41 protein-coding genes and 1 pseudogene (1 of these 42 running past the window's edge) are annotated in these 57,671 nt (G+C 41.7%); 8 read left to right on the top strand and 34 right to left on the bottom strand.

Annotation, left to right across the window (positions count from 1 at the left end):
* Positions 1-56 precede the first annotated feature (56 nt).
* The 3 genes from PY364_RS21195 to PY364_RS21205 all read right to left on the bottom strand — a co-directional run bounded on the left by PY364_RS21195 (position 57) and on the right by PY364_RS21205 (position 4,552).
* Entirely contained in the window at positions 57-479 is a 423-nt protein-coding gene (locus PY364_RS21195; protein WP_275526000.1) for a hypothetical protein, read from the bottom strand.
* Complete coding sequence (locus PY364_RS21200; protein WP_275526002.1) at positions 472-1,911, bottom strand: ParM/StbA family protein; 1,440 nt, start codon at positions 1,909-1,911, stop codon at positions 472-474. The genes PY364_RS21195 and PY364_RS21200 overlap by 8 nt, the downstream gene beginning before the upstream one ends.
* Before the next feature lie 301 nt (positions 1,912-2,212).
* Positions 2,213-4,552 (bottom strand): NB-ARC domain-containing protein, encoded by a 2,340-nt coding sequence (locus PY364_RS21205; protein WP_275526004.1) that lies wholly within the window; start codon positions 4,550-4,552, stop codon positions 2,213-2,215.
* Between the two features lie 115 nt (positions 4,553-4,667).
* Between PY364_RS21205 and PY364_RS21210 the strand changes: the two genes are divergently transcribed.
* The 3 genes from PY364_RS21210 to PY364_RS21220 are packed head-to-tail and all read left to right on the top strand — an operon-like array spanning position 4,668 to position 5,661.
* Positions 4,668-4,892, top strand: a complete 225-nt coding sequence (locus tag PY364_RS21210; protein WP_275526006.1) for an NfeD family protein — start codon at positions 4,668-4,670, stop codon at positions 4,890-4,892.
* Positions 4,893-4,921: 29 nt separating this feature from the next.
* The gene (locus tag PY364_RS21215) at positions 4,922-5,350 is read left to right on the top strand and encodes a VOC family protein (protein WP_275526008.1); all 429 of its coding nucleotides are present in this window, start codon (positions 4,922-4,924) and stop codon (positions 5,348-5,350) included.
* Positions 5,351-5,391: 41 nt separating this feature from the next.
* Positions 5,392-5,661 carry a hypothetical protein gene (locus tag PY364_RS21220; RefSeq protein WP_275526010.1) on the top strand — a complete coding sequence of 90 codons (270 nt, stop codon included), beginning with the start codon at positions 5,392-5,394 and terminating at the stop codon, positions 5,659-5,661.
* Between the two features lie 124 nt (positions 5,662-5,785).
* Here PY364_RS21220 and PY364_RS21225 read toward each other — a convergent pair whose 3' ends face one another.
* A complete protein-coding gene (locus tag PY364_RS21225; protein ID WP_275526012.1) occupies positions 5,786-6,937 on the bottom strand; it encodes a DUF1822 family protein in 1,152 nt (383 codons plus the stop codon).
* A 201-nt stretch (positions 6,938-7,138) separates the two neighbouring features.
* Here PY364_RS21225 and PY364_RS21230 point away from each other — a divergent pair, with 201 nt between their 5' ends.
* From PY364_RS21230 to PY364_RS21240, 3 genes are all read left to right on the top strand, one after another.
* Positions 7,139-8,110, top strand: coding sequence for a hydroxyacid dehydrogenase (locus PY364_RS21230; protein WP_275526014.1), 972 nt, complete (start codon positions 7,139-7,141; stop codon positions 8,108-8,110).
* A gap of 80 nt (positions 8,111-8,190) precedes the next feature.
* Positions 8,191-8,520 (top strand): DUF433 domain-containing protein, encoded by a 330-nt coding sequence (locus PY364_RS21235; RefSeq protein ID WP_275526016.1) that lies wholly within the window; start codon positions 8,191-8,193, stop codon positions 8,518-8,520.
* Complete coding sequence (locus tag PY364_RS21240; RefSeq protein ID WP_275526018.1) at positions 8,520-8,900, top strand: DUF5615 family PIN-like protein; 381 nt, start codon at positions 8,520-8,522, stop codon at positions 8,898-8,900. Before PY364_RS21235 ends, PY364_RS21240 begins: the two co-directional genes overlap by 1 nt.
* A 54-nt stretch (positions 8,901-8,954) precedes the next feature.
* Here PY364_RS21240 and PY364_RS21245 read toward each other — a convergent pair whose 3' ends face one another.
* The 23 genes from PY364_RS21245 to PY364_RS21355 all read right to left on the bottom strand — a co-directional run bounded on the left by PY364_RS21245 (position 8,955) and on the right by PY364_RS21355 (position 43,870).
* The gene (locus PY364_RS21245; protein WP_275526021.1) at positions 8,955-10,874 is read right to left on the bottom strand and encodes a CHAT domain-containing protein; all 1,920 of its coding nucleotides are present in this window, start codon (positions 10,872-10,874) and stop codon (positions 8,955-8,957) included.
* Complete coding sequence (locus PY364_RS21250; RefSeq protein ID WP_275526023.1) at positions 10,871-12,004, bottom strand: hypothetical protein; 1,134 nt, start codon at positions 12,002-12,004, stop codon at positions 10,871-10,873. Before PY364_RS21250 ends, PY364_RS21245 begins: the two co-directional genes overlap by 4 nt.
* Positions 12,001-12,948 carry a MoxR family ATPase gene (locus PY364_RS21255; protein WP_275526025.1) on the bottom strand — a complete coding sequence of 316 codons (948 nt, stop codon included), beginning with the start codon at positions 12,946-12,948 and terminating at the stop codon, positions 12,001-12,003. The genes PY364_RS21250 and PY364_RS21255 overlap by 4 nt, the downstream gene beginning before the upstream one ends.
* Positions 12,930-14,795, bottom strand: a complete 1,866-nt coding sequence (locus PY364_RS21260) for a CHAT domain-containing protein (RefSeq protein WP_275526027.1) — start codon at positions 14,793-14,795, stop codon at positions 12,930-12,932. The genes PY364_RS21255 and PY364_RS21260 overlap by 19 nt, the downstream gene beginning before the upstream one ends.
* Before the next feature lie 22 nt (positions 14,796-14,817).
* On the bottom strand, positions 14,818-15,009 hold the full coding sequence (locus PY364_RS21265) for a hypothetical protein (protein ID WP_275526029.1): 192 nt from the start codon (positions 15,007-15,009) through the stop codon (positions 14,818-14,820).
* A 30-nt stretch (positions 15,010-15,039) separates the two neighbouring features.
* Entirely contained in the window at positions 15,040-18,291 is a 3,252-nt protein-coding gene (locus PY364_RS21270) for a CHAT domain-containing protein (RefSeq protein WP_275526031.1), read from the bottom strand.
* Positions 18,292-18,575: 284 nt separating this feature from the next.
* Positions 18,576-20,465, bottom strand: coding sequence for a ThiF family adenylyltransferase (locus tag PY364_RS21275; RefSeq protein ID WP_275526033.1), 1,890 nt, complete (start codon positions 20,463-20,465; stop codon positions 18,576-18,578).
* 124 nt (positions 20,466-20,589) lie between these two features.
* Entirely contained in the window at positions 20,590-21,132 is a 543-nt protein-coding gene (locus PY364_RS21280) for a hypothetical protein (protein WP_275526035.1), read from the bottom strand.
* A 442-nt stretch (positions 21,133-21,574) separates the two neighbouring features.
* Positions 21,575-27,550, bottom strand: coding sequence for a tetratricopeptide repeat protein (locus tag PY364_RS21285; RefSeq protein ID WP_275526037.1), 5,976 nt, complete (start codon positions 27,548-27,550; stop codon positions 21,575-21,577).
* A gap of 18 nt (positions 27,551-27,568) precedes the next feature.
* The gene (locus PY364_RS21290) at positions 27,569-28,891 is read right to left on the bottom strand and encodes a DUF1822 family protein (RefSeq protein WP_275526039.1); all 1,323 of its coding nucleotides are present in this window, start codon (positions 28,889-28,891) and stop codon (positions 27,569-27,571) included.
* 19 nt (positions 28,892-28,910) lie between these two features.
* Positions 28,911-29,639, bottom strand: a complete 729-nt coding sequence (locus PY364_RS21295; RefSeq protein ID WP_275526040.1) for a hypothetical protein — start codon at positions 29,637-29,639, stop codon at positions 28,911-28,913.
* A 208-nt stretch (positions 29,640-29,847) separates the two neighbouring features.
* Positions 29,848-30,972: a DegT/DnrJ/EryC1/StrS family aminotransferase gene (locus PY364_RS21300; protein ID WP_275526042.1), complete on the bottom strand. Its 1,125-nt coding sequence runs from the start codon at positions 30,970-30,972 to the stop codon at positions 29,848-29,850.
* Entirely contained in the window at positions 30,959-32,740 is a 1,782-nt protein-coding gene (locus PY364_RS21305) for an ATP-binding protein (protein WP_275526044.1), read from the bottom strand. Before PY364_RS21305 ends, PY364_RS21300 begins: the two co-directional genes overlap by 14 nt.
* 99 nt (positions 32,741-32,839) lie before the next feature.
* Positions 32,840-33,721, bottom strand: a complete 882-nt coding sequence (locus PY364_RS21310; protein ID WP_275526046.1) for a hypothetical protein — start codon at positions 33,719-33,721, stop codon at positions 32,840-32,842.
* Between the two features lie 111 nt (positions 33,722-33,832).
* A complete protein-coding gene (locus PY364_RS21315; RefSeq protein ID WP_275526048.1) occupies positions 33,833-35,053 on the bottom strand; it encodes a hypothetical protein in 1,221 nt (406 codons plus the stop codon).
* A 101-nt stretch (positions 35,054-35,154) separates the two neighbouring features.
* The gene (locus PY364_RS21320) at positions 35,155-36,036 is read right to left on the bottom strand and encodes a hypothetical protein (protein WP_275526050.1); all 882 of its coding nucleotides are present in this window, start codon (positions 36,034-36,036) and stop codon (positions 35,155-35,157) included.
* A 165-nt stretch (positions 36,037-36,201) separates the two neighbouring features.
* Complete coding sequence (locus tag PY364_RS21325; protein ID WP_275526052.1) at positions 36,202-39,672, bottom strand: CHAT domain-containing tetratricopeptide repeat protein; 3,471 nt, start codon at positions 39,670-39,672, stop codon at positions 36,202-36,204.
* 40 nt (positions 39,673-39,712) lie between these two features.
* Positions 39,713-40,519 (bottom strand): hypothetical protein, encoded by an 807-nt coding sequence (locus tag PY364_RS21330; RefSeq protein ID WP_275526054.1) that lies wholly within the window; start codon positions 40,517-40,519, stop codon positions 39,713-39,715.
* A gap of 82 nt (positions 40,520-40,601) precedes the next feature.
* Complete coding sequence (locus tag PY364_RS21335; RefSeq protein WP_275526056.1) at positions 40,602-40,805, bottom strand: hypothetical protein; 204 nt, start codon at positions 40,803-40,805, stop codon at positions 40,602-40,604.
* A gap of 92 nt (positions 40,806-40,897) precedes the next feature.
* Positions 40,898-41,536, bottom strand: coding sequence for a hypothetical protein (locus PY364_RS21340; RefSeq protein WP_275526058.1), 639 nt, complete (start codon positions 41,534-41,536; stop codon positions 40,898-40,900).
* Positions 41,537-41,614: 78 nt separating this feature from the next.
* Entirely contained in the window at positions 41,615-43,081 is a 1,467-nt protein-coding gene (locus tag PY364_RS21345) for a type IV secretion system DNA-binding domain-containing protein (RefSeq protein ID WP_275526060.1), read from the bottom strand.
* An 18-nt stretch (positions 43,082-43,099) separates the two neighbouring features.
* The gene (locus PY364_RS21350; RefSeq protein WP_275526062.1) at positions 43,100-43,477 is read right to left on the bottom strand and encodes a hypothetical protein; all 378 of its coding nucleotides are present in this window, start codon (positions 43,475-43,477) and stop codon (positions 43,100-43,102) included.
* Positions 43,478-43,666: 189 nt separating this feature from the next.
* Positions 43,667-43,870, bottom strand: coding sequence for a hypothetical protein (locus PY364_RS21355; protein ID WP_275526064.1), 204 nt, complete (start codon positions 43,868-43,870; stop codon positions 43,667-43,669).
* Between the two features lie 36 nt (positions 43,871-43,906).
* Here PY364_RS21355 and PY364_RS21360 point away from each other — a divergent pair, with 36 nt between their 5' ends.
* On the top strand, positions 43,907-44,110 hold the full coding sequence (locus PY364_RS21360; RefSeq protein WP_275526066.1) for a hypothetical protein: 204 nt from the start codon (positions 43,907-43,909) through the stop codon (positions 44,108-44,110).
* 409 nt (positions 44,111-44,519) lie between these two features.
* On the opposite strand, the gene PY364_RS21365 is transcribed toward PY364_RS21360, so the two are convergent.
* From PY364_RS21365 to PY364_RS21390, 6 genes are all read right to left on the bottom strand, one after another.
* Entirely contained in the window at positions 44,520-47,090 is a 2,571-nt protein-coding gene (locus PY364_RS21365) for a type IV secretory system conjugative DNA transfer family protein (RefSeq protein WP_275526068.1), read from the bottom strand.
* Positions 47,091-47,383: 293 nt separating this feature from the next.
* Positions 47,384-49,300: a DUF4114 domain-containing protein gene (locus PY364_RS21370; RefSeq protein ID WP_275526070.1), complete on the bottom strand. Its 1,917-nt coding sequence runs from the start codon at positions 49,298-49,300 to the stop codon at positions 47,384-47,386.
* 2 nt (positions 49,301-49,302) lie between these two features.
* Positions 49,303-50,205, bottom strand: a complete 903-nt coding sequence (locus tag PY364_RS21375; protein WP_275526072.1) for a MoxR family ATPase — start codon at positions 50,203-50,205, stop codon at positions 49,303-49,305.
* Complete coding sequence (locus PY364_RS21380) at positions 50,190-51,623, bottom strand: hypothetical protein (RefSeq protein ID WP_275526074.1); 1,434 nt, start codon at positions 51,621-51,623, stop codon at positions 50,190-50,192. The genes PY364_RS21375 and PY364_RS21380 overlap by 16 nt, the downstream gene beginning before the upstream one ends.
* Before the next feature lie 209 nt (positions 51,624-51,832).
* Entirely contained in the window at positions 51,833-52,408 is a 576-nt protein-coding gene (locus PY364_RS21385; protein WP_275526076.1) for a hypothetical protein, read from the bottom strand.
* Positions 52,409-52,481: 73 nt separating this feature from the next.
* The gene (locus PY364_RS21390; protein WP_275526078.1) at positions 52,482-52,664 is read right to left on the bottom strand and encodes a hypothetical protein; all 183 of its coding nucleotides are present in this window, start codon (positions 52,662-52,664) and stop codon (positions 52,482-52,484) included.
* An 884-nt stretch (positions 52,665-53,548) separates the two neighbouring features.
* Here PY364_RS21390 and PY364_RS21395 point away from each other — a divergent pair.
* Complete coding sequence (locus tag PY364_RS21395) at positions 53,549-55,837, top strand: FdhF/YdeP family oxidoreductase (protein ID WP_275526080.1); 2,289 nt, start codon at positions 53,549-53,551, stop codon at positions 55,835-55,837.
* Between the two features lie 360 nt (positions 55,838-56,197).
* Here PY364_RS21395 and PY364_RS21400 read toward each other — a convergent pair.
* Positions 56,198-57,671 (bottom strand): annotated as a pseudogene (locus PY364_RS21400) (IS5 family transposase); it runs 21 nt beyond the window's last position.

A 57,671-nucleotide genomic window follows, 5' to 3' on the forward strand; every position in this document is an offset into this window, starting at 1 on the left:
TTGCGAAATCTCCTGAATACAAGCTGATAGGCGCAATTGTTCTTCGGGAGTTATGCTCATTTTTTTACCTTCGGTAGTCTCTTTATTGTATCTGCTGCCAGTCTTTTTGCAAAATCGGGATGCTCCCTGAAACCTGCACTTGGTACAAAACTGGGGAGGTAGCCGGGGAGGTGAGCGCACCCGCGAGAAACCAGCAAGGCTCCAAGTTGCGAACCGTCGAGTTCGAGGCGAGCGCGAATGTAATCAACTTGATTGAGCAAAGAATTGATGCAATCCCAGCCTAGTATCCGCACTTCTTGTTCTGAAGCCGCACCTTGCGCCTGATACGCCAAAGCTTTCCAAAATGCCTCAAATGCCTCAAATGCTACTCGCTTTGAGTCGTACACGGGATGGTGTAATAGATAGTTCACTAAAATGCCCTCGGGAGAGTCAATGTAGGGCTGACACCGCAGGTAATAGGTTACTCGCTCTTTAGCCATGTCTCTCCTCCTCTACTGATGTGCTAGACTGTCCCACGATAGGCGATCGCACTGATTTTACTTCTCCCCAATTACGCTCCTTGAACTTTGGCGATCGATAGGGGCCTGCTACTGCCGAAACTTCGCCTTCTCTTACGCTGTGAACACTTAAAAGCGGTAGGCTAGAGTGCTCATTTTCTGTTACAGGAGTAGGTAAGGTTTGTCCGAATGCGCGATCGCTAGAACAGTCGGTATCAGCAACCTCTAAGTAGTCATTGTCTTGCTTGTTTTCCGATTGAACGCTGTTAGTGGCATCCAATGCTAAATCCACTTTCTGGTTCCCAGAGTCCGAAGTTGCAGCGAATTGAGAACTGAAATAGCTCCATAGCCCCCATAAGTCTGCTAACCGATATCCCAAGCCTTGCGGGTCTAGATTAGGTGGTACTGTAATCCCAGCGTGCCAAGAGTAGGCAACGCGGGCATATGCTCTCAATTCCGGCTCCAGATAACCGCAAGTACCGCCACAGAACACTATTTCATCTAGATCGGGTGGTAGCACTTCATCTAGCCAACTGGTGAGGATTCGAGCGTAGTCTCTCCTTGCTAGCTTTACTGCTTCAACCAAACGGTCAACTTCAGTGTCCCGCGCTCCTGCGTCATGATTGCGAGCAATGCGGTAGAAGGGAGGGCGGTTAAAGCGATCGCCTGATGTAGCTATCGCTGTTGCCAAACGAGATAAATCGTAGCCAGAGGTACGCTCTTGCACTAACTCGCAGCACCTCACCATGCCTAAATCGGAGGTTTTACCTTTGCCTACTGCTCCCCGTGCTGAAACAATGACGGAGGCATTGCGGAAACCTACCATGACGAAAGCTGTTACTTGGTGCTTGAAAGCTGCTCCCAGTTTGCTGTTGTAAGCAATACAAATACCGCCCCCTTCTTGAAGCGCCTGGGTTTTGTCTAGCGTTACCTGCATCGTACCGGAAGGCGTTTCAAAGGCGTTAGCTGCTTGCCTGAGCAGTGTAAAAAACTGCTGGGAGTCGTTGAACTCGCCTGGAGGTAAGAAGACGGAGAGCGCAGCGCTGAATTGATTGCCCAAATCTAGTTTGCAAGAGGCTACCCACAAAGCTGCTAGTGCTTTGTACAAGGCTGTACTGTATTTGAGTCCGGCTAAGCCGATGTGAGCGTTGAACTGGGAAGCCGCTAGGTAGCCTACAGCGCGGCATTCATCACCGATGGCAACCCAGGCAATATTTTCGGGGGCTGCCGATGTTAAATTAGGTTTCGTGAAGGCATTGGCTGTGTCTTGGCTCACCGTGCCGACTTGGGATTCCATTACTAATGAATGAGCCAGCATCTCGGAACCCTTACGGTAAAAGGCGCGAGTTGATAAACCGCCAAAATCTATGCTCAGGATGACATTCGGATTTGATATTTTCTTGACTCTTGGCATTATATTCTGTGCTCCGAAGTGTGCTTTACACGCCATCTTAGGGACTCTCCTTTTTATTTGACATCACCACAATCAGTGGTTTTTATTACCCGTTTGGAGCGATCCTTTGGGAGGGTTGGCTAATTTTTGATGGGATGAAAATATTTATTTCGTTCAAATACCCCTCTTCTGTCACTATTCATAGCTTACAAAGCTAGTCCGAGGCTCTGTTTGGGCTTGAAATTTGTTTAAGTCCCGCTAGTAAAAATTGTTCGGAATTAAAGGAACTGCGATCGCAGCAAAAAAAGGTGTGATATTCCAATCAATTATCACCTGTGTTAGAATAGATGTGAGCATCCAAGAGCATCCCCAAACGCTCAAACCCTTCAGAAGCTTCTGCGGCCCACTTCTGAAATTGAGTAAAATTTCCCTTTAACCTTTCTAGTCTAGCAAAAGACCGCTGATGCAAAGCAATAGAACGCCGATCGTTTTTCCTTTCAGCAATAGGCAAGCTAATCTTTAATAACCGCTCCGCTTCATCAGGATCATTTTGCGCGATCGCAACTTCTGCTAACCAATTCAAAATATAAACTTCCATCTGTTGCCATTGAATAAAACTAGCCTGTTTCAATGCTTCCTGATAAACCAATTTAGCCTCTGAAAAATTACCAGTCTTCAATAGCACCTGAGCTTCATAATATAAAATTCTTACCAACTGGCAACAATACTTTCCCTCTTCAATCTGCCCTTGTTTTAACAAATTTTTCTCTATATTTAGCCAATAACGCGCTCTTTCAAATTGTTGCTGATGGATGGAAAGCACCGCTCTATTAATAGCTAATTCCAATTGAAAAATTAGATTATTTTCATCTTTTAATTGCCAAGATTTCTCCAACAAAACCTCAGCATCTACTAAATGTTCTGGTTGTTCCATTAATGTTAGCGTCCAACCTTGATCGCACAAAGCTTCTGCTTGTATAGGCAAATCATTTTGCTCTGTTGCTGCTATTAATAACCAATCACTCCAAATTAAACGCTCGTGCCAATATCCGCAAACATAAGTGTAACCCTTTACTCGCTGCCAAAATTTCTTAAAAGGTTCATATAAGTGGTTAGCCATACAATATTCGATAACAGTTATTAAGTTATCCCACTCTTGCTCTAAATTTCCATATTCGTTCCACTGTTTCCAATCTAATTGAGCATCAACTTCAGTAAATTTTAGATACCAATTTACCCAACGCTTTCGCGCCTTTTGCTCAAATTCTGGTACTGCTTTCAGTTCATTTACTACATATTCACGAGTTAAAGGTAGCATATTATAACGTCCCTCTCGCTGCGTTACTAAACACAATTTATAGAGTTCTTCTAAGCCATTATTCGGGTTTGTTTTTATTTCCGAAAAAGCTACAGCGTATATTGCCTCTGGCACGACTGAATGAGAAAATAGAGCTAGTGCCATCAGCAATTGATAAGCTAAAGTTCCGCGTAGTAGCCGCACTGAATCTTCAAAACAATAGCGAGAAAAATTGCCGACTGTATCAGCTAATCGTGCTGAGATAACCTCCGGTAAAAAACCGTAAACGGATATTTGACCAATTGCGTAAACAGCAGCAAGGGGTAGTCCTCCTGTTTTTAAGTAGAGAGTTTGTAACTGTTCTAAGCTCAAATTAACTCCTTTTTCTTCAGCGTGTAATTGAATCAGATTCTTTCCTTCTTCTTCCGGTAAGCAGTCTAAATGAATGGGAACTCCAACCCCAATGCGGACGCGACTTGTGAGTACCACTTTTATTGACGGTGGGAGTTCTCCGATAAAAGAAAGAACATCCTCGTAATCTTCAATTGTTTCTAAATTGTCGATAATTAATAAAGTTTGCTGCTGGTTTAAACAGTTTCTAATCCACTCTAACTGCGCCTCAAAATCTGGGGGAATACTGTCAAGGCAATCTAAAGCACGAAAAATTGTTTTGAAGATATCGCGCAAAGTTCGCTCTCTTTGAAGTCGCCGTGAGATGTTGATACCGATAAAATGTTGAGTTTTGGCACAGGTAAAAATTATGGCATTAAAAGCGGGTGAAGCCGTTGTAGTTATAGAAATTTGACTGGAATTTAAACAATAGTAAGCTGCTTCTAAAACTAAAGCTGTTTTGCCAACACCGCCTACGCCTTCAATGCTAATAATAGGGGTCGGATGTTTAAAGGAAAGTAATTGTAATAGTCGCGATAGATATTGTTGTTGACCGAAAAAAGTGGTGTGATAACGAGATGGTAGGTTGTGGTAAAGATGATTTTTTGCTACAGCTTTGTCTAATGGTGTTGTTAGTTGAGAAGTAGAGGCGATTGTCATCTGTGCGAACTCTGCATTGATAGTATTGGCGACGCGATCGCCTACTAATTCCGGTTTATATTCAGCGATCAGGTGAATTAATTTCTCTCGCTGCGAGAAACGTTCCCCCTGTAAGTTTTTCAAGCCAAAGGCGCTGCATATTTCCTCAATGTGCTTCCGTACTGTTGAGGGGGTGATGCAGAGTTCGGAGGCGATCGCGGCATCTGTCTTGCCAGCTAACAGGTGTGCGAGTACCTCTCTCCTGCGAACAGTCAAGCCGTAAAATGTTGCCTGAAATTTTTCTAAATTCATGCCTTTGTCGCTGCTGGTAGTCATAATTGTGTACTCTGCGTACACAAATTATAAACCTGCGAGTCTTTCTCTCACACCTTCACTGTTCCCCAAAAGTTTGTGATTTATTGAAATTATGGAAGTTTCAGGGAAAACACCCATGAACAACTTATTTAATGCTGACAAACTAGAGATATTTTCAGAACCTCTGATTGGTGTTGTAGAAGAAGCGATCGCCCCCCAACAGCCAGGACGCATTAGTTTTCAGGGTAGTTATTGGCCAGCCAAGTTATACCAATCCAATTCCCCTATTATCCTATCACCTGAAAAAGCAGTAAAAGTGGTGGGAATCCAAGGGATTACGCTGCTAGTTCAACCCTTTTGACTTCAATTAACATCTAATCTGAGTTTACCATGAATCCAGTTTTATTTCACATCGCTTTTCCTGTCGCCAACATTCACGAAACTAAAACTTTCTATGTTGATGGTTTAGGTTGCCAAGAGGGTCGAGAAACGGCTAAGGCTCTCGTATTAAATCTATACGAACATCAGATTATTGCTCATGTAGTTTCTGAACCAATCGAATGCCAAAAAGGTATTTATCCTAGACATTTTGGTTTAGTATTTACTGCGGAATTTGACTGGAAGTGCTTGTTAAATAGGGTGCGATCGCGACAGTTAAAGTTTTATCAAGAACCACGTTGTAGATTTTCCGATTCTTTGATTGAACATCGCACTTTTTTCCTAGAAGATCCTTTTAAAAATTTGCTGGAGTTTAAATATTATTGTCACTCTGAAGCAATTTTTGAGACTCGCGAATTGAGTCTGATAGGTGATGTCTAAGCTAAATATTCCTCATTTTTTATCGGATTTGGAGATTTATTATGTGTCCTTATCAAGACAATCCCAACCTCAAAAAATTGCCCTGTAGTTGGAATCCGCACCCTCAAAATCCTAATATTCGTATTTGTGATGTGTGCCAGAGATATTATCAGGTTGATGAACTGATTAATCCTTTTCAAGGAGTGCTTTCATGGATTTTTTTGGCGATTATTCTCTTGCTATTTGTGAATATTATTTCCTCTCAACCGCCTAGAAAAAATGTGCCCGAAGATTCTAGTTTGGATTCAACTTATTTGGAACCAGGAAAATGAAGCTATTTTTTGGAGAAATCGGCGGTTGAAACCGCATCTACACAAACAAAGTCCGCCTACGCGGACTAAATACACTAGAAAAACCGGGTATTTATGATTTACCCGGTTTGTTATTTAGAGCATCTTAGATGACATAATCTTCTGTGAAACTGTCATCTCCTAGAACTGTTTTAACAGTAAAAGTCTCTCCGGCTTCCCCCCGGAATTCTAGTTGAATCCAATTATCAGCAGTTCTCGATTTAGCTTCGAGAAAAATCTCTCCTGAGTCATCTAGTACAATCAGTTGTAAATCTGGCGGGAGGTAAGTTGATTCACCAGTGGGATAAATCTGTAAAAGAATATCGCGCTTTTCATCTGCTTCTAATTCAACATCGTTAATTAAAGCCAGTGGTGATTCTTGATTGCCGAAATCAACGAGTTTTACTACTCTAATTTTGGCTTTTGGGCTTTCAGCATCAGCGCTACGACTGCGGGTTGTTGATGCAAATCTGTGCCTTAAATTAGGGCTGAAAGCTTGAGCATATTGGGGCGGATTTAAGGTTGATTCAATTTCTTGTAAGAAGGATTCAACGGTTTGCCGACCCGCATCTAAGGTCTTTTTTCCTAATTCTAGAACATCCTGAAATAATTTGCCGATATTGACAAATTGCTGAACATGATTTGCAATCTGAGGGGTGAGGATAACTTTGTTACCCAGGTTTCGGAGTGGGGAGTTTCGCAGGGACTCGGTATCGTAAACATCGAGGGCTGCGCCTGCAATTTCACCTGTTTCTAAGGCTGCAATTAACGCCGCTTCATCCACCAGTTTTTTGTCGGTACAATTGATTAAGCGAGCGGTGTTTTTCATCTTGGCAAATGCTTCTGCATTGATGAAATTTACTCGCTCTGGGGTGAGGGGTAAGTGCAGGGTGATATAGTCGGATTGGGTGAGGAGGGAGTCTAAATTAACGGCGCGATCGCCTAGTATTTTTGCTTCTTCATCGGATAATGAGGGAGAGTAAACTAGCACTTTCATGCCAAAGGCTTGTGCCACATTTGCCACCTGGGAACCTACTTCGCCAAAACCGATAATACCAAGGGTTTGACCGGAAATTGTCCCGCCGGTGAATGTCTCTGGCTGCCATTGGCCGTTTAATATCGATTGGTGGGCTTCTGGGAGTTGGTAGGATAGGGACAATAACAGACCGATGACGTATTCGGCTGTTGGGGTGGTTGAGGGGTTGGCTTTTGTCGGTGTGGTTGGGGGGTTGGGTTTTTGCAGGATGGGCTTTAGCATAGTTACAGAAGTGGTAGTTTTAATCAAACCCGTAGGCATTTGGGCGCACGCTTAAGGGGTGCGGATTTGCAGGTCTGTCAACGAATTTGTAGCTTTTCTAGCTGCTCTTAAAGTTTAGCACAAGATACTTGATTTTTGACAAAAGATAGATAATAATAGTGTTTAGTGTTTTTACCTGTTCTCAGAATTTTTAATCAGGTTATGCAGAATCAGATTATGCCGAGAAAAGTTTTGGTCATTAGCGAAATCCACCCAGCGGGGATTGCCGAGTTAAAAAAGTGTGCTGTAGTAGATAAAAGGATTGGTTTGTCCTCTGAAGAACTTTTAGAACTGATTCCTCAATATGATGGTGTGGTTTTGCGATCGGGAATAGATCATTTGAAGAAGGATGCAAGAATATTGGAGGCGGGAAGGAGGGGACAATTGCGAGTTGTGGGATTGGCGCAGACGGGGACAGATAATGTTAACATTGAAACTGCCGAACAGTTAGGGATTGAGGTGTTTAATTCTAATACTAATGATGTTTCTACGGCTGAATTTGTTTTCGGTGTGATGTTCGGTTTAGCTAGAAATATTATCGCGGCACAACAAGCATTATTAAATGGACACTGGGAGAAGCGTCATGGCCCTTTATTGGGAATAGAACTTAAGGGAAAAACTCTAGGAATTATTGGGTTAGGCAATATCGGTCAAAAGGTGGCAGAAAGAGCCCAAGTTTTTGGAATGGAGATTATCGCTTACAATCGTAATCGTGAAAGGGTGGAAGCATTAGCTAGAGAAAGGGGTTATACTTTATTGAGTTTAGAGGAACTGCTGGAAAAATCTGATATTATTACTTTACACATTTCTTTGGAAGAGGAAACGAATAATTTAATTAATGCAGCAGCTATAGATAGGATGAAAGAAACTGCTTTTATTATCAATTGTGCTCGCGGTGGAATTGTGAATGAGGCGGATTTGTTGAAGGCGTTGGAGTCTGATCAAATTGCGGGTGCTGCTTTGGATGTTTTTGTTAATGAACCTTTACCAGAGGATTCACCTTTGAGAGAGTTTGCTGGGAGGAGTAATAAGTTGTGTTTGAGTCCTCATTTGGGTTCGGGTACGCATGAGGCACAGCGGAAGGTTGCGATAGATGTGGCGGGGAAGATTTGCGAATATTTGTGTTCTCTTTAACTTTTGTCAATTCTCCTTTTGACATGATATAATATTAGCCATTCAATTTCCACCCACTTGAAAATTAGGAGTATTCACCGATGCAACTGGAAGACTATTTTGATTTTCAGCGACCCGATGATATTCGGGTCAAAGGAACGCGAATCGGCATTGAAACTATCCTATATGATTTCATTCATCGCGCTCGCACTCCCGAACAAATTGCTCAAACTTATCCATCTCTTAACTTGGAACAAGTTTATGCTACTATCCTTTATTATCTGCACAATAAAGAGGCTGTTAGTAACTATATTGCTGATTGGTTGGAGTGGAGTCATCAGCAACTTAAAGCACAAGAACTTAACCCGTCTCCCTCTGCTATCCGCCTGAGAAAACTGAGAGCGGAAAGAGAGCTTGTTGAGAAAGTATAATGCCTTTAAAATATTTGCTGGATGAAAATGTAGATCCGATCTACAAAGTGGGATTAAGTAAAAATGAGTCTGATTTAATCGTTTGGGCTGTGGGTGAACCTCACTGTCCCCGCAGAGGTACTTTAGATCCAGAAATTTTACTTTGGTGCGAGGAGTATAATTTTATATTGGTGACGAATAACCGTAAATCTATGCCTGCCCACTTGGTGGAACACATCAACGAAAGTCGTCATATACCAGGAATTTTTCTTCTCAATGTTAAGTTAACTATAGGGCAGAATGTTGATGAGTTGATTTTTTTAGCACAGGTATCTTTTGAAGGTGAATATCAAGACCAAATTATTCATTTGCCTCATAGTTATGTTTTAGGAGTGCAATAGTATTTCCCTAAAGCATAATACTTGAGAAACCGGGTTTCTTGAGATATCTTGTTTTCACCGAGGAGGGTCGCTGAAAAAAAACCTGGTTTCTCCCCTAATGGCTTGCCAACCATCAGGAATAGCACCCTGAGATAACTGGTTCAAATTCACTGCTTTATTATTATCTACTCCTTGATTAAGAAACCCTTGCCAAGTCGGAGGTTCTTCGGCTGGGTTCTGAAAAATCACTGGCAACCAACTCGCACAAGGATATCTATCTTCTAACCCTTGCAATCTTTCTCGCACTTCTCGTACTGAAGCGTATAAAGACTGACCACTTGAAAATGCACTCAGAAAATGCTTCAAGAACTCTTCTGCAACTTTATTGGTTAATTGATCGCGCATAACAATGATTGTGAGATTTCCCAAATCAGCTAATTTATTGGCTATTCCTAACCCATCACAAGAGTTGAAAATAGCTAATTTTAAACCTCGTTCAACTGCTCTTTTTAGTGAAAATTTTAATTCCTCTGCCGTTAAAACATCTGTTGAATTCAATCTAATTTCACCATTGTTATCATCACTATCGCTAGAACTCAAACCCCCAAAATAGAAAATATCCCAACCTTGTTCATCCCAAAGTTGATCGTTAAGTCGCTCACGACTTGACTCTACTAAAAATACTGACTCTGTATTAGGTAATTGATCGATTAAACTTATATCTAAATCCACATTTATTCCTGTACCGAGAAGAGCGAAGATTCTGACTTTATTTCTTGAATGCGTTGATTGTTTAATTTTTGTAGATAGAAAGCCAAAAGCCAAATCAGCCTTGGGATAATATTCAAAAAATTCCCAAAGATCCCAAGGTAATCGCTGCAACAAGGGGTTTTTAGTTACAATTAATACTTGTATTTTATCGGTTGATGATAATTGGCGGTACAGCAAATCAACCAAAGGGCGAAATGATTCAGAGTTGAGCCAATTGTTAATACTATTTTGCAAGGCTTGCGCCAGTTGACGCAATTCAGTAAAAGACATATTGCTGTATCCTTCTACCCTTACTAACCCTCTATGAGAGAATTCGTTGCAAACTTGGTAATATGACTGCCAATTGCAGTAGGATGAATAAACATCAGTAGGAGGTAAAGTTACCTGTAATTGAGTAGGGAAGCGCTCATTACCTAGCCAAATCTGGGCTATAACTGGAAAACCTCTTTCAAAGTCTCCATCTCCTATTGTCAGGATAACAGTTTGTATTCTTACGAAATTGTTTTCTCTAGGCTCCTTGTTAGAAGGTGGGTTGATTCCATCTAATACTTCTTTAGAAAAATCGTCTGTCTTTACTTGGCTACTCTGTCCTAATTCCTGGCTAACTCCAGTAGCAGCAATCGCTGAGTCACTCCGTTTAAACTTCCCTATCTCACGCGCATAAACCAATAGCGGCTCAAATTCAGCCAGAGGTTCTGCAAAAGTTTCTACCAATGACACTAACCGCAGTTGTTCTGACTTATCTTGCTGATAGGTTTGTTCGAGCGCCGATCTTAACTCCTGTGCAGCCTCATTCGGCCTTAGATAGGCCAAAGCAGTCCACCGCTGCGCCTGAGCAAAATCTCGCACTTCCTGGTCATTACTCTGAAGTTGCTGCCGCACATAAAATAACAAAAAATCAGACAATTCATTAATCCGAAGCTGCCCAAAATTCTCATTCTCTTTCAACCGATTCAATAGCGAATTTCGCACCGCCGTATCCATCTCATAAAGTTCTCGTCCCACCTCATCGCACAAACTTGAAAGCAGCAAATCTGCCACAGCAACCCAAGGAATTCCCAATACCTTCCCGTGAATATCCCGCTGGAAATTCGCCCACAATTTGTATAACAAATCCGGCGTTAACGCCAAAGGAAACGCACCGTGACACGCAAAAATTAAGTGCGTTATTCCAAAACGCCTTTCAAAAGCTTCAATCCGTCTGCGGGCCACTTCAGGTTTCATCTCATCCCCCTCAACTCAGTCCCAACAACAACCGAATTCTGACTCTTCCCCCGCAGCAGCGCGATCGCATCCTGCAACCCCCGCCGCGCCATCTCAAACATCGGTACTAAACGCGCCACCTCACCCGCCGTCCCCTCCCAGCGCGACTCTGGCATCGGATTTAGCCAAGCTACATACCGCACCTTCGCCTTAATCTGCTGGAGAAACGCCGCTGTCAACTCCACCCTTTCCTTACTGTAACCCCCGCGAGCCGCCCCAGCATCGCTAAAAATTAGCATAACAGACCTCTGAGGCCGCAATTTAGCCAGTAAGTCCTCAATTTTCTCCGCTTTCAAATGATAGGGGTCATGGTATAAATAATCCACCGGACAATTGTGAAAATAATAAATGCCAGCATTGCCCAAACGCCCACCTCGCACCGCCGTTTCTGCTAACCGCTGCGATAAATCGTGAAACGGAACCATCGAACCATCGCGATCGATTAATAATAGCAACTCTGACCGATTCACCCGGCGCGGCATCAACACCGGACTTAATAAAATCCCCTGTTGCCCAATCTGATTAACTGTCGCTTCTACATCCAATTCTATAGGCGGCCCTTCCCGCACAAAACGGCGTAAATAACGCCAACTTTGCTTCATCTGTCGCTGCGTCACCGGAAAATATTCGGATGTCAAGATGAAATTACGCTCGGAAATTTCCTCATGTTTACTGGTAGCTTGCATCACTGCTTTTGCAGCTTGCACTTCATCTGTTATTATCTCTGTTAATTCAGGAGACGGAGCAGATACAATAGTTTCTCTTATTGGCTCAATTACTTCTGGTTCTGTTTCAATTATACCAGGATTTTCTGTTTCCGGCTCAGAAATCTCTGGTTGTTCTGGGGTTGCTGGTACTTCCTCCTGACTTTCTTTAACCACAAGATTGAAGTGATAGTCTAATAGGCGTTTATCCTCAGTAGATTTTACCCATAAAGTTTTGCACAAGCGGTATAAGGAATCGCGATCGCTTGCCCCAAATCCCTTTTGCAAAGCTTCTATTAAAAGCTTATATTCACCAATCCCAAGCGGAAACCCTGCCTCTCGCAATTGACTAAAAAGCTCAACTAGGGGCAGTTCATCACCTATCACAATTCACCCCCAGAGCGCTTTGGTTTACCATAGCGATTATAATCATCCCAACTTTTCAGCAACACGCCGGGATACAAAAGTTTTTTACCTAAATCATTGAGAACCCGATCTTCAGGATAGTGGAGAAGTACCCGCAACCAATCCCTTAATTCACTGGTACTAACTTTTTTACCTGATTCTCCCTTATCTTTACGCATCTCTTCCCGTAACTCTAAAAACCTATCAATGATTGCCGTCACTAATGTTTCTGGTGAATCGGGAAAGTGAGCTTTGACAATTTCAATTAATTTCAAGCGTTGGGGAAACTCAACATAGTGAAATAAGCACCGCCGCAAGAAAGCATCGGGTAAATCTTTCTCATCATTGCTAGTAATAAAAACAATCGGTGCTGCCTTAGCTTGAATTTTATCTCCCGTTTCCTCGATCGTAAATCGCTGTTCGTCAAGTTCCAAGAGCAAATCATTAGGGAAATCAATATCAGCCTTATCAATTTCATCAATTAGCAGCACTGTCGTTTGTTCGTTCAGAAAAGCCTGACCCAAAGGCCCCCATTTAATATAAGTTTCATCTTTGTCAATTTTCTGAGTTTTCTCCTCACTGAGACGACCCGCAGCCGCTAATTGAGCATCCCGCAAACGTCCGACAACATCATAAGTGTAGAGTCCATCTTTCGCCCTGGTTGTAGACTTAATATTCCAAGTTTCATAAGGCAGTCCCAATTCATAAGCAACAGCACGGGCTAACTTAGTTTTGCCACACCCTGGTTCTCCTTTAATCAGCAGGGGACGTTCTAATTGGATTGCTAAGTTAACAGCTTCAATTAAATCGTCTTCAGGGAGATAAGGATAAAGCAGTTGACCGTTTTCTTCATCCTTTTCTCCTGCTTGGGGTTGTACCTTACCCGTGTATTTCAATTCTTTTCTGTTTAGTAGTAGTTCAGCCATGTTTTCTCCCAATGATACCAATTACAATCACATTCGTCGCAAATCTTGATAATTGCTGTTTCTGGTAAAAGTGTTTCACCGTTTGTAAAAAATTTTTGAACTATTTCCTCCATCTGATTAGTAAACTTAAATGGTAAGTCATCAACAGCATTTCTAACCCAAGAGACTAAATCACTTTGTTCTATAGGATTAATTTTGGGAAGCTTAATGGGTATGTGTGGTTCCCAAGTAGAGTCAAGTTCCTCAGCAAAAACTGTATTCCACTGTTCAACACAACCGCTGTTGTCAACTAGAAACATCAGCAAGCGAGATTTGGACTGAGTTAGGTCGGGCAGGCCTTCCACCAACGGCAACCAAAATTGTCCAATAAATTGACTCATACATTCCTCTGGCATTGCATTGAGTTCGTCAAAGATTAAAACGACTATTTGATTTTTGCACAATTCAGAAACGTTCTTGATAATTTGTGTCTGTGAAGGTTGATTCATTAAGCCGACGTGACCACCTAGTTGTCGCCATAAAGCTTCTGTATAAGTACCGCAAGATTTTCGACTGAGTTTAACTGGAATGACTTTAGCAGTTCTCGAATCAGAAATGAATTTTCTCATCAGCCGATGCAGAAGCCATTTTTGACCGCTTTCCTCTTCGCCATGAATCAAATAAGCACCGATGGGGTGATGTTCAAAAAATGCTCGGAACAATCTGATTTGATGAGTATAATTTAATCGTAGTAAAGCGTCGTAAAAATTCTCATATTGTTGAGGTGTAGGTGAAGGTGAGTCAGTGGTGGTTAGCATTTTCTGTTCTGGTGGAATGCTGCGTAACTCTTCCCAAGTAGGGGGTATAATAGCAGGATTTTGGTAGATAACAGGCAACCAGTTGGCACAAGGAAACTGTTTACCTAGTTCTTCTCGCAGTCTGTTTTTAGCCTCCTTGACTGCTAAATATAAAGTTTGACCGTTATGGGAAAAAGCTGTTAAAAAATGTTTCAAAAACTCTTGAGCTAATTTATCTGCGATAGGTTGACGCATTACGATCGCTTGTGGAAGATTTAAAGCTGCTAAACTCCTACCTAATCCTAAGCCATCACAAGAATTGAAAATTGCTAACTTCAGCCCTCGCTCAATAGCATTTCTAAGTCCTTCCTGTAACTCTTCCAGGCTTAAAAATTCATTATCGTTTATGTAAATACGTCCGCTTCCTTGATCAGTTTTACTATGTCCCGCAAAAAAAAGAATATCCCAATTTTGCTGCCAAATCTGAACACTAATTTCTGAACGAGGGCGTTGACATAAAATTTTGGGTTCTTCTACATTAGGGAGTTGCTTAATTAATGCTATGTCTGGTTCAAGATTAATCCCTGTACTATCGCCGATAATGGCTAAAATCCTAATTTTGTCATTCAGAACACTTTTGATTGATTCATATTCTGGTAAGCTTAAAGCCATTTCTGTTTTTGGGTAAATTTGAAAAAAATCCCAAAACTGCCAAGGTATCCGTTGCAGATCCCACAATTCAGTCTGAAAAATTACGCGAATTTTATCTTGGTGAGTACAGTAGGATAACAGTCTGTTCCAGTCTGAATGAAAGGGTTCTGATTTCAACCAATCATTAAGAGTGGCCTCGAAAGCTTCAGAGACTTTATGCCAAGACATTAAGGGGACTGGAAAGCATTTATCCAGCCATTTGCTATAATCGCGAAAAATCTCTGGTTTTTGTGGCAGCTTGGTAGGCAGTTCCTTTTTATAACACTTATTATCATCTTCTATCCGCAATGTTATGCTGTCAAAACCTATATTGAGGTTTCCCGATCCAAAATTGATAACTATTAACTTTCCTATGCCCATATTTTATTAAAGACGGTTCTGTTTAAGGGCGATCGCCCTTTTTACCCCATATTCCGAGATTTTCCTTCCCACCTCTACCATACCATATAATTACAGCAGAAAGCCCCAGAGGAAAAAAGGCTTTCCCCTGGGCGCGATCGCATTCTGGTTCCATTTTTTTATCTCCTATATTCTTTACTTTCATTTTCGAGAGCATTAATTCTATGGATAACATAATTTATACACAAAATACTCCGACATACGATTAATTCAATTTTATGTTAGCAAAATACTCTTGTAAGAATCTATGAATAAACCGATAACGTCCCCCTACCCTTTGCAACAACATACGCTCGGTAGCATAGTTGAGAAAACGAGCATAATTCCAGGGTATATTGCCACTAAACCAAAGAATCAACCGCATAACAAAATGCTGAATACACGCACGTCCTCCAAATCCTAAACCAATGAATATACCCAGAACTATTCCTAGTGATATACCCCATTTGATACCCAATATCAAGGTACAAATTATGGCTGTAGTTAATCCAGTAAAAAAAGTAATTATTACAGATATAAACAGAGACTGAAAAATTCCTTCATTTGGGGAAGTTACTGTATCTGTATCTGACTTTTGAATAGCCGATAAAAAACCTGCTATAAAAGACCCTGCGGTGGAACCAAAAAGACGGATATTGTGAAAATTATCAATAATCTTAACCATCCATTTTTCAATAAGTTTTAAAATAAAAATTAGGATATAAAAAATGAATGTAAGTATTATTAACCCAGTAATACTTTCAAGAATAACACTTACATTCTGCGTAAATTTATAAATAATAGATAATGCAACGAATGGTATCCATAAAAAAATAAACAAAAAATTGATTACCTTTTTAAAGGTTCTCAATGAACGTAAATTTTCTTTCATTTCGTTTATCTGTTGCTCTTCCCACTTATCCCAAAATAATCCGTGTATTTCTTCTGCATAACTTCTGTGTTTTTGAGCAAAAGCAGATATATCTTCTTTTTTAGGAAATTTTAGGCCTCTAACTAATTTAATTTCTTGGCTACCACCTGAAAATTTGCCACCTGGCATGAATTTGCCACCTGGCAAGTATTCTTTCCTAATCGACCACAAATAAGACAACAAAACTACTAACATCCCAATGCCTTTCGCTACACCCTGAGTGACACCCTGAATGTAATGGTAATCAGAAAAAAACTTATAGAAAACTGGATAACTTATATGTACTATATATACTAAAATTATGATAAATAATATCATTGAAATTATCAATTCGCACCAAGTAAGAATATTTTGATATTTAATAGCTAAAAATAGGCATGGTTGCATATTTTCTATCAAAAACTCTGTTTGATTATTTTTTTCTAATTTTGAGCTTAACCAAGATAACCAATACTTTATATTCTTTTCATTGGGTTGTTTACTTACAGGATACCATAGATTTTTAATCTGACGTTTTAGCATTCTTTCAACATAAACTTTGAACAAGTATTCACGACAAGTTTCCTTTGTTGTATAGCTTCCCCACTCGTCTATTGATAGTGATTCGTATGCTAGAGTCATCATACTTAAAAACAACGGAGTTTTAATTAAATCTAATATGACAGGATAATCCTTAATTTTTTTCCATAATTTAGAGAGTTCCACCCTGGCTAAATATTGCTGGATCTGTGCTTCAGTTAATGGGGATAAACAGATTGCACCATTTAAGTTAAGAGGAGTTTTCCATAACTCATACTCCTCACTACGACAGCACACGACGATGTAAAGAGGACTTTCCTCACTTTCCATAAACTGATTAATCGCTTGTACACATTTTTTCTGGCGGTGTGACGCAAGTTCATCTAAACCGTCTAAAATTGGCAAAATTTCATGGTCTTTTAGCCAATCCTCACCGATTTTTTTGCGAAAACGATATTTATCTTTTAGCTCCTGAATTAACCATTGAGCAATAGTTTGATTATCGTCTTTCCAAGACGATAGATTAAACAATACTGGCATAGGTTCATTGGCATCATTTTCAGCACGCTTAATGAGTTCCTGTGCTAATTCTAACTGAGTTGTAGTTTTTCCAGCCCCAGGAAGACCTAAAATAAGTAGCTTGCCTGCGATGCTTTCTCGATCAAAAATTTTGATAATATTACTATTAACAGATTCTCTACTTTGCGTCTTACCAACTTTGACTTCTACATCCCAAGAACGTTTTACCAAATCTGGCTGATTCTCCTTGTGGAGATTAATGAGTACAGCATGATGAAGTGATTGTTCAAGTAATCCCCAAACCTCGGTTCTAACCTGAGCTAATAATGCTCTGCGATTCTTAAACTCTTGCCGACTTAGCTGATTTTGAACATTTGCTGTTGCTTTTCTTCTACTAGACTCATCTATTCCTATTAACTGATTCCAGGTAATAGGCTCTACAGCCGGATTTTGACAAATCACTGGCAACCAAGATGCACAGGGAAAATAGTTTTCTATTCCATGTAACTTTTCTCGCGCTTCTCTGACAGCCAGAGATAAAGATTTACCACTAGAAAAGGAACTCAAGAAATATTTTAAGAAGTTTTGAGCAACTGCATCGGGTACTGGTTCCCGCATGACAATAATCTGAGGAATCTGTAACTCAGCTAAATCTCTCGCAATTCCTAACCCATCGCAGGAATTAAAAATCGCTAATTGCAATCCTCGTTCAATCGCCTTTTGTAGAGCATATTTTAATTCAGCAATCGTCAAACTTTCTTTGGAATTAATATACATTTCCCCAGTAGTAGCATCCGATTGACTGCTACTATGTCCTGCAAAAAATAAAATATCCCATCCGTTTTCATCCCAAAGTTGCTCGTTGAATTTTTCCCGACTTGGTTCGTCTTCGTCGCCTAAAAACACCGTTTCAGCATCGGGTAAACTCTCCCAAAACTGCTTATCTGCATTGATATTAAGGCGGATTCCAGTTCGAGGATCGGGAGAGGAATCGCCTAAAATAGCCAATATTCTCACCTTTGGTTTAGGTTTCACCGACTTATCAACCCGCTCAACTTCAGACAAGGAAAGGGCTACTTCTGCGAAACGGTAACTGTCAAATAAATCCCATAAATACCAAGGTAGTCGGCGCAACCGGTGATTTTCCGTCTGAATAATCACCCGCACGGTGTCATCTGTCTTTAACTTTTGCTGAAACTTACCTTTAATCGGGCTAAATGTCTTTGAATTGAGCCAGTTATTTAACTCTTGTTTTAAAAGATTACTGCTTTCTATTAAATCACTATTTGAACGATTTGCGACTTGTGCTGGTGGCGCTATCATTCTTCCTGACACCTTTTTGCGATATTCTGACTGCCATTTTTCATACAATAAATCAATCAGAGAGTCCGGTAGTCGACCAGGAAGGGAGGTGTGGAAGCTCGCGCCCTCTTCCCCAATGTCCAATGTCACTGGAAAACCTAGTTCAAAGTTGCCTTCCCCAATTCTGATAACTACTAACTTTCCCATAGCTGGTATTTTGTAATCGCTGATACCTAAAAAAGGGCGATTATATCAAACCCGGTGCCATCAGAATTATAGAGTGGGGCGGGCATCTTGCCTGCTATCCCTACAGAATTGCGGGCAAGATCCCACACCGCAAAATACATAATTCCCATGTACTCGGAAATAACATTATCCCATATTCCGAGGTTTTCTCCTAGACCTCTACCATACCATATAATTGCAGCAGAAAGCCCCAGAGGAAGAAAGGCTTTCCCCTGGGCGCGATCGCATCACCTTTCAAGCTATTCTTAAGAACGAGAACCGTTCAAAGCAGCCCGAATTCCATCAGCTTGCAAACTCCGCAACGCGATCGCTCGCGGGTCAACCCGATGGTGTACGCTACCACAAACAGGACATTCTTCCCGACTCTTTGCTGTCAACCAAACGCTCTGATAAGCATACTGTCCGGGAGTATCTCCAAACACACCTGGATAAAACCAATAATTAGGAACCATCGACAGCGTGAGATAATTTAATCCCCCATCGATCGCCGGATTCAAGAAACCTTTAAGCTTCGCCTCAGCATCCTCTGGTAACAGCAACGACAGCGCCATTTTCACCGCCACACTGGTAACATGATGAATATCCGCTGCGATCGCCACTTCACCCATCACCCGACCATTGTTCCCATAATCCCCATCCGCACTCACTCGTCCCAAATTCGCTTCCGCTTGGTGACGATTAGCCGTCGCACAAAGATAACAAGGAGTGCGATCGCGAATACTCACAATCACCTCACCTCCTTCCGCACCTTTGTATAATCCTACAAACAAAGCAGGTTTGCCGTGAAAATAAGCAAAGCGGTTGAGAATCCGCTGGGCGGCGGGGTCATCGGTAGTCGCAATAATCAAGTCCGCTGCTTGTACCAAAGCATCGAAAGCCGCAACCTCATAGTCAGACAAGCTTTTAGGCTGTACCGTCAATTCCAACAACGGGTTAATATGCAGCAGTCGCCGCGCCAACGCTTCCACCTTCAAACGACCCAAATCCGTAAAATCGTAAGTAGTGCGGCACAGATTCGCCACTTCAACGGTTTCAGGATCGATGAGAGTGAGAGCACCAACACCGCTGCGAACCAATTGTTCCGCAAAGTAGGAACCCACAGAACCCGTCCCCGCAATCAACACCCGCTTGCTGCTGAGATGCTGGCTGAGAATCCCTTGACTGCGGGCAAATAACCCTTGCTGCACCTCAGTTGCAGCAATTTTGGGGTCAAGGCCCGAATAGCAACCTGTCCAACCAGCTAGATGGGCGTGATCGCCGTCGGCTGCGATCGGGGACTTTCCCAAAGGGCCGTACACCTTCTGATAGGGGCCAGAACCAGTAATAATACTCTGAACAGCGGTTAACAAACGCTCTTCTGGTGGCGTTTCCAGCGACCAATCTAACTTGATTTCCTCTGTGTTGCCCCCGAATGGTGTTAGCATCAGCAGAGGCGGCGTGACGGGATAAGACTCGCTGAACAGAAACAGCAATTCCAAACCACCGTTGAGAATAACGCGACCGGCCGGTATCGCCTGTCCTTCAATCTCAGCGACAAAGATTTCTGGCGGTTGAGTGCTGCCAAAAGTCCGGCAAAGTCTTTGTAAGTCAGGTTGTAGCGGTATGCGTTTGGGTGTGGCCGTCGGTAAGAGGGTTTGCAGCATCCGGGGTAAATCGCGATCGCACACTTCCTTAACTGATAGCGTTTCCACTCGCAAATAATTGCGCTCGCGAGAAGCAACATAACAGGAAATTTTACCTTGTGCGATCGGCAATTCGTGCTCGCGCAACTGCCCCCCGTAACGCTGTAAAGTCACAATGGGAGCGACAAAGTAGGGAATGTGAGGATTAAGATTCAACCCTTCTAACATCGCAGTTTCATCGGGGCCAGAAGGACGGTCTAAGCCGCCGGGGTGGGAGTGGATAACGCCTTTAAACTCCACTTTCTCCATGAGTTCTAGCTGTTGCACTCGCTGAGTTAATTGGGGCGATGGGAGGTAGCTGGCCCCACTGGTGCGGGCTTGTTCGTCTAGGAGAAAGTGAGTGATAATTGGCTGACCTACAGGCCCTAGAATCGCCCCGCCGCGTTCGGGAGGATGGTTGGCGATCGCAGTCTCAATCTCATCCAGAACTGACTCGGAAATGTATAACATCATAGTTTTGAATTGAAAGTAGGTAAATTGAGGGGTCAGAAACCGGGTTTTTTACGAAAAGACCTCGTTGTAGCCCGCGATTCGGTAAAAACCCGGTTTCTTTGTCCAAAGTGCAGCGATCGCGTTTTTAGGCGTTGTTAATGGAAAAGGGGAACACCCCTGTACGCAGATAACTGCTGAAACCTGTTGCCCAGAGAACAGATTTGGCATAAGCTTGCTCTAAAGTGGGCAAACCTCCGGCATCGCCGAAACACACCCGACCGTCTTGGAATAGGTGGGAATCGTGTTGGCTAAATTTACCGGCAACTTCTGGGAACAAAACCATCACTTGATATAAGCTACCGTCGCTGTACGCGAACATTGTATATTGATCGCCCAGTTCGCTGATAATGCCGTAAACCCAGCCAGTAACGCCACTGATGAACATTTCCTGAGTGTTATTGGGGAGTTTTTGAGCTACAATCTGGCGATCGGCTGTGAGATTGGCTGCAAAGGTTTTCTGGGGAACGCGGGAGAGTTGGCGTTCTGTACCGGGTTGGGGCCGGAGGATGATGTTACCTTCGGAGTCTACAAACACACTGCGATCAGTTGAGTTGGGGAGATCGGTACCGCTTTGCTGGTTGCTGAGTACGCGGTTTCTGACTTCGTTGAGATCGACTGGCTGAGTCATAAGTACCTCTGGGTGGGTTGCTATTGTTTAGTCGTGCAGGGTTGTGAATTTTATGCAGCGATCGCCTGGAATTTTTGCAGGTGGTTTTGTAGTTATTGGTTGTTTATCCCTGTTGTTGCTTTATCGGTGGGGAATGCGATCGGTTTGAGTCGATATGTATAATGATTTTTTCACCAATCGTTTTATCGGGACTTAGACAAAATAAGGCTGGGAAACAGGGTGAAATCCAGTCACAGTAAGAGTTTAAGGTAAATTTATGCTTTTTCTTGCTGTGACTAGGTTTGAGCCTCCTAAAACCCTATCGAACTAAATCGCTTTGCCAGCGCGGGATAGAGCCTGATTTTAGCTCCAAATTTGTCTAAATCCCGTTATTCAAGAATTAATTGCTGATAAGGAATAGGAATATGTGAGCGCTTTAACAATTTATAGTAAAGATGAATTTTTATTTTACTGTTGGATTAATTCTTTGTATATCCTTAACTTCCGGTATTTTCTTAATCTTTCCAATTAGATATTGACATTGTTTAACATCTTTGACTGGAATCGTTAAGTAAATCAAAGCTAGATTAGAATTCAAGCGCTTATGATTATGATCATAAATATTAATTTTTTCCTCATTAGATATAATTTTGAGTATTTTACTAAGAACTTCTGCTTCATCACTAACTTCAATCTGAATTCTAGCATGATAATTTTGATTTTTAGTGTGATCCCATTGTATAGATATTTTTTGTTCATTAGGAATCTTATTTAGATTTTGGCAATCTGAATGATGAATAGAAATACACTGATTTTTACGACTAATAGTGCCAATAATGTTATCGCCTGGAATTGGATAACAACAACGAGCAGTACGATAAAGTATCCCTTCTAGCCCTAAAATTGCAGATTTATAATCTCCATCTTTAGTATCGGTCTTGGGTGAGATTGATGTCATTGGAAAAGATAACTCTTCTGTTTCAGCCACCACAGGCTGTTGCAGGTTTTCTATTTTTTGAATAGTATTAATAACTCGACTAACTTTGAGATCGCCAACTCCTACAGCAGCAAGTAAATCATCAACATCTTGATAGTTCAATCTTTCAGCCACAGTCTGCATAGATTTTGACTTAATTTTAAACTTAATATGATTTTTATTAATCTCATCTTGAATCAATTCTTGACCACGATTAATGTATTGTTCGCGATGCTTCTGCTTTAGCCAATGACGAATTTTATTTTTGGCTTTAGTTGTCTTGACAAAGCCTTCAATATTTAGCCAGTCTTCTGTTGGGTGGCTATTGTTTTGGGTAATAATTTCTACGATATTTCCATTACTCAGTGGAGTATTCAATGGCACAATATGTCCATCTATTATTGCAGAAGTGCAATGATGTCCGACTGCCTCATGAATCCGATAAGCAAAATCAATAGGAGTGGAGCCTTTCCGCAATTTTTTTACATCTTTCTTGGGAGTGAGAACGTAAATGTCTTTATTTACCTCATCAACTAGCTTTTGAATTAGCAATGCTTTTTCTTCTATAGAAAGCCCAAGACCTTTGATGAGAGATTCACTGCATTTTTTTTCTGCTTTTGCTATACCCTCAATTTTTCTAATTTCTTCTAAAGTTTGTTCGAGAATTTTTTCTAACTCACCCTCTACATAAGATGATAATTTAAGCTTTTTTGAGGCAATTTCAATCTCTAAAATAATCATATTTTGCTCTGGTAAAGCATCGACATTTACCCCTAATAAATCAAATTTATCTTGAATTATTTTATGCAATTTTTCTACACTATTTTTCGTACATTCAATTACCAAATTTAGTCGCTTCCGTCCTACAAGTTCATAATTTTTTCTTGATGAAGGATGAGCATACCGTGAAGGATCTTTGTATCGGCGGTGAGTCGCCTGATCTAATCCAAAAAACCCAATGCCTATTTCTGCGGCTAAGTGCATCTTGTATGTTCTTATTTGAAATTCAACAATTCGCGGATCTGGTTCTCCGTACAAAATATTGATATGTATAGATTGATAGCCCGTAGTTTTTTTGGGATATTTAATATAATCTCGCAGGCTTTCCTTCAAAATCCCTTCTCCTGCAAAAGTAGTTCCTAAATCCCGGACAATATCAAGAGCCTTATAGCATTCATCCTCTGTGTTTGTAATAATTCTGATTCCAACAATATCAAGAATTCTATCTAATGAAACTTTTCTGGCTTTAATTTTCCTGTAAATGCTGTAAATCCTTTTAGCTCTAGGATATACCTCAGCGTTAATTTCCTCAACTTCTAATAATTCTTCTAAATCAACCTTTAGTTTTTGTATAAATTCCTCCCGATTAGGGAATCTGGTTTGCAATTCTTTTTCGATCCTGGTATATTCTTCCCTTGGGTTTTGAAATTTAAAAGCTAGATCCTCAATTTCATCTCGCAATGTATTGAGTCCAAAACGAAGTGCTATGGGAGAGATAACTTCTAAAGCTTGTGTTGCTAGGTTTGAAGCTAGTTTGTGAGACAAGTTATTTAGAATAGTAAGAAGATATTTGCTATTGATTAGATATTTGTTTAAAACTTCTCTAATCAAAGGTTCAGAATTTAATAAACCATAGGCATCATCAGGCAATATTGGCTGACCCAATAAATGCTTAACAGTAATCACCCATAAGTTTTTTTGAACTTGAAGACGAGCTACATCCCAAATAACTTTCTGAGCATTTAATTGGCGCAGTGCTTCATCGTAGTATTCCAATACTGTAGTTGTAGTTGATGTTACAGTTTGTTGTTGATCGCCGTTTTTCTTCAAATCCAAATAACTCAATATTTTGATTTCTTCGATTATTCCTTGAGTCTCTAAGCATGCTGCTAACGCGATTGGAGTCTTAATCGTTTTAGCAAGGTCTATAGCTTTCTGATTCTCAATTTGAGATTCTTGTGGGTTATCCCAAACCATTACTCGACTAATATATGTCATAGCTAATACTCGATGATAATCCATCTCATACTTTTCAAAGCAACTGAGAGAATCTTCAAGATATTTTTTGGCTTGAGGGAAGTCACAGAGAGCTAGATAAATACGACCAAAACTCCATAAAACTCGTGCATAACTGTTAGGTGCATTTCCATTTGAAGGGTTAAAGCAATTTGCTGCTTCCTTGCAAGATTCTAATGCTTTCAGATACTCGCCTTCAGTAAATTGTAAATCTACTAATATTGTCAACCTCGCTCCATTGACTCCTATGTGCTTTTGCTTTTGCTTATCAATTCTTTTTTCTGACTCTTGAAGTAATTTTTCAACCTCACTAAAGCGACCTATAGATAAAGCCAGCCTGGCTAGATTATTGTAGGTTTTAATTTGACCGTACAAATCCGGCTCAATATGGTCAGAACCTTCTTTAATTTTCAAAGATTTTTTATAACACTCCTCAGCCTCATCATATTCTCCAAGAAAGGTGTAAATATCTGCTAAAGAGTCTAAGTCTCGCGCACGTCCATGATCATCATTAATAGATTTTTTCAGATCAATAGCAATTTTAAGATTATTCTTGGCTTCTTCATATAACCCTTGTAATTTTTGACAAATCCCTAATCTAGCCAATGATTTTGATTCTCGATAAACATCTCCTAAATCCTGAAAAGCCTTAGCACTATCGTTAAAATATGTCTCCGCTTCTGAAAATTTACCTTGGTGACGTAAAATTTTCCCCTGACGATACAACGTTAACGCTTGACCTAACTTATCGCCAGAATCAACCGATAGTTCATAAGCATCAATAGCGGCACTTTGAGCCTGTTCATACTCACGCAAATCCGTATAACAAGAAACCATTTTCCCTAAAGTACGAATCTGCATCGGCTTGTCATCCATACTTTTTGCTTTGTTTAAAACCGACTCCAGACTATTAATAGCTAATTGGTACTGCTCCATAAGAGCATACATCTTTCCTACAAAGTACAATGCAACAGAAGTACCCAATTGCTCTTGTTTGTGTTCAAAGATTTCATAAGCTTGTAAGAAAATCTCTTTAGCTTTGTCAAAAATACCTTCTTTTTCGAGCTTTCGACCTTTTTCCAGTAATAACCAGGGTTTATCTGCAAAAATAGAATCTTCAAGATTGAGCAGCCATACTTTTAATGCAGGTAGTCTTTCTGAAGGAAGTCGCTCCTTTTGATGTATGCGACCTACCAAAGTGTTAAGAACTTTTGCTGCTTTTTCATCTTGTGTAGCTTCTCGAAAATGATATTGTGCTTCGAGATAAGCAAGTCTATCCAATTGTTCTGGTAAACTTTGTTGACCTTTTTCCCAGTAATAATTAGCTGCCTTTTCATGGCATAATAATATTTCCTCTTTGGACTGAGACTTACTCCAAAACTCAGCATATAAAGGATGAATCTTAAAGTTATCATAACCTTCTCTGCTCAACAAACGACGTTCCAAGAGTGAATTTCCAATATCTTCTGAGATATCGAAATATCTCCAAGCTAAACGTGAAACAGGTATCCGAAGCACTGAGAGACGACGAAATGCTTCTTCTTCTTTTTGATTAAGAGTTTTGGAAACATCTTCTAATAACTTATGACGTAGTTCTTCAGACTTAACTAGCTCGTTTAATACTTGTTCTAAGGATGCCCCTTTGAGACGATTAGCAATAATCAGGTCAATCGCGGCGGGATGTCCGGATGTTTTATCAAATATCACAGTTACATCCTCTAAAGAACATTCAAGCCCAGAACCTTCACATCTTTGATTAAGATAATCAATGGCATCTTCTTTGCTAAATCCCTTAACGGCGCATGGAAAGATTTTATCCTCGATCGCTCTTGGGAAAGAAATATGTTGAGAATTATCTATTAAGATGAGTTTACTTTCACCACCATGACTTAAAAAACGTTCGACAAAATACTTTAAATCAGAAAAGCGGTTTTTTCCATCAATGAAAATTGCATATTTTCCTTTCTTGCCATTTTTTAAAACTTCAACTAATCTAGCAATTTTACTACTAATTGGTACTTCAATACCTTCTTCTTTTTGTTGACTATAGGTTTGAATAAATCCCAACTCACCATAACTTTTGAGAAATTCATTAAGTAAATAGAGCAAGTCATTTATAGTAAAATTTTCTTGTTCAGCAAATTGTTGTTCACTCAGCCAACAGATTTTGTATTGTTGACTCATTCGTTGAGCTAACTGAGATGCAAAGTAAGTTTTTCCGACTAAAGGTTCTCCCACTATCGCTATAACACGATTCTTAGATAAGTTAACAATTTTCTCAACTTCTTCTAATTCTTTTTGCCTTCCATAAAAATCAGGATAATCGGGTGGGGTAGTTAAAAAATAAGAAAGATCTGTATTAGGATTAGAAATACTGCATAAATCCTTCCAATTCACAGGAATCTCTAACTGATTTTGACAAATCACCGGCAACCAAGTAGCGCAGGGAAACAGATTTTCCCAACCTTGCAATTTTTCCCGCGCCTCCTTAACCGCTAAATAAAATGACTGACCCCCCGAAAAAGAACCCAGAAAATATTTTAAAAATTCCTGTGCCACTTTATCAGGAACCGGTTCTCGCATGACAATCATTTGAGGTAGATTCAAATCAGCTAAATTCTGAGCCAACCCCAAACCATCACAAGAGTTAAAAATAGCCAGTTGCAAGCCTTTTCCGATCGCTTTTTTCAACGCATACCTTAAGTCAGGAATAGTCAAACTCTCAGTCCGATTAATATATATGATTCCTGTTTCCCCGTCCGTGCGGCTATGTCCGGCAAAAAATAGAATATCCCAAGACTGTTCCCAGAATTGATCGCTGAGTGCTTGTTGATTTGGTTTAACTAAAAACTCAATTTTCGCACCCGGAATAGAATTTAAAATTTTTCGATCTTCTTCAACATTAATCCCCTCATTATCGCCCAAAATTGCCAAGATATTAACTTGATTATTAGCAACTTTGGCTGATGTTACTTGTTTAAACTTGGGCGTACTGACACCAATTTCTACTTTAGAGTAACGTTCCAATATATCCCAAAGATGCCAGGGAAGTTTTCGTAGAACAATATTTGAAGTTTGGATAATTAACCTCACTTCATCATTTTCTGTTAAATAGGCAAGCAATTCTTCCCTAACAGGACTAAATTGCTGCGATTTTAACCATTGATTAAATTTTTGCCTCAAATTCTCAGCGTTTGTCTTAACATTACCAATTGAGAAGTTAGTTGCTTGTCCTGCTGGTGGTTCTAATCTAACCTTTACCCCCATAAAGCCATAATAACTTACCTTCCAACTGTTGTAAGACTCAACCATTTCTGGGTTTGGCGGTAAAGAGCCTGTTTCCTGACTCTTCGGAGGTTTACCCTCGTCTGCCATCTGTAATGTTACCGGAAAACCTGCTTTGTCCAAGTCTCCCTCTGCAAAAGTCAGCACCACTAACTTTTCCACCGCTTTCTCCTGGTTAGATTAGATCGCAAAATCTTCCACAATACTAGCATCGCCTAAAGCCACTTTAACACTAAACCGCTCCCCAGGCTCCCCCCGAAATTCCAATTGCATCCAATTATCGGCACTGCGAGCAACAGCTTCTAAAAAAACATATTCGGATTCATCTAAAACTATCAATTGTACACCAGAAGGGAGATATGTATTTTCACCAGTCGGATACAATCTTAAAACAATGCCTGTTGTTTGCTTGCTTTCTAATTGGCAACCCACCACTAAAGTTAAACAATACTCTGAAAGTTGTATTTCCTTAACTCCAGTTACACTAATGAAAGTTTCTTCTGTTTCTGCGCTACGAGAACGAGGTGCGGTAGCAAACCTGAAAACTTGATTTCCTTGTAAGGTATTTAGAAAAGTTTCCAAACTTTGAAAACCTGACTCAAGAAGACTGTCAATATTTTGTAACCAGTCACTCAGTTTTATCATTCCAGGTATTGATGCGACTCTTGGGGTAGTAATAAGCTGATTTGTTTGCTCTTTTCCTGCTGTTACTGGTGCAGTTTCTTCTAGATTATTATCTCCCCAGATTTCATCTAGCTTTTCTAGCAATTCTTTAGCCAAATCTTGCAAGTTATTTTGTTGCGCTTCCATAACTGGTGTACCACCCCGGAAAGCGACACTTTCCTCTGTGGGTAGATAACTGGCTAAAAACTCACCTCCCGCATATTGCCACTCATATCTGTCATAAGTTCGGTAAATCCGTTCTAGTTGAGCAGCAATTTCTGAAATAGGTTCATCTGTTAATCTCTCCCTAACTTTTATTGCTACCTCTTCATCACCCCGTAAAAAGTCAGCAGCTAGGTCAAGACGATCTAGATAATCAATAAGATTTTCTATTGGCTGAAGTTTGGCAAATTCCAGTGGCTCTAGCAGTTCTTGCGGAGCTAATACCGAAATAAATCCTAACAAGTGAACCTGCTTCAAATCTTCTTGAAATTGAATAGCGACATAACCTATTCGGTCTTCTATAACCTCTGGTGGTAAAGAAATAGTTTTTTCTCCAAGCAAAACAGGACAACACTCTAATTTACCGAGTTCCGGTACTACCAAATCAGCCACATTATTAAAGCGCCTAATAACAGGATTCCAACTGTCTCCCGCGCTTAAGTCTGTCTCTACTTCACTCCATTTCAAAAAAATGTGAACTGCATAAACTGCTAGGGTATTTAAGTAAACTTGCTTAACTTTATCGCGTGTAGATTGCTCAGAAGCAAACTTTCGCGCATATTCATGGGCCTTTGGTGTCAAAGGAAGATTGATCGAAAACTTTTCTATACTTTCCATAACGCTTGCTCCTTTTTAACTACAAATTTGCTAAATTCTTTAAAAGAGGTTGACACTTCCTTTTCCAATGAGATGTAATAGTTCCAAAGGGTACATTCAATTCTACAGTAATATCTTCCCATTTCTGGGGTGGCTGTATTAGTAACCGTCTTCTAATTAATTCATGGCAGGTACAATGAAAATATCCACGAGGATGACAGCTTAATAGCTCAGTTAGTTGTTCACAGCTTTGTTTTAGTTCAGCCTCAATTTTTTGGTTTTCTTGCAAATCCTCTTCTGTAATAAGTAATTCAAATCCATTGGGACTAAGATCGGGTAATTGTTCCAAATAGGTGGCTCCTCCTTCTTCCCCATTCATAAGCTTATCTAGGCTTAAAGGCTGCTGCCCTAAAATACGATAGAGATCTAAAATTCTTCGTTTAAGAATTTTATTAAACCATTTAATCAGATGTTCTCGGATGAGCTTAGCTTCAACATTATCCAAATCAAGCTTTGTTTTCTGGATAAAACTGCGGATATTTTTTCCACTGACGGTCCCTTGTTTGAGGGAGACACCTACCAAATTTGCAAGTGCTTGGTTAAAAGCATCCTGGTAATTAATCTGAGGATTGTTGTCTTTGTAGATACCTGGTACCTTAGAAATAAGCCTTGGTAACCTATCGAGAGCTTGCTTCTGCTGTGTGCTGCCGTCTGGGTACTGAATCACTTCTCGTATCAGTTGACATATCCGTTCATCCTGATTTTCCATAAGGTCACGAATCAGAGAAAAAAGGGGATGCTCCCAGTATTACCCAGAAATGCACCCCTCACCTCATCCAATGCCGATTTTCTTAACTCAGAGCTTGGGCCACGGCTGGAGACTAGGTTTTTGGCGCTCAAGCTTTCCCATAAGGCCCGAAATAGACAATCGGGAAGTGTAAAAATGAATGCCTCTACAAGCCTTGGTAGTGCAATTATCACGTTAATAATTGCAAAGCCTCAAATTCAGCAGCAGCGATCGCACATCGATTAAACTCAAAACTGACTCGCAAGGATGCTTGCTGTTCAGCTATGGGACATTCTCGGACTGGTTGACTGTACATAGCTAAGAATGAAGGTTGCCGATAAATCAGCCGGATTGGGGGTGGACTGAGAATTACTGAAAGCCCATGTTCTTTCAACGCTGACTGGATCTCAGCTTCAGAAACATCTTCCAAAACAGCAGCAGTTAAGCGAAAAAAGGAAGGTATAATCTGTTGCTGCTGAAATCGGATTGGTTGTGTTAAGCCGATCGCATTCAACGTTTCGATTAGGCGAAAACAATCTGCCTGGTGAACTTGCAACTGTGCTAAAGCTCCCTCAAAAATGGCATTAGCTATCACCGCAGCCAGAGGATGAATACGGCTATTCAAACCAAATTCATTATCGAGAAATAACCCGACATCTCGCTTCTGGCGGTAAGGATGTTGAGTTAGCCAAACAAGCTTTTGATATAGTTCGGCATTGTCAGTTAAAATTGCACCACCCTCACCTGCAAAAACAGACTTACCCACAGTGAAGGAAACGACGATCGCATCAGCTAAGGCACTGGCAGGCATCCCATCCCGGTATGCTCCCAAACTTTGGGCTGCATCTGCAATGTACCACAATCCATACTCATCCGCGATTTGCCTTAACGCTTGGGTATTTGATGGATGACCAAAGATATCTACAGCTAGAATTGCTCTGGTATTAGGTGTAATCTGTTGCTCAACAGCTTTGGGGTTGAGCGTTAAAGTTTCGGGGTCAATGTCGGCAAATATAGGGTGATTTCCCAATTTTAGCCATCCGGCTAAGGACGCACCATAAGTGTAGGGTGTGGTAATAAATACTTCATCCTGCAAATCCAACGCCATAGCTACTGCCAGTAAACCCATCGTGGCATTAGAAACACACAGAGCATACTTGACTCCGTAGTGATGGGTAAGTTTGGCTTCCAGTTGGGCAACTGCACCATTTCCATAGAGATGAATACCAGCCGCATCTGGATGATCTGTCAATTCTTCCCAGTATTGTGCGATCGCCTGTTGAGCAAGATTGAGTAGTGATTTAGACATTAGCATGGGGTTTTAACTCCTCGATGCGGTTCTCCAGTTCAGTGCGGTTAATTTCCCCAGTTCTTAAATCGACTAATCCTTGTAAATGCTGTGAAAAAGCATAACTATCAAGGCAAGCACTCCAAGGAAAGAAGGATTTAGACGAACAAGCCGCGATCGCCCACAGGTCACTGTAGATAGCCGATGTTTGGTCGCTGGCGATGCAATAGTCCTGGGCAGCGAATAAAATTGTCTCTGGTGTGAGCGAACCCTTGATGAGCAAGGCGTTACTCAAGGCGGCACGAATATGTCGTGGATTAGCTCCTTTGTGATAAAAGATTTCTCCAGCTTGGGCGATCGCTCGATGGTTTGGATCTAGCGATAATGGTGTGGTTACGACTTTCTGGGCTGTTGTGACTAAAATGGCGGGATAGTCCGTAGACAGGGGATGAAGTACCGGAATCATCACAAAACGCGATCGCATTGCCGCACCGATGCGCCAAGGACAATTAGTCGTTGCTACCAGTAGCGATCGTCCCCGTCGGCTTTCGTCTGCTAGGGCAGTCAGTAAGGTAGCAGCAACAGCTTTGGTGGCTCCCGAATCTCCGTCGAATTCACTCCGTTCTAACGGAAAAGCTTCAGTAATTTCGTCTACAAAAGCGAAGTTGGGAATCCACTCCCGCAAAACTTGCTGTTGTAGTTCGGATAATCTCTCAGTTTCTCCCACAATGCCGCGTTTAGGGGAGTGCATCTGATAGGCAGAAACTCCAGCCTTCTTAGCAGTTAGCAAAGCCATTTCGGTTTTACCTGTGCCAGGTGGCCCTACTAGCAACACATTAGCTGGCATTTGCAGATTACCTTGGGCTAAAGCCTTCGCAAATTGCTCTAGGAGAGATTGGGGGTAGGCGCTGTTGATGCCTTGCAGAGGGCGCTCGCTCTTAATACTAGAGGTGTTAAGCACAGTCAGAGTTTGTTCGGAAATCGCTTGCACATCAGCACTTTTTTGGGCGACTAATTCTTGCGCTGTCAGCGATCGCTGGCTGCGATGGGATGCTCGTAATAAACTTTCTAGTCCACGATTAGGAGTATTAGTACAAAGAAAAGCAACGCTCTCCCAAGAAAGTTCAGGTTCTAAGGTTGCTTGTGTATAGGTTCGACGAGCAACCGTGAGAAACTGCTGTTTACCAATTTGATCGGGTTGGGGTAAACGAATCGGATGCAAAGCTGTTCGTACTAAAGGAGCGATCAGCGATTCATCATGGCTATGAAAAATCAGCAAATTACCACTGGAACGCAAAGCTAAACTTTGGGCTGTGATGTGAGACAGTTCAGTTGCAATTAATTGATTGTCTGTGGGCGGATTACCATTGCCGTGAGGAACTAAATGTTCGGCAAACTGTAACAATAAACAAAAGCGCATCTCCCGGTTATCTGACCACTTACTCTGGATTGAAACACGAGATAAGTTGGCAATACCTCGGACAATGTATGCCACTTCTTGGTCGTCTTGGGGAATTTCCAGCAAATGATGGTCACGCAGAGTAGTTTCAATGGTTTGGCGATCGCGTTGATTCCCTAATCCAATGGGATCGTAATTTAAACCTTCGGCACGGGCATAAGTGATTAAAGCCATACCGTATGTTTGTCGAAGTTCCTGACGGAAGATTTCTAAAAGTGGTCCAATCCGATCGCTATTTGGATAACAATCTAAATCCCGTAAGTTTCGACCCGATAGTAACAGGGCATTACGACCTTCAAGATAAGCTTCAATGACAGGTGCAAAGGGATGAGACATGACTAAAATTCCTTTAGATTTAATCAAAAATTTGATGTAGCAGCTCCCCTTTGAGAACAATTAATCCAGAGTTATCAAAGGGGTTATTTATTAACGTCTTTACTGCTGCTGAGTTAAGCGACGTTTTTGGGGTAAAGGACGAGTGGTTTGTTGGCTGCGACTAGATGCTTTGCTTTGATCTTGAGTTTTAGGCTTTACCGTGCGCCGGACAAATTCACGGGCGGCATCTAATTCGTAAATACCACCAGTAATTTTGCGCTCTGGGCGACCCGAACGAACTCCAGCTTCTTCTAAAGCTCGATCGTAAGCATCAAGAATTTCTTGGCAACTGCGATCGCTTGTGCCTAATAATTCAGTTGCTAAACTTACTGGTTGGTTAGGATCGACTTGAATTTCAGTGACTAAACTCTTACCTGTATCATCACTAGCGACTAACCGAATCGTATTACCAACCAAAGCGGGTGGCTGCTCCAATTGCTTAAAACCGACCTTGAAAGCAGCTTGAGTGCAAGCTCGAGTCAAATGTTCCACAAATACATTTTGGTGTGCCAATGATAGTTGCTGTAAGCTGTTGTGACTGGCTTGTTGAGCAATTCCTAAAGAAGAAGCAGACATTAATGGTTGTAATGTTTGTTCTAGTAATTGGGGGGAATTGACTTGTAATTGGCTGGCAGTAACTAAGGTGCTGACTTGCAAAATTTCCAGTTGTGACAGCCCGTGCTGCTCTGCCAGTGTCTGCACCATTTGCTCAATTTTGGGTTGATTTTGTTGCACTTGAAATACGGACTGAGCAGAGATAGATTGACTGAGGTTAGCTTCTGGCTGGTTAGTTGCTTTGATTGCAGATTGATAAACCAACTGGGCTGCTTTACCCATGAGTTGCACGGATGTTTGTAATACTTGACCGCATAGCTTCATGCTTTTACCTAAATCCACTGATGCAACTTGGTTAATGGTGGGGCGACGAGTAATGGCAGACATTTGAACATCTCCTGAAATCTTGTTTGTGGAAAAAGTTGAAATGAAAATTTGAAGAAATCGTCTTGAGGTGGGGAACGACACCCCAAGACACAGAAGCTAATTGCAGATGGTTTAAGGTTCAATGGATTCCTCCGCACGGCGGACTTGTTCTGCTTGTAGATTGCGGCGGTATTCCTCTTCGGCAGCATCCCCATCGTTGTCAGGTTCCGCTTCAGCATCAGGGATGGGAGTTGTTTCTGCTGAAACAGGTTGTGGAGCTGGTGGTGCTGTATTTTCCTGAGTTTGGGAGAAGTTATCCCTCGCAGGAGGAAGGGGAGAACGTAGCGTAAAGGGGGAATCTGGAATAGGATTATCCGCAGGTAGGGGTGGGTAATTAGGATTGGGAATTATTTGATAGCCATAAGCAGTGTTGACACCTAAACGAAACCATTCGCTAAAAGGACCTGCGGCAATAGGTTGCTCTTGATGTTGATTGTTGTAGCGGTCAAGTATTTGTAGATAAGGGTTAAAAGTTGTCACCACCTTACGAGCAGCGACCCAAAGTAGGCTGATAGCTTGAAGAAGTTGAATCTGAAGTAAACCTCGTCGGCATTGAAAGTAAAAGTAAGCGAGTGCTTCATCAACTATTTCGCCGCCAAAGACAATGGAGGCATCTGTAACTCCTGCTAGGGCAATGAGAGCGATCATTGCTGGCCAATTTTCTGGAGAAGCTAAATCTCCTTGGGCGATGGCTGTTGCCAAAATTAAAGCTGGAGTAATAATGATGAATGCCCAGCCTGCTATGCGCCAAGGGCGAGTATCTTCTCCTTCATCCATTGCTCGTCGCAACTGGACAGAAATCACAATTTCTACGATTAGCAGTAAAATAGGAACTACAAAGATGGCAAATTGAACCAATGGGGAATCTTCATCTAGGTTCCGGCCAACGATGTATTCGACTGGGGCAGCAATCAGTAGTAGATTAATGACGACAACCGCAGGTAAACCGAGTAAAACCACAATAAACAGAATGGTTTGGCGGGGACCAAGTTCGATAAATTCTGGACTACGGTCTTCTAAATGCCTTAATTTCCATTCAACTTTTTGTTTTTTGGCACCCGCCTTGTAGAGGAGCTTCAGTTGCGAAGCTGTTTTCTCATCGATATGATTTAAGCGCTCTTGAGTGCGTTGTCGTGTGGTTTCTGCACGGGCGGTAGCTCTTTCTTGAGCTTGTTGTTCTTGGCGACGTTGGTTTTCTGCTTGCTCTGCTTGGCGACGTTGACGGTACTGGTCGCGCCGATCGCGACGACGGCGACCTTCATCGCCCAAGGGAATATTAGGATCGTCGTACATAAAACCTTCTCCTGTGGCTCTTTAGACAGTAGTCGATTAGAAAAAAGTGATTTATGCAAAAATCTGTGGTAAGGTGCGTTGGAGAACGCACCTTCATAGATTTAGGGTTGCCCGATCGCTTTGCTCAGATGGTTTACAGCAATTTGGGGAGATTCAAAGCGGCTGTGGGGAACGGTTTGAAAAATGCCTACACCGGGAGTTCCGTTAACCAGCAAAACTTTATCTGCACTTAACCGTGCTGCTTGGGAGGAAAAGGTATCCAAGCCATCGGTGATAAAAACAGCAAAGCGACGAGGTGGTTGGTTAAAACCGGAACTAGGTTCCTGAAATAGCAAGTTTGCTCGTTGAATTGCAGTTTGAATATCAGTTGCTTGGCAGTTTCGGGGATGATTGAGGATAGCTACAACTTGGGGTTTAATCGTTGCAATTTGTGCTTGATTTTCTTTTTTCAAAGTGGCAAGGCGCTGTTGAAAGTTAGCTAAGGTTTGACGATCTTGGGCTAATTGCTGTTCATAAATTTGTAGGAGTTGATCGTACTCGGCTTTGATTTTTTTGTTTTTGAAGGGATTACCCCGCTTAGAGTTAGGCTCTTCGGGTTTGATTGGGTTATTAAATTGGCTGGCTTCTAAACGGGGTGGCTGTGGCAAAGTAGCCCGCACTAAGGGTTGGTTACTGCGATCGCAAATTGCCCCGAAAGCAATGGTTCCCCCCGTTTGTTGGAGTGCATCAAATACTACTTGGAAGTCTTCAAATTTAACGGGTGCAACGCGGGCTGAAGTCATGCTTCCAGATAGGTCTGGAAAAATACCAACGGTAGCAGGAGCACTTTGATGAGGCTGCTGGGCGATCGCTTGGGCAACTTCGGGAATGGGTTGACCCGTTTGGGGTAGACTAGCTTCAGACGGATGGGGTTTGCAACTGCTGAGTGTGAGGGCGATCGCCACGCTGGAAATCGTTGCAGCAGCAATAGAGGTTTTGACCATATCTAGAACTCTCGGCTTCGATTGGCTTCTATAGCCATATCGAGATTGAGCAGCCTTGTTATGCAATCAAAACGTACTTATGTCACAAGAGCTACACTACCACAGCGATCGCATATCATTTTCTCTACTATAAGTCAGCTATCGAACATAGCTTAAGTAGTGAGTTTAGGATTGACCAATAGTACAAAAAGCGGCCCAATAGTAAGGTTCTTGGAATGGCTTAGAATTATTTTGATGTAACTGGAGATACAACGCCATCTCCTCCTTCCTATTCAAAGGTAATTGATTTGTATCAATCCACTGCTTTAGTTCAGATATTGTGGCATCTCGCAGCCATATTTGAGCTAGGCAGAGTGCTGTAGCTACAGAGTTTTGACTTTGCAGATTCTCGTAAAACTTAATCATCAAGAAACTTGTAGAAAAATCGTCCACTGCCCAAAGACTGCTAACAACATTGGTACTACCTGCAACTAGAAAGCCGCTAGGCAAACCAATGTATTCATCACTCTGGCTACTAAAGTCAATCAACCCAGTTTCACAAGCTGATAGAACTACTAAGCGACATTGACTAAGATCGAGCTTGAAGATTTCTCTTAACGTAAGACAATTTTCTAAATTAGGTTTTTTGGTTTCCCGTGAACAAATTTCATAACTGGAATCTTCTAGTGTTCCCCAAGTAGAATTTGTTGCACCAGCCAAGACCAAAGCTGAGTCTAGAGGTGATTCAAAGTTAAAGTAACCGTGACAGGAAAAATGAACACAATGAGCATTAAGAAGACGAGAGCTATTCAATGCTTCTTTTTTGGCAGATTCCTTGGCTAAGACATCATCGTTAGGCTCAAAGTCTCGCCTGATTGCTTCAACTTCAATATCAGTAAAATTTAGGTCTTTGTTAGGATTCTGAATGGCAAAAAAGTTTTTAAAATCAGGACGATTCCGATTTTGGCTTAATTGCAACATCTGGCAACTTGGAGCATAACTTATTCCTTTGGGAAAGTGGTCTAGCAGGCTATGTTGATAGGCAGTTAAGGGCAAGGCATGAAGGGGTAACAAGTGCAGGAAGCGATGGGGTATCAAAATTAGTCGATTGCACCCGCTCTGTAAATAGCTGATTATCTGATCTATATGTAGTATTTGAGCAAGACGTTGAAGGCGATCTGAAAATTGCTCTCGCCATTGGCTCTTGTTATTGCCGTAGTCCTGCAAGTATTCTTCTACCCAGTCAATTAAGTTTTCTAAGTCTTGTTCAGAAGATTCCCAGAGTTGGATTGGGGGGTAAGCGGATGTAATGACAAAAGCAACAAATTTATCTTTGTTAAGATACCATTCAATAATCGCGGTTTGATCGTCAATCAGTTGTTGAATTTGGTCAAACTTGATCCCTTCACGGGGATAAAGTTCATTATAGCGTTGACGCAGTTGATTGAGGCGGGTGTTATCTAGTGTAGAATCGGCAGCAAAGCGACGTTCTTCGAGATTGATTTCTGCTTTAAGGTGTTGCAGTTCATTTTGGACGGCTGCTGGGAGATCTCCTTTGGGGTATAAGTTGCAATTGGCAAGGAGTTCAACTAAGTTACGTGCTTTGCTGCGTTCGGCATATTCTATAGCTACGGTGTAGTTTTTTAGTTCTATGCAAACTTCCACCATATTTTGATAGATTTGGTTGTATTCTTCAGCTAATTTCTTCTTAGCTTCATCGCCAGAATAAATCTCACCTCGAAGGAACTCGACAGTATTAATGGCATCAGCAAAAGTATTATAAGCTAACTGTAAGTTGGGAACTTCTCGATAGGCAAGACCTAAATTAAATAAGGTTTCCGCATAGTTTTGCGGGAAAGCTTCGCGGGTGTAGACTTCGAGTGCAGCGCTGTAAAATGCGATCGCCATCTCAAGATTATCAGCCCTCTCTCCCCTGATTCTGTTACTGTAGGCAGCAGCCAGATTATTTTGCGTCATTGCCCAATTTTCGGGAAAAGCTTCACGGGTGCGGACTTGGAGTGCAGCAGTGTAAAATGCGATCGCCATCTCAAGATTATCAGCCCTCTCTCCCCTGATTCTATTACGGTAGGCATTAGCCAGATTATTTTGCGTCATTGCCCAATTTTTGGGAAAAGCTTCACGGGTGTAGACTTCGAGTGCAGCACTGTAAAATGCGATCGCCTGCTCGATATTATCAGTCCTATCTCCCCTGATTCTGTATAAGTAGGCATTTGCCAGATTATTTTGCGTCGTTGCCCAATCTTCAGGATATGCTTCACGAGTGTACACTGTTAATGCTGCTGCGTAACAAGCGATCGCTCTTTCTAAGTTATCAGCTTTATCTCCTCTGATTCGGTTACTGTAAGCAGTCCCTAAATTATTTTGAGTTGTTGCCCAATTTTCAGGAAATTGGTTAAGAGTGCGTACCTGTAAAGCTTGTATATAACATTCAATTGCTATTTCCAAATTTTCAAATTTATGTCCTTTAATTCTGTTGAAGTAAACATTTCCTAAATTATTTTGAATCATTGCCCAGTCAGAAGGAAATGCCTCGCGAGTGTAAACCTGTAAAGCATTCTGATAACAGCAAATAGCCATTTCTAAATTGTCAGCCCTATCCCCTCGAATTCGGTTGTTGTAAAATGTAGCCAGGTTATTTTGAGTAGCTGCCCACTCTTGTGGGAAATCCTCACGGCTGCGAATTTGTAAAGCATTCTGGTAACAATGTATAGCTTTTTCCAAATTTTCCGAACGATCTGCAAATATGCGGTAACTATAAGCAGCACCCAAATTATTTTGAGTCGTAGCCCATTGTTCGGGAAAAGCTTCAGGAGTGTAAACCTGTAAAGCTGATTGATAGCAAGCAATTGCTATCTCTACATTGTCTGCTTTATCCCCTCTGATCCGATCGCTGTAAGCATTGCCAAGACTGTTTTGCAAACTTGCCCATTGCTCTGGAAAATTTTCACAAGTGTAGACTTCTAAAACTGCTTGATAGCAAGCAATAGCATTTTCTAAGTTCTCACTTCTTTCACCTCTTATCCTGTTGTAATACGCTCTTCCTAAATTAATTTTTGAATTAGACCATTCTAAAGGGTAAGATTCTTTTCCAAAGGCCATTATAGCTATTTCATAAGCTGCCATAGCAATTTCTAAATTATCAGCCCTACTTCCGAGTGGAAACAGTTGAATTATAATTCCAAAATTACAGAGTGTTGACGCTATAAATTCTGCTTGATCGGATACAAGTTGAGTTAAAGCATTAGTTCCCCATTTTGTTAGAACTGAAACCAATTGTGTGTTAAGTTTATCTATATTTGACTGTAAAATAGGGTAAACTGCTTGCGGACTAGCATCACTGTCTGAAATAGCTTGTAAAATCTCCAATAAAAAAGTTAAATAATTTTCTGATGATTCATCGCCTAATAACTTGTTTAAGAAAGCCTTAATTTGAAAGGCAAGGTTTTCCAAAAAGGCTGCTGCATCTTTATTACCATTTTCAACCAATAATTTTTCTGCTACTTGCTCCAAGATAAGGACTAAGTGAGCATCAATGAGTTCCTGGTTAGCATTCAAAACCTCTCCCTCTTGTCCATTCGGACAAGTCAGCAGTAGTTGTACCAGATTTAGATAAGCATTTAGACGCTGCTCATCCATTTTTGATGCTCACTTATGCTATCAACGCCATTTGGGTTGGTTAATTTATGTCCCAACAGTTTAAAATAATTGCTACAATGAATAACAACTGTACCCAATACGATTTTACCTTAGCTACCAGGTTTTTGTCTTTGATGCCTCGATTAAAGAAAGAACTAACAGACCCAACTTTGACTGCCAATATTTTTGCTATCTCACCCCAAGTGTATCCATCTAACCACAATAGAGTTATTTTCTGTAAATTAACATCTTTACGCTCCCTCATCGGTTTCCCGAAAATATTCTCAGGATTCTCTACAACAATTTCCCTGAATTTTTCTAAAAAAGAAGGTTCTTGTTTTTCGGAAATAAATTGGTCTAAGAAAGTCATTTTTGATTCTTCGGCATTGCCTGATTGATGATTGCTGATTGGTTTGTCGGCTGAAACTACAACATCTATGACTGCTTCCCCCTTCTCTCTTCTTTGATGAATACCCTCATGATCGAGACAGGCATCGATATGTTTTTTAGACTGGATATGTCTTGCCAAGTGTAAAATATTTCCCTTTTGAGGGTCAAACTGCTTTCGCCGAGTAAATTGGACAAGTGCCAAATCCGTTTCTTGCTTAGTTACCTCCGAAACTTGACTATACTCACTGGCAGATAATGCAGATGTATGCTTTGGGTTTGGAAGCCGACCAGGTTTTTTGAGTTCTGAAACCAGTCTAGTCCAGGCTCGCTCATCCTCAAAACTTTTAGGCGAATGCCTCTGGGTTTCCAAAGCTAGCTTGTTCAGATAGTCGTTCAGTTCGGTTTCAGAGGACTTTTCGTTTGGCTCAGGAGATGGCTGCTTGTCCTTTTCGTCCATAGGTAAATTTTTCCTTTAGAGCAGTGTGGTTAGTTCTGTATCCAAAAACATCGCTAAAGTTCTGCAAACAACTCAAATTTTTTTATTTTAATTCCACTACCCGGTAGCCATGACGAGGCAACCATCCGGCTTCATCTAGATGGACGGTGCGAGCGATCACCCACAGCAGCTTACCTCCCGAAACTCGATTTTCCCATATTTGGGCAACGGGTTGGTAGTCGTAGCAGCTAGCATCATCCCGGCGTGCAGCTTCTCCTGTTGGGCCATGCGATCGCTCCTCCCGCATTGTCCACCTGATGCTGAAGCTAAACGCACTGCGTATATATATGTAAATTTTAGGATGTTTCTCTATCGGTAGCGATCGGCATTATTATGCACTCAAAAGGCACTCATTCCCACATCTAAATCGTGAGTTAGCCTTTGTTCTTGGGTCAGAGTTTGCGCTGAATAAGATTGCTCTAATCCTTGCTCTAGATAGGTTTGTTTTTCTATTTGCGTCCAAAACTCTCCCGTTTTTGGGTCAATCTCTGTCCGCACGACCTCATAACGCATCCGATTTCCTCCATCATAATTTCTCAATACTTCTTTAGCCGCATTTTGTTCATACTGGGAAACGTTGTTATAAGGAAACGATGGCTGTGGACGAGCAATTTTCTCGCAAGTTTCTACTGTCCAAGCAGTTTGCTTTTGTAGTGTGCTTTCACCAGAACCCTGCCCTTTAAATTCCACTACCACCAATTCATCTTTCTGGGGGTCGCGATACAAACTATCAAAGCCTTGCCTAATAGATTTGCTATCACCGTGAAATACTTCTTCATAACCTAGAACCTCAGTGACATAGCGATCGCCCATCGATTCCCCCATCACCTTAGAAATTTCTGACTTACCTCGACTCAATTGTTGATTGTAAAACTGAGCCATTTCTTGCCCATCTTGAGTATTCCAGTAGTGGCGATGCAGAAACTCCTGACGGCTACCTTGCGTTGATGCAATCAGATTATCTCTAGAACGGTTCATTATTTTCCTCCTAAAATGTTAAAGTTCTGTTTTTTGTAGAGACGTTGCCTGCAACATCTCTACAGTCGTGTAGGTTAATTAAATAGAGCGCGGTACGAAAGCATCTGCTATTGGTGCTTGAGTATGAATCGGCACGCGAATCTTAGCAACGGGATTATCCCCACCTATGACTAAATAGCCTTCTAAGTTGGGTATCATTTGCAGTTCGGTTGGTTGAACTGTGTATTCCTCTTGCTTTTCGTGGTGAATGTTTTCCGATCGCTCTCCTCGTCCTAAGTTATGATTAATCGCGACGCGAATTTCCCAGTAGCGGCGCTTGCCAATCAGATCCGCCATGCGCTGGCTAGTTTCAGCATCGGGACAATTGAGAATCAGCTTGGTAAAAGTGTTTTGTAACAGAATGCGAGTTGATTCAATGCCATAAGTTTTAGTCATTTGGGCATCTGTTTGTGTGCCAATGATGGCAGTTCCTCCAAATTTACGCCCTTCTGCTAGTAAGCGTTCTAAGGTTGGTAACTTCTGTAATGCCCCTAGTTCGTCAATCACGATCGCAGTTTTCATCATGGGATATGGATCTTTACTGAGAATGCCGCGAATCACCAGATCGATCGCTGCACTCAACGGCGTTTTGAGCGTTGATGTTTGCCCTTCCAGTAAGGGCAAAAACAGCCAGCGTGGATCGTCACTGTGCCCATACTGATAGAAGCTTAATGATTGTCCGCGATCGCTCAGATACTCATAGCACTCAGTCTGAGAATTTAATGTAAACCGCACGCTTGCAGCTAATTTGGGATCTTCAAAGCACTGAATTGCAGGTGTATCGTGCAGTAACATCCGCATATCTTGAGCGCTACCGTTGATAATTTGACGAACTTCTTCGTTATTAGCGGTTTTTTTCCAGATATTCGCTAACAGCAATTGCGCTTGTTTGTACCAAATCTTATCCTGGGTATCTTCAGAAATGGGTATAAACGAGTTGGCAATTTCCAAAGCAGGGAGCGATCGCATTTCTTCGGTATGACTCCAAGTTACAGAGCGATCGTCCAATGGGTTGAAAATCAAATCGCGATCGCGGTAAAAATATCGCAACATTTCCCCGTTGCGATCGAGAATCACGACTCGAAAATCCGATCGTTGTCGCAGGGTATCTAGTAATTGAATCAAAGCCTGAGTCTTCCCAGCACCCGCACGTCCGACAATAAAAATATTCAACCACTCTTGTTCTGTAGTTAGTCGGACATTAGCTAACTGTAAACGTGGTTCATTCACCACACCCTTATATTGCTTTTGTTGGCGTTGCAGGTGTCGGTTTAGTTCTTCACTGCCAACACTTTCTCGACCGCCAATTTCGGTTTGATTGAGCTTACGCTTGCGCCGATCGACCAATACTGTCATCCCTGTACTTGCTCCACCTCCGGCAAGCATAAAAGGTATTAAATCACGCACTGAGATATAAAATGCAATACCCGATCCTACTAAAGCCCCACAAAGGCTACTAGGAATAATTTGATTGCGTAAAGCACTTGAAGAATGAGGCTGATTCATATTTTATTCTCCTCTGGCTCAGTTCAAATAACGCTGTGATTGCCAAACTGATAAACCTGCTAAAGCTAGGAGAGGGAAAGGCCCCATATTCAGAACCCAACCTGCTGCCAAACCAATACTTCCAAACACAATTTGTCGATAAAGCGGATCAACGTTACTCAGAAACCAATCAAGAGCGGCGGCAATGCTAACTCCAATACCAAAAGCAAGTAAGCTGTCAATTTGGACTTGAACCATAGGCGCTAAAACTACAAACAGTACCCCACTGCTGAAGTAAAAGGCATGGCGGAAACACCACGGTAATACCGTTTGCACTAACAATTGCAATAACCAAAAGCAGACCTGAAACGTCAAGCTGAAGACTTGCATTAACAAAGAGAAAAACAAATTTTCCATAAACTCCTCGCATACATAAAGTGTGCGTACTCAATCCGTTAGTTCTGCCTGCGTGGGTAAAGACAAGGCAGCAGTAATTTGCTGCAACAGCCTTCCCTGTAAGGGAAACTTTGCAACGGTTGTATATCTGTATCGTTAGAGTTCGACTCAGTTATGCAATTTTGTCTAGGGTTGAACCGTCATACGAGTTTATTGAGCTTTGCTAGATCCGACTTGGTGGAGTTGGGCGATCGCTACTGGGTCGGGAAGTTGGGTGAGGAGGCGATCGCAGTAGGTTTGTAGTTCGCTGAGTAATGTGGAAAGTTGGTTTAGTTGTGCTTCTACTTTGGTGATTTTTTGGGCTAGGGGTTGACGCTGTTGAATAATGCGATCGATTTGCTGGGGTCTAGGCATAGGATTTGTCTGGTTTAACTCTGCTAGGGATGTATCGTGACAAACTGTTGGTTTTATGCGAAGTGTGGGGTAGAGTTAGCGCAAGCCGGAACTGATGAAACCCGCCCAGTAGTGTGGTGCTGCGAAGGGATATTGTTGACGGGAGAGGGTTTTGAGGTTTTGTTTGAAGATACAGCGGTTTCCGCAGTAGTGAGGTACACCAAATATAGAGGTAACGACTGTAATAAATTAGTTTGGTAATTTCTGACTGTACCTCATAACAGCGGAAACCGCTGTAACCCTCTTTTGTCACTTTGGTCAGAGAAAAAGGCTTTCACCTTGCGATCGCTGGATTTTAGCCATTCTCAATAATTTAGGCAACGCCCGGCGAAAGCCTTACAAACCAGTAGTTCTAGAAAATTCTCTGCCGAGAGTGACAAAAGAGGGGTAAAATACGCGATCCCATAAATTCCCAAAGACTCAGGTAATTCTTGGATGTGAGATTTAGTCCTCTCTTCATCAGAGGGTAAAGTAGGGGTTATTAAAAGGTAAAAAATACTTACCAGCAAAGTGAAAAATTATTTTTGAATTAGCTATTGCTGTGAATAATAATTTAATTATTCATAAAATTATTACGCTAATATTTTATGGAATTTATCTGATAATTATATCAAAATGAGTAGTCTGTTAAAAAAGGTTTTGTAAATGGGCTTCTTGCTGCATTCATCCGCACGATTGCACTAAATCCACTTGGTAATATATTATAAGGTCGAGCAGCGATCTCTCTAATTCCCAAAATGGGGACTTGGTTATATTCACCTAGTTGTTTGCTCAACCAATCCGCTGTTTTAAAACTTACGCCCTGTAGAAATATTTGTGTCCGGCAGTTGTCTAGAGCTATCATAGCCTTTCCAGAGAATTGATCGATAGATTGGCACACTAGGAAAACACCTACTTTAGCATTACGGCTAATAGCTGTAAGCTCTTCATAATCAATATTTTTTAATCGAGGTGCTTCATCGCAAATAATATAAGTAGGAATCCATTGATAGTTGGGATTTTTCATTCGGCAATACATCACCTCCATTATATAGTTAATCATAAGGGCAGCCAATGAAGAACTTAATTCACCCAGCGGTGGGCTGATAATTATATTATGTCTCGACGTTCCATTTAGAGCCTGCAACAAAAAAATCTCACTATTACCATCGCAAATTTTTTTTACATTTGGATTTTTTAAAAAACTTAGTTTATTCTGTAAATAAGTAATCGCCAGCCCAAACCTATCATCGGGAATATTCAGGTAGGAATAAAGTTCCGATCTCCAGCGCTTATCAGCCTCGGGCAAATTCGTTAACAAAGCTCGTATAGCACTCCTGTTTATAATTAATTGGGGTAAATCACTGGGGTTAAAGTTTATGAGATTTTGCCGACGCGCTTCAACAACAATAGCCAGAATCGCAGTCAGCCATATAATGTCTCGCATATAAAAGCTGCTATTATGATCTGTACTATCAAAATTGCCGTAGAGAGCTTCTGCGATCTTCCTAGTTGCTTTTTCAGTCCCAAATTTTTCTAACTCTTCTAAAAAATTCCAAACGATACTGTTGGCGCTGTTGTTTAGACCCCAAATTACTAATTTTGCTCCTGCCTTATTAGCCATAGCTACCAGTTTATAATGTAATTCACCAGTAATATCAACACAGACTAAGTTACCTTGAAAAACAAAGTTTTCAACGGACTTAAGGAGCAACGCTGTTTTACCAGCACCTGTAGGGCCAACTATTAAAACTCCTTGAAATAAAAGATGGTTTGGAATCCAAATATCTTTCCCTATCGTAACTCTACCTCGTTTAAAGTTTATATATTTTCCCAGCCAAAAGTCTCCATTGTTATAGCTACCATTAGTCAGGCTTTTTGCTTCATTTATATTAGCTGTTTGTGAGTAATCAAACATTTCTCTATATTTATCCGAGGATTTAATTGACTCGCCCGATCCCAATATTAAAATATCTTTGTTAGTGGTTAAGCTGTCTATATACTGAAAAGCTTGAGATAATCGATCTAATAAATTTCTCATATTTATTCTCCAACCTCTACCCCTTCTGTTGTTACTATAGTTAGAACTTTGAGATTGGGTATTTGACAGCAAAGTTTTAGCTGTATCCGTACCAAGCGATGCAAATTTTTTCTGCTGCTTTTGCCTATCTACTTCATCAAAAGCATAGGACAAACATCGAGCCATATTTTTAAATAAATAAGCCGCATTAAATTCATTCTTATTTAATAAATATTCAGCATAAAGTTCCATTGTTTTTACTAAATTTCTATCTAATAAGTATAGGTAACTATTCAAAACATTTGGTTCTTCTCCATAAGGACAATTCAGCAATTTTTTAATTAAATTTATATAAATATTTTCGTGATTTTTACCGATATTACTAGGCTCAAAACGATCTGCAAAACTTACAATTCCACTACTTTTATCTACTGAATTCTCGCTTATTAGAGGCAACCTAACGCCAGCAACCCTTATCCAATCCCCCAATTCACCTAACTCTCTAAATTTCTCAAAAGCCTCCTCATTATCCCCCCTTGCCAACTTACCCATCCCACGCGAATAAACCAATAAAGGCTCAAATCCCACCAATGGTTCTGCCAAAGTTTCCACCACCGATGCCATTCTCACCAACTCTGCCTTATTCTGTTCTTGCAGCTTTTCACGCAGCGCTAATGCCAACTCCCGCGCCGCTTTATCCGGCTTTGTATAAGCTAATGCCGTCCATTTTTGCACCTGAGCAAAATCCCTAATATTTGAGTCATCACTATGAATCTGCTCTTGTATATATTCCAATACAAACTCAGACAAATTCTTAAGCCTTTCCTCCCCAAAACGAGGATTAGCCTTCAACTCATTTAGCAGCACATTTCGCCCTGCCAAATCCATCTCATAAAGTTCTTCTCCCCCCACCTCTTTACACAAACCAGAAAGCAGCACATCCGCTACCGCTTCCCAAGGAATATTCAACAATTTATCTTCAATATCTCGCTGAAAATTCGCCCAAATTTTATATAATAAATCGGGAGTCAACGCCAAAGGAAAAGCCGCATGATACGCCAAATAAAGGTGCGGTTTACCAAAACGCTCCTCAAAAGACCTCACCTGTCGGTAAACCAGTCTATCCTCTGTTTTTTCTAGTTGTGACGGACTTGCTAACCCCAACTGTAACTGATTCGCCAACTGCCTTAACCATTCAGCTTGCTGAGAATCACCCCGCTGAGTCAGTACCCCCGCGACTCGTTCCATTGCCTGCACTAGACCAGCATCAATTAAAGCTTGATTTCGCCGCAAAATCTCTGGTTCTTGACCATTTTCACAAGTCAACAACTGATTAATAACATTCAGATAAGATTGCAGACGTTCTTCATCCATGAAACACTAATTTAACTCAATAAAATTACACAGTATTTGACTCTCATTATCCTTGTTATTCCATCCCTGTATCCTTGTTTAACATCCTCTTCATATCCCATTCAAAATTCCTGCCTTGCAGCACGTCCCCTCAACAAATTAATCCCAGCTTGCAACCCCCGCCGCGTCATTTCAAACATCGGCACCAACTTTTCCACCTCCTCAGCACTTGTCCCCTGCCAACGCTGACGTGACATCGGATTCAGCCAAGCAACATAACGCACCTTCTTTTTCACTTCCTCCAAAAACTCTTTCGTTAATTCTATGCGTTCCTGACTCCAGCCACCCCGCGCCGCACCCCCATCACTAAAAATCAAAATCGCCGCACGGTCACTTCTCATTCCCTCCACCATATCGCCAATCCTTTTAGCCGCCGGACTATGAGGCGCAGGATAAACATACTCCACCGGACAATTGTGAAAATAGTAAATATCCGCCTTCCCCAACCGTCCCCCTCGCACCGCCGTTTCCGCTAACCGTCGCGACAGCGCATGAAACGGCACCATCGACCCCCCATAATCAATCAATAACAGCAACTCCGTCCGATTCACCCGACGCGGCACCAACACAGGCGACACCATTATCCCCTCCCGTCCTACCCGCTTCACCGTCGCTTCCACATCCAACTCCACTGGTGGCCCTTCCCGAATCGGACGACGCAGAAAACGCCAGCACTGCTTCATCTGCCGCTTTGTCACCGGAAAATATTCCGATGTCAAGATAAACGAACTCTCAGAAATCTCCTCATCCTCACCAGCAGATTGCAACAATGATTTAGCAACTTGTACTTCATCTTCCACTTCCAATGTCAGCTTTGCAGTTGAGTCAAGAGTCAGCGTGGTTATATCTTCTTCTAACTCTAAATTCAAAAGTTCTTGTAAATCTAAATCGCGACTAAACTTTTTGATATCCGCAAACTCTGGCTCCTGTTTTGCTTGCTCCCAGATATCAATAAACAAGTCAATCACTGCCGCACGTTCCGACTCATTATAAACCTCTACATCAATCGGATTATCCAATGCACCAGAAACCTGAGCGCGTAATTTTTCCTCTGTTTGATTAACAGCTTCTTCAGTGTTTTCTGAGTTTAGTGCAGTGTGGGATTGAATATCAACAACCAACGCCTTACCCAGTTCCGATTTACGCCAATCCTTATTCTCAACACCTATCTCATCCAAATGTACGGCTCGACCTACAGCACCGCGCACTTGGAAGATAAAATCATTGTAGTCTCGATCGGTTGCGTCATCAACCCGCATATCTTCTAGCACAAATGTACTGGCATTACTCCAAACGTCAGCAATTTGACCAACGTGAGGTAATTCATTAACATTTACTGACAAAAATAGCGATCGTAATACTCCTTCAACAGCATGATTATCCACCAATTGCTGTACTTGACCATTTGGCACTAACATTATACCAAATGTATCCCCTGGACGCATTTCAAACGTTTTGAATCCCTCGCATTTCTCAGAGTTATTTTTTTCATCTCCAGACAGTGTGGCATTCAGTCTAGCTTGTTGTTGGCGCTTATTAATTACTAAATAGCCTAACTCTGAATTACTTAGCGCACGATTAACCGCCTTTTGTATAAATTCTCTTGAACCAGGTTCATATTTATCTAAACCTGCTAGGCTGAAGATAGCTAGCTCGCCTTTATATTCGCCCCCATCCAACAGGTAGTCAATCCCAACCTTACCTGTTGAGCCTACCGTAAAGATGCCTAACTCTGAAGTAGCTGAAAATTTAGTATAAAATTCTCGCACTATTACCTGTTCAAAGTGATAATCAAACAGCCGCTTCTGCTCATCCGATTTCACCCAAAGATTACAGCACAATCTTGCCAAAGCATCGCAATCTGAAATACCAAACCCAGCCTGCAACGCCCTTAAAAGTAAATTATACTCATCCACCCCCAACGGCAAGCCAGCTTCCCGCAGCCGCATAAAAAGTTCAAGTAGCGGTAACTCATCCATCTTCACTTTAACCGCCCCAAATAACGCAAATGGTCATTCCAACTTTTCAACAATACCCCAGGATAAGGAAGTTCTCCCTTGAGTTTTTCCAATGCCTGTTCCGTACCATAACGATACAGCATCCGAAACCAATCAATTAACTCACTCGTACTCACCTTTTTTTCCGCTTCCCCTTCCTTTTCACTCATCAGTTTTCGTAACTCCCAAAAACGACTCACAGCCGCATCTATTAACCTTTCCGGCGAATCAGGAAAATGCGCTTGCACAATTTCAATTAAACGTCGCTTATCGGGAAACTTAATATAGTGAAAAATACAGCGACGCAAAAAAGCTTCTGGCAAATCCTTCTCATCATTACTGGTAATAAAAACAATCGGTGCTGCCTTAGCTTCAAACTTCTCCCCCGTTTCCTCCACCTCAAACTCAAGTTCATCCAATTCTGCTAACAAATCATTAGGAAAATCAATATCCGCCTTATCAATTTCATCAATCAACACCACAGTCCGCTGTTCGCTTTGAAAAGCTTTTCCCAATTGCCCCCAGCGGATATACTTATTTTCATTCTCCTCAACAATACAACCCACACCCGCCAATTGAGCATCCCGCAAACGCCTCACTGCATCATAACTATACAATCCATCTTTAGCCCGACTCGTAGACTTAATCCGCCAAGCTTCATAAGGTAATCCCAATTCATCTGCCACAGCTTTCGCTAATCTCGTTTTCCCACACCCAGGTTCCCCCTTCAACAGCAGTGGACGTTCCAAATAAATCGCCTGATTCACGGCTTCTACTAATTCTAAACTGGGTAAATATGGCGGTTGTCGCTCAAACTTTGATTTGACCTCCTGAGCCACCTTATTTCCAGAATATTCTAGTTGTTCGTTTTTTAAGTTCTCAACCATGATTGGATTAAACTCCAGTTACAACTGCATAATAAACAAATCTTTTTCATCATAAACTCTGGCAGGTCATTTCGATTACTACCTAGAATAAATTGGGTATCTTGCCGAAGCAGATTGATAGCCTCTGGCATTAAAATCTTAGCTAGTTTATTGAACCATTCAGTTAATACAGGTTGAGAAAAATCATTCTGTATTTGGAGTAGAACGGGCATATCAGGCATCCAATTTTTCTGAAAGTCACTGGCAAAATTACGCTTCAGATTCAAGTTACCTCGACCGTCTACTAAAAACATCAACAATCTATAATTATAGCTTCTGTTTCTATATAAATTAGCTAAAGTATTACTCCAAAAATTTATCAGATTGTTCAAATCATCTTCTGGTAAATTATGAGCATTCTTAAAAATAAGAATCACATTTCGGGAATTTAAACATTCCACTATGGCTTGAGCAACACTTTCAGGAGAATAGGGTTTGATAGCACCAACCTCTAAACCAATATCGTCCAAAATCGAGCGTAAATCATTAGCTTTGCTAGTTCGAGCTAAATCAATAGGAATTTCCAGGCTAGTTTTATGACGTGGTGCATATTCTATCAATCGATGCTCAATAGACGTTTTTAGAGCATATTCCAATTCAGAAACAGTTAGTTTTTCATTCGGTTTCAAGTAAATGCACCCGTTTTTCCCATTAGCTTGGCTACTACTGTGTCCTGCAAAAAATAAAATATCCCATCCTTGTTCATCCCATAAATGCTCATTAAGTTCTTGCTTTGAAGGTTGGGGAAGAAACACAGAATCAATTTCACCACAACATAAATTTTCTATAACTTGCTTGTCTGGTTTGGTATTAATGTGAGTTGAATCTCCAAAAACCGCTAAAATTCTTATCTTCTCTTTGACTTTCCCTGCTTGAACAATTCGCTCGAAGTTTGGCGCACTCAAAGCAACTTCAACTCGTTGAGAATAATCCTCCAACAAATCCCAGAGATGCCAAGGTAATCGCCGCAACAAGCTATCTTGCGTTTGGAGAATGAGTAGCAGTTCATCAGATTCAACTAATCTATCTAGGCTTTTGAGTAATCTTTCCCTAATTTTGCAAAATTCGCTTGAGTTTAACCATTTATTCAAATTCTCTTTCAGAATTGCAGCAGCTTGCTTAATTTCAGCGTCGGAATAGTTGTTTTCTTTTGCTTCTTGCTTTTTTTGAATGCGACGAACTGCTTTAAAAGCCAGATAAGCTGACTGCCAATTATTGTAGAACTGTGGCAGAGTAGGAGATGGTGGTAACTGCCCTAGAATCTTAGCGTCGGGGCGATCGCCTCCCAACCAAGCCTCCAAGGTGACGGGAAACCCTGTCTCAAAACACCCCTTCCCTATTTCCAGAATAACGGACTTCCCCATTACTGCTTTCGGCACTGGTTTCTATTTTGACATCATACACTCAAGCCGCCCCTAACAGGATTACTGTTGAGCGCTCTTTCTATAACTTTACACTCGGCCTCCTGCTTAAGTATGCCCACATACTTGAATTGATGAATACTTTTCCCAGTCGAGTGCTTCCTTTTTCTATTAAGACTTCACTAGTTGCCTAAACTTTTACTCTCCCCGAAGTGACAAAAGAGGGATTACGCAGTTGGTGGGAGAGACAGCCAAGGAGCCGCTAAGTAGGAGCGTACCGCCTCACGAACAATACTGACTTTGGACTCATACCAACTGATGCCAGTATTAAACCAGTAGATATCCAGGCGCAGAAACGCTCGAATCGCTTGCGCCAATGTGATTGCGCCCTCGCACGAGCCGAACGTACTTGGGCTTTCTCCACTCCACAGCACTGCTCTAGACCGGGCGTGGTATTCCTCAATCGACCACTCAAAATCCGCCCACTGCTGGCGTTGTAAGAAACTCATCTTTAAATCATTGGTCGCCCAGTAGTCAATGTCACCGTCTGTGGCAACTATCTTGAATACTCGGATGAACCCATAGCTAATGAGCTGAACTACTGTTCCAGTGGCAGCGATCGCAACGTCACAGATCCGTCGGTTTCCTGTCTGATCGGCATTCACTAACCGATTACGTTTCAGTCGAGTCAGCCAGATCCAGCTATAGCTGGCAATCAACTTCAAATTGGTTAATACTCTGAACCAACTATCAAAGGCTACGCACCTGGGCTTGAAACCTCTCTCATGAACCCTTGTTAGCATGGCTCGAAAGTGGTCATTTTTGGTCGCCCCGTCTACCTCCTTCTCATAAAGTCGATAATCACAGGGGATGTGTTTATCCCCATCCGACCACAGTAGGCTCGTCAGATTGATGCCTTGAACAACGCGATACAAGCCTACCAGACCATTGCCGAGTGACTAACTCCATCTGTTTGGCATACCACTTGTCGAGCATCGTATCATCAATCACCAGAAGCCCTTGCTCTAACTCAACTCCGTGTCTTTCGCCTCGTGCCAAAGCTCATTAGGCTCTGGTTCAAACTGTCACACAAACGTGGCGCTCGCTTCCCTGAGTTCTCAAGTTAACCAATCATGCTGGTTCAAGGTTATGTAATGCCGCGTAAAAACTCATATCGCTACGGTCTAAAACTTAGAGGCGCAAGGCTCACGCGCTCTCTCTGAAATCAAGTACAACCGTTATTTTAAAAGCAGCCTTAACAGTCTTTTCGATTAGTTCTGCTTGCTCAATTGTGAAAGTACAGCTTGCTATAAATGCTACCACTTTTGAGCCTCTGCTACAATTGCTTTAATTTGGGAGTGTAGAGCTTGCTGTTAAATTATTAAATTGATATTAAGTGTACCGGAACGGTAAAAAACCTCAAAATTAACTTTTTAGGACTGAGTTTCCATGATTTTTTTTGCATAAATTTGCATAAATTTGAGTTTTTGTGAGTTTTTTTGAGTAAAACTATGCAAGCTCAGCTTGAATTATTACCTGAAGTCGAGGCAGTATTTGCAACTAAAAACTCAAAATAATGCAAATTTATGCAAATTTATGCAAGCTGGGAAACTAAGGAAAAAAGCAGAGATGAGCGATAGCAAGCAATGTTTTTGTGATCACAAACCTGACTTTTACGTGCAGAAATAAAAATAATGCAGGCTGTAAAACAACTGCATCAATCGGTACTGACTCCCATGCAATACGATCGCGCTTGTCTTTGTATTGGACATCTGGGTTAGGTTTTTCCGCTTTGAGTGAGACGAATCTGGAGAGAGGCAATACCCAGGATACGCTTCTGAATGAGAGTTGAGGTCGCGATCGCTAAAATCTACCCAATGAGCAATTCTCCCACACCGTAAACTACGCTACGTTGCACAGGTAAAGTACATTGCCTTCGTAACATGAATACCAATCCTCAACCCAAACCACCTTTTTCTCAAACGAATCAGGATACACCGGAAATTGGGGGAGGGTTGCCCGTCATTGAATACTGGGCAGAGCATACGCTATCGCCAGAAGGTCCAAAGCTGTGGAAAACGTTATTGCACCATAGTGCTTGCCTCTCCTGTTCCTGGGGCACTGGCGGACAAAAGGGAGGGTTTACGAACGAAGAAGGCGAAAAACTGCAACGCTGCATGAAAAGCGTTGAGGCAATTTCAGCCGAGATTAAACCGGCCATTCGAGAAGAATTCTTCGATACTCACTCGCTCGCCCAATTACAACGGTTAACTTCTATGGAAGCTGATCGCCTGGGAAGGTGGAGTTTTCCAGTGATTCATCGAGCTCGCAGCGATCGCTACGAGCGGATTTCCTGGGAGGAGATCTATACCATTGCCACGGCTGCGTTCCAAAAACCACCACAACGAGTCGCCTCTTATAGTTCCGGGCGTGGCTCCAACGAAGCGGCGTTTCTACTGCAACTGATGTTGCGAACCTTGGGATCAAATAACTTGGCGGATTGTTCGGATCTATGCCATGCACCTTCCACCACGGCACTGAAGGAGATGTTTGGTACTAATACCTCGATCGTCAGTTTGGAGAGCCTGAAGCAGGCAGATTGTGTTGTATTAGCGGGAGCCAATTCCTCCTATAACCATCCTCGTTTGATGAATGAGTTGATTAAACTGCGCGATCGCGGCGGCAGGGTGATTGTAATTAATCCCGTGATGGAAATCGGCTTGGTCAAATTTGGCTCTCCCGCCTTCCCCATTAAATCTCTGATTCCCGGTTCAGACATTGCTTCGCTCTATCTTCAGCCGATTCCTGGTAGTGATGTGGCATTGTTTGTCGGCATTCAGAAAGCACTGATGGAACAGGGGTATGTGGATCGGGCTTTTCTGCAAGCGCACACTGAAGGCTGGCAAGCTGTATTGGAACAAGCGCGATCGCTCGACTGGAACACCCTCACTACAACTTGCGGTGTTTCCCAATCCGAAATTGAAACCGCTGCCCAGATCATCGGCACATCTAAAGGAGTCGTCTTTGGATGGGCGATGGGCATTACGCAACATACCAATGGGGTTGATAACGTTTACAGCATTGCCAATACCGCCCTAATCAGTGGACAGATCGCTAAAATGGGAGCCGGAGTGATGCCAGTGCGGGGACATTCCAACGTGCAGGGTTTTGGCTCGATGGGTGTGACGGTAAAGCTCAAAGAAGAGATTAAGCAAGCATTAGAGCAGTTGTTGGGGCGATCGCTTAACTTGCCGAAAGGCTACCACACCCGCGATCTGATCGAAGCAGCAGTTGCCGGGAAAGTGGATAGTTTGCTCTGTGTGGGCGGCAATCTCTATGGTGCCAATCCCGATTCGGCACAGGCGAAACGAGCGTTGGGCAATATTGACACCATTATCTATCTCGCGACCAAACCCAACATTGGACACTTTAATGGACTGGCAAAAACCAATACGATCGTCATTCCCGTCCTCAATCGATTTGAAAACCCACACAAAACGACGGTGGAATCGGGTAACAACTTTGTGCGGCTCAATGATGAAGGCACAACCCACTTGAAAGATGCCGATTTGATTTCAGAAGTTGAATTCCTCACAGAATTGGCATATCGGTTGCTAGGTGAGTATCCCGTCGAGTGGCGCAAACTACAGGATACTCGTTACGTGCGGCAGTTGATTGCCAGAACTATTCCCGGTTACGAAAAGATTGGGGCGATCGATGATACGAAAGAAGAGTTTACTATCTCTGGACGCATTGTCACCGAACCTCACTTCAAAACGCGATCGGGCAAGGCGAAAATGTTTACGACTCCGTTGCCAACACTGACTTTACCAGACGTTAGCGAGTTTGGTATGGAAGAACCTGCCAATAGTCTTGTTCTGGCATTGATGACCGGACGCAGCTATTCTCAGCATAATACGGTGGTTTACAAAATTGGTGACAAGTATCGAGGGATGCCGCACCGTCACTGCATTTTAATGAATCGCTTGGATGCAGAGAAAATTGGGTTAGCAGAACACGATCGCGTTACTGTACAGGGTGATGCTGACAAACTCGACAATATCGAAGTGATTTACGGTGCTGTGCGGTCAGGTGCAGCGTTGATGTTCTATCCCGAAGTGAATGTCATTTTTAAGGCAAAAACAGAAACACGCTCTGGTACGCCTGCTTACAAACGGGTGCCTGTGCTGGTTTATAACAAGGAGCGATCGCCCAAAATAGCCCAATTGTGAAATTAAAGTCGTCTATTCTTCACTTGCATAAAAAGGAGGGATGGACGGTAGCAAGCGTTGCGGCTAAATTTCTCAAGTGCGCGCAAGCAATCGCTGTACTCGCTACATGGCAATTACCTTCAACTCAGCCTTACGGGAAATTAAAGTCACCACATCTGGTTTATTCGCTATTCGCAAATTATGTCTGTTCAGAAAGAGAGGGTATAGTCAGAGGCCAAGCGATCGCACCTCTGTACCATGAGCGTCCCTTAAGCTGCCAAGAACGATCCAGAACTCTACGCCTTACTTAGGGCTTACTGAATAAGTTAGTAAAAATCGCGTAGGCGTAGCCAGCCGTAGGCATCGCAACTAATGGGTGATTCAATCTCGGCGAAACATAACTTTTTGTTGACTATAACTTGCCCCGTGATAGCTTTTAATAATCATTGAACCATAAATAGGTGTGATTTTCGGTTTGTGACATAAAAACACACACAAAACCCGTCTTAACCAGGTAGAAAGGTTCATTACTAAAAAAGTAATAGAAATAGCTGTTTGTGAAGTATTATCAAGTTTTGTCATCACTCGATTCAAGCTAAATCTTCTTTTTCCTTGTCCAAATTTGCCCTCAATTGCATTTCTAATTCTTTCATCTTCTAAGGCTTGTTTCTTGGTTTCCTTACTAACATTTGCTGGTGGCCTTCCTAACGGAGGCCCACTGATTCTAATTCCTCTTTCTTTACACCAGGCTCGATTTTCCCTGGTTCGATAAATGCGATCTGCATGGACTGATTCTGGGTAATATCCTGTGTAATTTTTAAAGGCTTCTATTTGTGCTTTTAAGTCTCCTGATTCATTAAAGTTATCCCAACTTATCCGGTCTAAAAATACATATCCTTCAATGCAACTCGCTGACAGTTTAGCTCCAAACTCGACGGGTTTTCCTGCTTTTCCTCTCACAATAGGACGGATGTGCGGTTGACTTAAACTTACTATTCTGTCCTCTATACTCTGTTTTTTGTTTTCAAATAACCAGAGTTGTTGGCGATAGACTTCTGTGAGAACTAGCAAAGTTTTATACTGCTTTTGGCTCAGACTTTGTAGGGTCGCACCTAATTCGATTAGCTGTTCAATATGAGCGAGGTTTCTTTTGATATATTGCAGTTGTTTTTTAAGGGCTTGGATTTTTTTGTTTCGTAATGGTCGTCGTTGTTTGGCTACTGTTAAGTAGTCTTTTCTGGCTATTTTTCGGCTTTGTTCTGGGTTTCTTATTAATTTTTACTTTGAGGGATTTATAGAGGATATCGATGATTTTTTCGGTATGAACTCTGGCTCGGTTTAATAGTCCTAAGTCGGTGGGATAGCTAATATCTGCTGGGCACAGGTTGCATCTATGATTAATTTTCCTTGATTGGTTGATTCATTTTTTGCGTCCGAATCCTTTTTTTTTCGGGCGGTTTTGGGGTAGTTTCGCGCATTTTATTGACCATTCTTTCATTGACTTTCTTGATTAGATTCGCACTAATTCTTTGCCGAAAGTGGACTAATAGTGATGGGTCAAATGGGGCTTCATTACGCTCTGGTTGATTGGCCGATAAAGTATTGCAGGTATGGGTTTTCGCGGATCTGTTCTACTGTTTCTATATCGCTTATTCCCAGTTTTTCTTTGATGATTAATGCCCCTAATGCCATCCTAAATGATTTGGCTGGTGCTCCCATTTCGGTCGGGAAATTTTCAGCATATTCTGATTCAAATTCTGACGCCTGGGATTAGTTGGGCCATTTTCACCCAACGGTTATCTTGTGATAACCTTCCTTCAAAGGGGAGTTCAAAGTCGGATGGGGGGCTTGGGGC

It is taken from the genome of Kamptonema sp. UHCC 0994, assembly GCF_029167235.1.
Lineage (GTDB): Bacteria > Cyanobacteriota > Cyanobacteriia > Cyanobacteriales > Microcoleaceae > Kamptonema.

Bases quoted from the DNA above. Each gene is read 5' to 3' on its own strand.
- PY364_RS21195 (WP_275526000.1), bottom strand. From the start codon at position 479: ATGGCTAAAGAGCGAGTAACCTATTACCTGCGGTGTCAGCCCTACATT.
- PY364_RS21200 (WP_275526002.1), bottom strand. From the start codon at position 1,911: ATGCCAAGAGTCAAGAAAATATCAAATCCGAATGTCATCCTGAGCATA.
- PY364_RS21205 (WP_275526004.1), bottom strand. From the start codon at position 4,552: ATGACTACCAGCAGCGACAAAGGCATGAATTTAGAAAAATTTCAGGCA.
- PY364_RS21210 (WP_275526006.1), top strand. From the start codon at position 4,668: ATGAACAACTTATTTAATGCTGACAAACTAGAGATATTTTCAGAACCT.
- PY364_RS21215 (WP_275526008.1), top strand. From the start codon at position 4,922: ATGAATCCAGTTTTATTTCACATCGCTTTTCCTGTCGCCAACATTCAC.
- PY364_RS21220 (WP_275526010.1), top strand. From the start codon at position 5,392: ATGTGTCCTTATCAAGACAATCCCAACCTCAAAAAATTGCCCTGTAGT.
- PY364_RS21225 (WP_275526012.1), bottom strand. From the start codon at position 6,937: ATGCTAAAGCCCATCCTGCAAAAACCCAACCCCCCAACCACACCGACA.
- PY364_RS21230 (WP_275526014.1), top strand. From the start codon at position 7,139: ATGCAGAATCAGATTATGCCGAGAAAAGTTTTGGTCATTAGCGAAATC.
- PY364_RS21235 (WP_275526016.1), top strand. From the start codon at position 8,191: ATGCAACTGGAAGACTATTTTGATTTTCAGCGACCCGATGATATTCGG.
- PY364_RS21240 (WP_275526018.1), top strand. From the start codon at position 8,520: ATGCCTTTAAAATATTTGCTGGATGAAAATGTAGATCCGATCTACAAA.
- PY364_RS21245 (WP_275526021.1), bottom strand. From the start codon at position 10,874: ATGAAACCTGAAGTGGCCCGCAGACGGATTGAAGCTTTTGAAAGGCGT.
- PY364_RS21255 (WP_275526025.1), bottom strand. From the start codon at position 12,948: ATGGCTGAACTACTACTAAACAGAAAAGAATTGAAATACACGGGTAAG.
- PY364_RS21260 (WP_275526027.1), bottom strand. From the start codon at position 14,795: ATGGGCATAGGAAAGTTAATAGTTATCAATTTTGGATCGGGAAACCTC.
- PY364_RS21265 (WP_275526029.1), bottom strand. From the start codon at position 15,009: ATGTTATCCATAGAATTAATGCTCTCGAAAATGAAAGTAAAGAATATA.
- PY364_RS21270 (WP_275526031.1), bottom strand. From the start codon at position 18,291: ATGGGAAAGTTAGTAGTTATCAGAATTGGGGAAGGCAACTTTGAACTA.
- PY364_RS21275 (WP_275526033.1), bottom strand. From the start codon at position 20,465: ATGATGTTATACATTTCCGAGTCAGTTCTGGATGAGATTGAGACTGCG.
- PY364_RS21280 (WP_275526035.1), bottom strand. From the start codon at position 21,132: ATGACTCAGCCAGTCGATCTCAACGAAGTCAGAAACCGCGTACTCAGC.
- PY364_RS21290 (WP_275526039.1), bottom strand. From the start codon at position 28,891: ATGGAAAGTATAGAAAAGTTTTCGATCAATCTTCCTTTGACACCAAAG.
- PY364_RS21295 (WP_275526040.1), bottom strand. From the start codon at position 29,639: ATGGAAAATCAGGATGAACGGATATGTCAACTGATACGAGAAGTGATT.
- PY364_RS21300 (WP_275526042.1), bottom strand. From the start codon at position 30,972: ATGCTAATGTCTAAATCACTACTCAATCTTGCTCAACAGGCGATCGCA.
- PY364_RS21305 (WP_275526044.1), bottom strand. From the start codon at position 32,740: ATGTCTCATCCCTTTGCACCTGTCATTGAAGCTTATCTTGAAGGTCGT.
- PY364_RS21310 (WP_275526046.1), bottom strand. From the start codon at position 33,721: ATGTCTGCCATTACTCGTCGCCCCACCATTAACCAAGTTGCATCAGTG.
- PY364_RS21315 (WP_275526048.1), bottom strand. From the start codon at position 35,053: ATGTACGACGATCCTAATATTCCCTTGGGCGATGAAGGTCGCCGTCGT.
- PY364_RS21320 (WP_275526050.1), bottom strand. From the start codon at position 36,036: ATGGTCAAAACCTCTATTGCTGCTGCAACGATTTCCAGCGTGGCGATC.
- PY364_RS21325 (WP_275526052.1), bottom strand. From the start codon at position 39,672: ATGGATGAGCAGCGTCTAAATGCTTATCTAAATCTGGTACAACTACTG.
- PY364_RS21330 (WP_275526054.1), bottom strand. From the start codon at position 40,519: ATGGACGAAAAGGACAAGCAGCCATCTCCTGAGCCAAACGAAAAGTCC.
- PY364_RS21335 (WP_275526056.1), bottom strand. From the start codon at position 40,805: ATGCGGGAGGAGCGATCGCATGGCCCAACAGGAGAAGCTGCACGCCGG.
- PY364_RS21340 (WP_275526058.1), bottom strand. From the start codon at position 41,536: ATGAACCGTTCTAGAGATAATCTGATTGCATCAACGCAAGGTAGCCGT.
- PY364_RS21345 (WP_275526060.1), bottom strand. From the start codon at position 43,081: ATGAATCAGCCTCATTCTTCAAGTGCTTTACGCAATCAAATTATTCCT.
- PY364_RS21350 (WP_275526062.1), bottom strand. From the start codon at position 43,477: ATGGAAAATTTGTTTTTCTCTTTGTTAATGCAAGTCTTCAGCTTGACG.
- PY364_RS21355 (WP_275526064.1), bottom strand. From the start codon at position 43,870: ATGCCTAGACCCCAGCAAATCGATCGCATTATTCAACAGCGTCAACCC.
- PY364_RS21370 (WP_275526070.1), bottom strand. From the start codon at position 49,300: ATGGATGAGTTACCGCTACTTGAACTTTTTATGCGGCTGCGGGAAGCT.
- PY364_RS21375 (WP_275526072.1), bottom strand. From the start codon at position 50,205: ATGGTTGAGAACTTAAAAAACGAACAACTAGAATATTCTGGAAATAAG.
- PY364_RS21385 (WP_275526076.1), bottom strand. From the start codon at position 52,408: ATGCTAACAAGGGTTCATGAGAGAGGTTTCAAGCCCAGGTGCGTAGCC.
- PY364_RS21395 (WP_275526080.1), top strand. From the start codon at position 53,549: ATGAATACCAATCCTCAACCCAAACCACCTTTTTCTCAAACGAATCAG.